The organism is Armatimonadota bacterium, assembly GCA_031081585.1.
GTDB lineage: Bacteria > Sysuimicrobiota > Sysuimicrobiia > Sysuimicrobiales > Humicultoraceae > Geohabitans > Geohabitans tengchongensis.
The window spans coordinates 1-55,864 of record JAVHLY010000010.1; the positions used below are offsets into that span (position 1 = coordinate 1).

The following is a 55,864-nucleotide window of genomic DNA, read 5'->3' on the forward strand; positions in this document are numbered from 1 at the left end:
GGTCCGCAGCCTCATCCAGGCGTGGCTGGAGCGCTGCCCGGTCTACCTGGCACTGCTCAAACCGATGGCGGTACAGACGCAGGTGGAGCTCCGGCGGGGCTAGTCGCCGCCTCCCGGCGGCACCTGCTCCGGCTCAGGCCTTCACGCCGGGCCGGGGCAGACCTTCACGCTCTACGAAGGACCCGGCGCCGCCGGCGCTCGAGTGCCGGGAAGGCGCGCTGGACGTGGTCCTTGAACGCCCGTGCCGCTTCGCTGAGCATGCCCTCCCGGCGGTAGACCAGGTCGACCGGCCGGGTCAGCGGCCGCGCATCACTGATCCGCACCTGGACCAGACGCCCCGTCCGCAGCTCCTCGCGGATGGCCAGCTGGGGCAGCATGGCGATGCCGATGCCCTTCTCGACCATCTTCTTGGCCGCCTCGATGCCCTCCAGCTCCAGCACCGTGTTGGGGAGGAGGCCGCCGCGGCGGAAGAAGCCGGTGATGAGGACCCAGTCGCTGCTCCCCCGGTCGAAGAGCACCAGGGGCTGGGCCGCCGCCTCGGCCAGGCGCACCTCCCGCCGGTGGGCCAGCGGGTGCTCGGGGGGCGCCACCAGGACGATCTCGTCGCGCCCCAGACGGACGGTGTGCACGGCAGGGTGGGCCAGCCCGCGTGCCAGACCGATCTCCGCCTCCTCGTCCAGCACCATGCGCAGGACGTCCCGGGAGTGGCCCGAGCGGATGGCCACACGCACGGCAGGGTGCTCCACGCGGAACCCCTTGACGATCTCCGGCAGGAGGTACGTGGCCACCGAGAGGGCGGCGGCGATGGTCACCAGCCCGCCTTCGCGTGACCGCGCCGCCTCCACCGCCTGCCGCCCTTCGGCCGCGGTCTTGAGGAGCCGCTCGGCCACCGGCAGGAAGATGCTCCCGGCGCGGGTCAGACGCGCGCCGCGGCCCGTCCGCTCGAAGAGGGGCTGGCCCAGGGCCCGCTCCAGCCGCTGGATCCGCGCGCTCACCGACGGCTGGGTGAGGAAGAGGGACTCGGCGGCTTTGGCAAAGCTCCCGTAGGTGGCCACGGCGACGAAGGCCTCAACCTGGGGCAGGTCGATCATGATAGACAACCTCTATAGCATGCATAGAAGAAATCGTCTTCCACTATGAAGCACCGGTCGCCTAGGATGCAAGCCACCACAGGCGCGAGGAGGAAGGGCCATGCGCACCCGTGTCGAGGCGACCGGGAGGAGCCGGGGTCGGACCTGCCCCTGCGGCGGGGTCCTGGCCTCCCGGCTGGAGGAGTGGAGCTGCCAGGTTTGCGGGGCGCCCTGCTGTCCGCGCTGTGCCTTCACCCCTGAGGCCACCACCTTCTGCAGCCGGTGCGCCGGGTCGGCCCCTGCGGCGGACGGCACGGCCTGGAGCCGCCGCACCCCGAGCCGGCCCGCCTGGAGCCCCTCGGACAGGGTGTGGGCGGGGCACCTGCAGCTCAACGGGGCGGGGAGGGACGGCTCATGACGCACGACGCGGTCTCTGACCGCCGCCGGGGTGAGGCTGCCGACCTCGCCCGGGAGTGGGCCTCCGCTCCGCGCTGGCAGGGCATCCGGCGGGACTACACCGCCGAGGACGTTGTGCGCCTGCGCGGCTCGATCCGCATCGACCACACCTGGGCGCGCCTGGCGGCCGAGCGCCTGTGGCACCTGCTGACCACCCGTCCCTACGTGCCGGCATTGGGCGCTCTGACGGCCACCCAGGCGGTGCAGATGGTGAAGGCGGGGCTCCCCGCCATCTACCTGAGCGGCTGGCAGGTGGCCGCGGATGGGAACCTGGGCGAGCAGGTGTACCCCGACCAGAGTCTCTACCCCGCCAACAGCGCCCCGGCGGCCGTACGGCGGATCACCAACGCCCTGCGCCGCGCCGACCAGGTCGACTGGGCGGAGGGGCGGGAAGAGCGGGACTGGCTGGTCCCCGTCATGGCTGACGCGGAGGCCGGCTTTGGCGGACCGCTCAACGCCTATGAGCTCACGCGGGCGCTCATCGAGGCCGGCGCAGCCGGCGTCCACTTCGAAGACCAGCTGGCCTCAGAGAAGAAGTGCGGCCACCTGGGGGGCAAGGTCCTGGTGCCGACCGCGCACTTCATCCGCACGCTCACGGCCGCGCGACTGGCCGCCGACGTGGCCGGGGTGCCCACCGTCCTGATGGCGCGGACCGATGCCCTCTCCGCCACCTTCCTCACGAGCGACGTCGACCCGCGCGACCGGGCCTTCACCACGGGCGAGCGCACTCCCGAGGGCTACCACGTGGTGCGGGCGGGGCTGGAGGCCGCCATCGCCCGGGCGCTGGCCTACGCGCCCTATGCCGACCTGCTCTGGTGCGAGACCGCCCGGCCCGACCTGACGGAGGCGCGGCGCTTCGCCGAGGCGGTGCACCGGGCGTTCCCCGGCAAGCTGCTCGCCTACAACTGCTCCCCGTCCTTCAACTGGCGGCGCCACCTCGACGAGCGGACCGTCGCCCGCTTCCAGCGCGAGCTGGCGGCGATGGGCTACCGGTTCCAGTTCGTGACGCTGGCGGGCTTCCACACGGCCGCGGCGTCGATGTTCGAGCTGGCCCACGCCTTCGCCGCGGAGGGCATGCCGGCCTACGTCCGATGGCAGGAGCGCGAGTTCGAGCTGGAACGGCTGGGGTACACGGCCACGCGGCACCAGCGCGAGGTCGGCACCGGCTACTTCGACCAGGTGGCGCTGGTGATCTCGTCCGGGCGGGCCTCGACGCTGGCGCTGCGCGGGTCCACGGAGGAGGAGCAGTTCGCCACGCTGGGATCGGCGGCACGACCGCCCGAGGCGTGAAGTCGGGCGGTCACTCCTGCGCGGCCTCGGTGCGCAACGCGCGGACGTTGTAAGCCGGCACCGGCCGGGAGAAGCCCTTGAGGACGAGCGGTCCGAGGGGCTCGGCCTCCACCGCCGTCTCGACGTCGGCCAAGACCCGCTGGCTGACCAGGATCTGGCCGGGGGCGGCCTCGTCGCACAGGCGCGAAGCCAGGTTGGTCACGGTGCCGATCGCGGTGTAGTCCATCCGCCACGAGGCCCCCACCGCGCCCAGGGTGGCGAAGCCCTCGGCGATGCCCACGCCGAACCCCAGCGCATGCCCGCGCCGCCGCCACGCCTCCAGCAGCTGCTGGACCCGCTCGCGCATGGCCACCGCCATGCGCACCGCCCGCAGCGCCGGATCGCTCACCGGCACCGGGTCGTTGAAGAAGACCAGGATCCCGTCCCCGACGAACCGCTCCAGCGTGCCGCCGAAGGCGAAGACCACCTCCCCGACGGCACCGTGGTACTCGCGCAAGAGGCCCAACACCTCTTCCGGCTCCGCCGTCTCGGCGAAGGCGGTGAAGCCCCGCAGGTCGCAGAACACGGCCGTGATCTCCCGGCGGTGGCTCTCCAGGAGGCGCTCCTCCCCGGCGGAGACCACCAGTTCGGCCAGCTGGGGCGAGAGGAAGCGACGCAGGCGGCCGACGCGCTCCAGCTGCGCGAGCTGCTCGGCGACGCGCCGCTCCAGCTGCTGGTTCCAGGCCTCGAGCTGCCGGGCCTGCGCCTCCAGCCGGGCCGCCTGCTCCTGCACGGTGTCGTGGAGAGCCTTGATCCGCAGCATCGAGCGCACCCGTGCCACCAGGGCGCTGTGGTCGACCGGCTTGGTCAGGTACTCGTCGGCACCCGCGTCCAGGCCGGCCACGACGTCCTGCGGGTCGCCCCGCGCCGTGACCAGGATGACCGGCAGGAACGGCCGGGCGGGGTCGGCCTTGAGGCGGCGGCACACCTCCAGGCCGTCGAGGCGCGGCATCATGACGTCCAGGAGCAGCAGGTCCGGGGCGTGCTGGCGGGCCGCGGCCAGCGCCTGCTCGCCGTCGGCCGCCGTGAGGATGCGGTAGCCGCTCGCCGCCAGCCGTGTCCCCAGGATCTCCAGGTTGGCGGGGTTGTCGTCGGCGATGAGGATGACCGGCGGCTGGTTCATCGTTCCGGACGGCTCACGGGCTCAGGGGCCCGCTCGATCCGACGGTCCGTGCCGGGCACGGGTGCGGTGGCCCTCACGCCTTGGGGGGCAGGTGCCGGCGGACGAGCGCCAGGAGCTCCCGGGGGTTGTACGGCTTGGCGATGTAGCCGTCGCACCCGGCCTCGAAGGCGCGGGCGTCGTCCCCGCTCAGCGCGTACGAGGTCACGGCGATGATGGGGATGTGGGCCAGCTCCGGCGCGGCCTTGATGCGCCGGGTGGCCCCGTAGCCATCTAGCACCGGGAGCTGGATGTCCATGAGGATCAGGTCGGGCCGGTAGCGCGCGGCGGCGGTCACCCCGTCTTCCCCCGTCGTCGCCTCCAGGACCTCGTAGCCCGCGCTCGTGAGCAGGTCCCGGAGGATGCGACGGTTGTCCTCCTGGTCCTCGACGACGAGAATGCGTCGGGCGGACGCGGCCACCGTTACCCCTCCACACGGATGGGGAGCAGGACCCAGAAGGTCGAGCCCTGCCCGGGTTGCGAGCGCACCCCGAGGCGCCCGCCGTGCAGCGCGACGATCCGTCGCGCAATGGCCAGCCCCAGCCCGGTCCCCCCGGCCTGCCGGGTGCTCGAGCTGTCTACCTGGTGGAACTCCTCGAAAATGCGCTCCTGCTCGCCCTCCGGAATCCCCGGACCGGTGTCGCTGACGGACACCTCCAAGGCGTCCCCGACGACGCGCACGGCCACGCGCACCTCGCCCGCCGGGGTGAACTTCACGGCGTTGCCCACGAGGTTCAGCAGGACCTGCAGGAGGCGCCGCTCGTCCCCGCGCCCCCGGGGCAGCCCCTCGGGGACGACCGCCCGCAGCCCCAGCCCTTTCTCCGCGGCCAGGGGCTCCACCGCCGTGACGGCGCTCTGCACCACGTCGGCCAAGGAGTAGTCGGCGAGGCTCAGGCGCAGCTCGCCGGCCTCGATCTTGGAGAGGTCGAGGACGTCGTTGATCAGGCGGAGGAGGTGGCGGCCGTTCTGCTGGACGCGTGCCAGCACCTCCCGCAGCCGCTCGGGCACCGGCCCGTAGATCTCGTCGAGGACGAGCTCCGTGTACCCCAGGATGGCGTTGAGCGGGGTGCGCAGCTCGTGGCTCATGTTGGCCAGGAACTGGGACTTGTGGCGGTTGGCCACCTCCAGCTCGCGGTTCTTCTCCTCGAGCTGGCGGTTGGCCTCCTGCAGCGCCCGGGTGCGCTCCGCCACCTTGCCCTCCAGCTCGCGGGCGTAGCGGCGGGTGTCCTCGAAGAGCCGGGCGTGCTCGATGGCGATGGCGGCCTGATCGGCCAGGACGGTGAGCAGCTGCCGGTCGACCTCGCCGAACTTGTGCGGCGCCCGGCTGACCACGTAGAGGACGCCCGTCACGCTCCCCTGCACGGTGAGCGGCACGGCGACGTGGGAGCGCGCGCCGATGCCGCGGACCAGCGGCAGGAAAGGACTGTCCGGCACCTCCGTCGGGTAGTCGCCGACGATTAGCGGGCGCCCCGTCCGTGCCACCCGGCCGCCCAGGCCCTCCCCGGGCCGGAAGCGCACCGCCGCCAGCGCCTCGCTCCCCTCGCCGGCCACGGCCCGCATGGCGAAGAGGTCCTGGCCGTCCTCGCGCAGCGCCAGCGCGGCCATGTCGGCGTCGAGCAGGGTGCGGGTCCGGTCGACGATGAGGCGCAGCGTCGGCTGCAGCGCCACCTGGGCGATGATCTCCTGCCCGATCTCGTAGAGGGCGCGCTGCTCGCCAACCTTGCGCTCGATGGCCGCCTGTTGCTCCCCGAGGGCCGCCGCCATCCGGTTGAACGAGTCCGCGAGCACGCCCAGCTCGTCGCGCGTGGTGACGGGGATGGTCACGGCCAGCTGACCGCCGGCCACCAGCCGGGTGCCGCGCACGAGGTCGGCCACGGGACGCACCAGGCGCGCGCTCGTCCAGGCTGAGAGCGCCATCCCCCCCAGGACGAAGAGCCCGCCGAGCGCCAGGCCGGCGAGGCGGGCCCGGGCGATCTCCCGCTGCACCGAGGTGAGGGTGAACCCGATCCGCACACCGCCCAGGCGCTCCCGTTCCGTGTCGAAGAAGGGCTGGGCGGCGTCCAGCACGTTCCCCGGGGCGGTGAACCTGGAGTCGCGGTACTGCAGCAGCGCGGTCGGGCTGCGCACGGCCGGACCGTGGAACGGGTCCGCCGGGACCTGTCGAAAGTGCGGGTTCTCGCGCGTGCCGTCGGCCAGGATCCGGCCCTCGCGGTCGAAGACGTAGGCGTAGACGACCTCGGGGGTGGCCCGCACGTTCTCCAGGTAGGTACGCATCCGGTCGAACCGGCCCGGATCGTAGAAGGAGCCGGCCACGCTCTCCGCCAGCAGCGAGGCCAGCGAGCGGGCGCGGACCTCGAGTTCCCCCTGCACCTCGTGGGCGTAGAACCGCAGCCCCAGGGAGACGAAGAGGACGGTCATGGTCACGACGACGCCGGAGAGGAGGAGGAACAGCCTCGTCCGGAGGCTGATGCGCGGGGTCAACGAAGACGCCATGGGGAGGCCCCGCCGGGGCATTCGTCCCCGATCCCCCCTGCTCCTGGTCTCGGCGGATGTTTCTTCCTCTTCAAGGTCTACTGGAGGCGACGGAGGGGGAACGCGCCGCCGGCCCGCAGAACCTGGGGACCACAGGGCCTACGTCAGCAGACGCGGCGGCGGTGCGCAGCGCTCGCCCCGTGCCCCGCGACCCGACGGGAGGTGAGGACGGTGCGCACCGCTGGACGGACAGCCACACTCCTGGTCGGCATGCTCCTCGTGCTGGCGGCCGGACGCCCCGGTCCGCGAACGGACGCCCAACCGCTGCGACGGCCCACCGTGCGGCTGCTCGCCCCGGCCGAGGGGGCGATCCTGCGGCGCGGACCGGTGCGGGTGGTCATGCGGGTCACGGGCGCCCGCCTGGTCCCGGCCGACGAGACGCACGATGCGGCCACCGGGCACTTCCACCTCTACCTGGACAAGGTGCCGGAGCACGCCGGCCGGCCGATCCCCAAAGGGGTGGACGGCATCTGGCATACGGCCGAGACGGCGTTCGTCACGCCGAACCTCTCCCCGGGCCTGCACACGCTCATCCTCGTCTGGGCGCACGGCGACCACGTCCCCTACGCTCCCTGGGTCTCGGACACAGTGATGTTCGAGGTGCGCTGACGCGGCCGCGTTCCAGGGGTCAGGTGCCCCGCACTGTCGCGGTCCCTCCGTGGCGGTGCCGGGTTTCATCCGCCCGTGCGGGTGGAACAATCCTTCCAATCCCACCCTGGAGAGGGGCGGCGTCATGTACATCGGCATCGGCTCCCTGATCCTCCTGATCCTCATCCTGTGGCTGATCTTTCGCTGAGCGCGCGCCGGAAGGAGGCGACGATGATCTACATCCCCGTAGGCCTGATCCTGCTCATCCTGCTGCTCTGGTGGTTGCTCTGAGCCGCTGCCCTGACCGGGGTGGGGCAACGAGGGCGGCGGACTGACCGTCCCCGCGCCGTTCCGGAGCCGCCCGCGCCCTGGAGCCTTCAATGTTTGAAAGTTGCCACATCGGGTAAACCTCCACCCCAGGGACATCCATGCGCTGGTCTGGAGGGCATCGATGAGGATGCGCACATCCGTGCTGTGCTGTCTTCTGGGGCTGGTGAGCGGGCTGGAGCTGGTGAGCGGCGCGGGGCTGAGCGTGGCTGCGGCGGCACCGGCGACACCGGCGCCGAGCCCCACCCCTGCCATGACACCGTCCCCGGCCCCGGCCTCCCCGCCGGGCACCGTGCCGGGCGAGACCGGGGACGTCGTGGTCGGGGGCGTCATCGTGCTGCGGATCCGCGCTGAGGCCGGCGGGATGTCGGTACAGGAGCGGCTGGTGCAGGTGCGGCGGCGCATCGTGGAGGCGCTCAGCCGCACCCGAGGCACGGCCCCGCCGGTGACGGTCCGGCGGGTCGCCGGTCAGCCCGCCATCTTCGCCGGCGAGGTGCTGATCATCACCGTGGACGCCAACCACGCCCGCCTGAACGGGATGAGCCAGCAGGCGCTGGCCGACCTCTGGGCTGCCCGGTTGCGCGAGGGGTTGGCCAAGGCAGCACCTCAGCCCGTGCCGGGCCTGCGCTCGCCTGGCCCCAGCCCGAGCCCGAGCCCCTGATCGGGGCCTGACGGGCAGGAGGCCGGACCGCTGCGGAGGCGTGCCGGGCGCGGCACGCCTCCGCGGTGTTACGTCCGCTGCCGCCGGCCGGAGGACCGGGGACGGGCATGTCGGGTCCGGGCGGACTCTCGCCGGGCCTGGCGCGCCTTGCGGCGGGCCTCAGACGGAGTCCGGGCCACCTTGCCTCCGGCCGTGGGTGCACGCGGTCGGTCGGTGGAGCGGGGGCGGGTGGTCGGCCCGTGGGCGGCCTGGGGGTCGGACGGCCCGCGCCGTGCCTTCTTCACCCAGCGGTCCCCGCGCTTCTCGCACTCGTGCTTGAGCGCCGCGTAGGCCACCCGGTGGGCGCTCGCGCCTTCCCTTCCCCCGTTCATGAGGAGGGGAAGCGATGAGGCCCGTAGGACCACCACAGGGGAGGGATGTTGCATGGACGCCTACCTGGCGGTGGTGAGCAAGCGCGAGGTGCGACGCTACGCGCCCCGCCCGCTGCCGGACGACCTGCTGCGGCGCATCCTGGAGGCCGGTCGGGCCAGCGGCAGCAGCCGCAACCGACAACCGTGGCGCTTCGTCGTCGTGCGCGACCGGGAGCGCCTGGCCCGGCTGGCCACGCTGCTCAGCCGGCCGGAGAACCTGGCCGGCGCGGCGGCCGGCGTGGCCCTGACGCTCACCCAGCCGCGGGCGCTCTTCGACGCGGGCCGCGCCGCGCAGAACCTCATGGTGGCCGCCTGGGCACTGGGTGTGGGGACCTGTCCCAACACGCCCACCGACGCGGAGGGCGTGCAGCGTCTCCTGGAGGTCCCCGAAGGCCTGACCGTCCCCACCGTCATCTCCATGGGCTTCCCGGCACCGGGCCAGCCCCGCCCGCGCGCGGGGCGCGACCCCGAGGCGATCCTGCGGCGCGTGGACCGCCTGCCGCTCCACGAGATCGCCTTCGCCGAGACCTACGGGAGGCCGCTCGCGTAGCTCCCCGGTCTTCGCCCGGGGCGCGCGCCCCAGGTGAAGCCACCGGGTCCGGAAAGAGGAACCCGCCTCGCTTCCGGCTAATTCTCATAAATGACGAGATCTGTCCACACTGCGGACAAAGCAACGCTCACCCGCCTGGTTGCGGAGACTGGCGTCCCCGCGCCGTCACCGCCCAGGCTGGATGTGGAGGCCGCACCGGCAGCGGGCGGACCCCCTACTAAGGAGGGCAGCGGTGGAGCTTGAGGGACGGGTGGCCCTGGTCACCGGCGCGGCCACGGGCATCGGACGCGCCACGGCGCTGGCGCTGGCGGCCGCCGGGGCGGCAGGGGTCGTGGTGACCTACCGGTCGGCCGCATCCGCGGCGGCGGAGGCCGTGGAGGCCGTACGCGCCCGCGGGGCGGAGGCGCTGGCGGTGCAGGCGGACGTGCGGGATGACGGCGCGGTGCGGGCGATGGTGGCCCAGGTGGAGCGGCGCTTCGGCCGCCTCGACGTCCTGGTGAACAACGCCGGCACGACGCGCTGGATCCCGCTCCCCGACCTGGAAGCGCTCACCGACGAGGTCTGGCAGGAGATCCTGGACGTCAACCTGCTGGGCGCCTTCCGCTGCACGCGGGCGGCGGCGCCGCTGCTGGCCGAGGCCGGCGGAGTGGTGGTGAACGTCGCCTCGGTCTCCGGCGTGCTCGCCCCGGCCACGATGTCCTCCATCCCCTATGGCGTGGCCAAGGCGGGGCTCGTCCACCTCACCCGACTGCTGGCGGTGGCGCTGGCCCCGCGCGTGCGCGTGAACGCTGTGGCCCCGGCCTTCACCGACACCGGGTGGATGCGCGACCACTTTGGGGAGGCGTATGCGGAGACCGTCGAGCGCGCTGCCGCCCGCTACCCGCTGCGGCGCATCGCCACCCCCGAGGACGTGGCCGCCGCCATCCTGGGCCTGGTGCGGGGCGGCGATTTCGTCACGGGGCAGACGCTGCTGGTGGACGGGGGGCTGAGCCTGGAATGAGGCCGGGCGGGCGCGGGTGGAGCCCGCGCGGCGCCCGTCGCGCGGGGTGAGGTGCACGGTCGCGGCGGCAGCTCGACGGCGGACGAGGTGAGGAGGCGATGCCGGTCCAGTCGGTCGAACGCGTGATCACCCTGCTCGAGGCCCTGGCCCGGGCGGGCGGCCCGGTGCAGGTGCGCGAGCTCAGCGCGCAGGTGGGCCTGCCCCGGCCCACCGTCTACCGCCTCCTGGAGACGCTCACCCGGCACGGGTTCGCCGTCTCCGCAGACGGCGGCTTCACGCTGGGCCCGCGAATCCTCTCGCTGGCCGCCCAGCGCCTGGAGCAGATCGAGCTGCGCGCGGTGGGCCGCCCCGTGCTGGAGGCGTTGCGGGACGCCACCGGCGAGACGGTCCACCTGGCGGTGCTGGAGCAGGGCCAGGTCGTCTACATCGACAAGCTGGAGTCGCCCGGCCCGCTGCGCATGGCCTCGGCCGTGGGGAAGATCATGCCGGCCCACTCCACGGCGCTGGGGAAGGCCATGCTCGCCCTCCAGCCCCCGGACGTGGTCGAGGCGGTGATCGCCCGCCACGGCCTGCCCCGCCGGACACCCAACACGATCACCGACCGGACCCGCCTGCTGGAGGAGCTGGCCCAGGTGCGCGCGCGCGGCTTCGCCATCGACAACGTGGAGAACGAGGAGGGGATCCGCTGCGTGGGCGCGGCGGTCCTCGACCACCGCGGCCGCGTCGCCGGCGCGGTGAGCCTGTCGGGAGCGGCCACGAGCATCACGCTGGAGCGGGCGCGGCGCGAGCTGGGGCCGCGCGTGCGCGAGGCAGCTCAGGCGATCTCCCGGGCGCTCGGGTGGACGGCGGGACGAGAGGGAGCGCGGTGACGTGCCTGACGTGGTCGCCCTGGGTGAACCGCTGGTGGAGTTCGTCGCCCTGGAGCGGGGCGCGCTGGGAGAGGTCCGCACCTTCCTGCGGGGCTTTGGCGGGGACACCGCCAACTTCGCGGTGGCCGCGGCCCGCCTGGGAGCGCGGGCAGGCTACATCACGCGTGTGGGCGACGACGAGTTCGGCCGCGCCTGCCAGGCCCTGTGGCGGCAGGAGGGCGTCGACACCCGGGGGGTGATCGTCGAGCCGGGAGGGACCACCGGCATCTACTTCATCGCGCTGGACCGCGACGGCCGTCACACCTTCACCTACTACCGGGCCGGATCGGCGGCCAGCCGCCTGCGCCCGGCGGATATCGACCCCGCATACCTGGTGGAGGCGCGGTGCTTCCACACGAGCGGCATCACGCAGGCGATCTCCGAGGGGGCCCGCGCCGCCGCAGACGAGGCGATGGCCCGTGCCCGGGCCTTGGGAGTGACCGTCACCTACGACCTGAACGTGCGGCCCCGGCTGCACCCGGTGGCGGAGCTGCGCGACATCGTCGACGCCGCCCTGAGGCGGGCCCACATCGCCTTCCTGAGCAGCGAGGATGCCGAGTACCTCTTCCCCGGGGCGCCCCCGGAGACCGTCATGGAGCAGCTGCTCACCTGCGGACCGGACCTCGTCGTGCTGAAACGCGGCCCGCTGGGCTGTCTCGTGCGCACGGCGACGGGCGAGGTGGTGGACGCACCCGGGTGGCCGGTGACGCCGGTGGACGCCACCGGTGCCGGGGACGCCTTCGACGCCGCCTTCGTGGTGGAGCGGCTGCGGGGTCGAAACCTGGAGGAGGCGGCCAGATTTGCCAACGCGGTGGGCGCACTGACCACGCAAGGACTGGGAGCCATCGCGGCCCTCCCGACCCGGGAGGCGGTGGAGGCCTTCGTGCACCGGCGCGAGGAGGAAGTGGCCCCATGAGAGGGGGAGCGGAATTGAGCCCGTTCGGCTATGTGCTGGAGCGTGGTGTGTTTGCCGTGCTGCGGCTGGACGCCCCCGACCGGGCGCTTCCCCTGGCCGAGGCGATCGCCGCCGGCGGGGTGCGGGGCATCGAGTTCACCTGTACCACCCCGCAGGCCCTCACCCTGCTGGAACCGGCGCGCGCCCGCCTGGAAGGGCGCGCGCTGGTGGGGATGGGCACCGTCACCGACGGCCAGCAGGCCCGGGAGGCGGTGGCGGCGGGCGCGGCCTTCCTGGTCACCCCCACCCTCTCCTGGGAGGTGGTGGAGGTCGCGCAGGAGCGCGGCGTGCCGGTGATGATGGGCGCCTTCTCCCCCACCGAGGTGCTGGCCGCCTGGCGCGCGGGGGCGGACCTGGTGAAGGTCTTCCCCGCCCGCATCGGCGGGCCGGCCTACCTGCGCGACCTGCTGGCCCCGCTGCCCGACCTGCGCCTCGTCCCCTCCGGGGGGGTGGACGTGGAGTCCGCTCCGGCCTACATCCGGGCGGGCGCGGTGGCGGTGGCGGTGGGCGGGGCGCTGGTGGACCGGGCGCTGGTGGCCCGCGGCGCCTGGGCGGAGATCACGGCACGGGCGCACGCGCTGGTCGAGGCGGTCGCCCGTGCGCGGACGGAGGGGGCCCAGGCGGGGGTGGGAGGGACGTGAAGCGAGGCGGCATCCTGCACCCGGAGCTGCTGGCGGTCATCGCCCGCCTGGGGCATACCGACCGCCTGGTCATCGCCGACAGCGGGCTCCCCATTCCCCCGTCGGTGACGCGCGTCGACCTGGCCCTGGTGGCCGGCGTCCCCTCCTTCCTGCAGACCCTTGAGGCGGTGCTCCACGAGCTGGCGGTGGAGGGCGCCGTGGTCGCCGAAGAGATGGGTACGCGCAGCCCGCACGTGCTGGAGGCGGTGCGCCGCCTGCTCGGTGCGGTGCCGCTGACCTTCGTCCCGCACGAGGCGTTCAAGGCCCAGCTCCCGGCGGTGCGCGCCGTCGTGCGCACCGGCGAGCAGACCCCCTACGCGAACATCATCCTCATCGCCGGCGTCACGTTCTGATGGCGGGAGTCTGCCGCTCATCCTCCGGCGAGCGCCCGGGCGGCGGCCGCGCGCAGGCGCACCAGCGAAACGGCCAGAGGCTGGTCGGGCAGGAAGAGGCCCGTCGATCCCCCCACCAGCACGCGCGCCCCCGCCGCCACCAGCGGGCCGACGGTGCGGGGATTGACGTTCCCGTCCACCTCCACCAACGCCCCCGACCCGGTGCGGCGGAGGAGGGCCGCCACCGCAGCCACGCGCCGGGCCGCGCCGGGCACCATGGGCCGGCCGGCGAACCCCGGCCGGACGGTCATGACCAGGACGCGGCTCACCAGGTCCAGGACCGGCTCGACGAGGGCGGGCGGCGTCTGCGGGTTGAGGGCCACGCCCGCTGCCATGCCGGCGGCCCGGACGGCCTCGACCGTCCGGCGCAACCTCCCGCGTGACTCCACGTGCACCAGGCAGAGCGCGCAGCCCGCCCGGGCGAGGGCGGGCAGGAGCGGCCGCGGGTCCCGGACCATCAGGTGGGCTTCGAAGGGCCGGGTGGTCAGGGGGCGCAGGGCCGCCACCACCGGCGGCCCGAGGACGATGTTGGGGACGAACAGGCCGTCCATGATGTCGACGTGGAAACCGTCCACTCCCGCCGCCTCCAGGGCACGGACCGCCGCGCCCAGCGCCGTCAGGTCGGCGCACATCAGCGAGGCCACCACCTGGACTGTCCCTCCCTGTGCCTCCACCGTGCCCTCCCGTCCCGCCGGCCCCCGGCGGGTCCGAGGGGGACCCGCCGGGCTGAAAGAAACCTTCGTTAGCGCAGGCTGGAAACTGGAAGGAATTTTCGCGAACGCCTGCGAACCTTCCCTGTCGAACAGCCCCACGCCGATCCGACGGGTGTCCCATGGCGGTCCGCGCGCGCTCGCCGGGCAACGCTTGCCTCCTGCGCATCGAGCGGAGCACCGCCGCCATGCGCCCCACCGAGCGCCGGGTCGCGGACTACATCCGCACCCACCCCGAAGAGGTCATCCGGCTCTCCGTCACCGCGCTGGCCGAGGTGGCCCAGGCCAGTGAAGCCACCGTGGTGCGCCTCTGCCAGCGGCTGGGCTACCAGGGGTACCAGGAGCTGAAGATCGCCCTGGCCCGCGAACTGGCCAACCCGCTGGCGCTCATCCACGAGGACATCCAGGAGGGCGACGGCCCCCGGGCGGTGATCGCCAAGGTCTTCGCCTCCCACCTCCAGACCCTGGAGCTGACCCGCCGCACCCTCGACCCGCGCGCCCTGGCCCGGGCGGCCCAGGCGCTGGCGGAGGCGCGGCGGGTGGAGATCTTCGCCCTGGGCACCTCGGTGCCCATCGCCCTCGACCTGCACGGCAAGGTCCTCCGCATCGGCGTGCCCAGCACCGTCACCGCCGACGCCCACCTGATGGCGGTGGCCGCCCGCCAGCTGGGCCGGCGGGACGTGGCGGTGGGGATCTCCCACTCCGGGGCCAGCCGCGACGTCGTGGACGCCGTGCGCGCCGCCCGCCTGGGCGGGGCGACGACGATCGCCCTCACGAACTTCGGCCGCTCCCCGCTCACCCGGGTGGCGGAGATCCGCCTCTTCACCGCCTCCCAGGAGACGCGCTTCCGCAGCGAGCCGCTGGTCTCGCGGCTGGCCCAGATGGCCGTGGTGGACGCACTCTTCGTGGCCGTGGCGCTGCAGAACCCGGCGGCGGCGGTGCGGCACATGCGCACGGTGGAGGAGGCGCTGGTGGACAAGAAGCGGCACTGACCCCACGGCCGCCCGGTGCCGTCGGGAGGGCCCGGCCCGAGGAGGTGGTGGCAGATGCGATCGCCGGAGATCGTCGAGCCGACACCCGCAGCGGTGGAGCGCGCCCTCGACAGCGGCGACGGCCTCCTGCGCCTGGCGCCCACCTGGGTGCCGCGCTCCTTCCTCGTCCCGGGGCGGCGCCTGAAGCTCCACCCGCGGGACGTCTACGCCCTGGGCGCCCACCGCGGCGGCATCGACGAGCGCTGGCTGGGCTCGACCATCCCGGCGGCCAACGAGGGCGCCCCGCCGGACGAGGGGCTCTCCTACGTGGTCGGCCCGGACGGCCGCTTCACCCTGCGCGACGCCATCGCCGTGGCCGGCGAACGCATCATCGGCCGGGAGGTGATGGCCCGCTACGGCGGGTGGCCGGTCTACGCCAAGTTCTTCGACAACCTCGGGCCCATCCCGCACCACCTCCACCAGCGGGCGGCCCACGCGGCCGCCGTGGGACGGGCCCCCAAGCCCGAGGCCTACTATTTCCCGCCGCAGCTGAACGCCCAGGAGCACCGGTTCCCCTACACCTTCTTCGGGCTGGAGCCCGGCACCACGCGCGAGGCGTTGCGGCGCTGCCTCGAGCGGTGGGCGGAAGGCGACAACGGCGTGCTGGAGCTCTCGCGCGCCTACCGCCTGCGGCCGGGCACCGGCTGGCTGGTGCCGGCAGGGATCCTGCACGCTCCCGGGACGCTGGTCACCTACGAACCGCAATGGGCCTCCGACGTCTTCGCCATGTTCCAGTCCATGGTGGAGGACCGCCCCGTCCCCTGGAGCCTGCTGGTGAAGGACGTCCCGCCGGAGCACCACCAGGACCTCGACTACCTGGTCGACCTGGTGGACTGGGAGGCCAACCTCGACCCCGCCTTCAAGGCCCATCACTACCTGGAGCCCATCCCCGTCGCCCCCAGCGCCTCCGAGGGTTACGTGGACCGCTGGGTGGTCTACGGCCGCATCGACGGCCAGGCCCTGCTGCTGGCACGCGAGCTGACCGTGCGCCCCGGGGCCTCCCTCGTGCTGCGCGACGGGGCCGCCTCCTGTCTCGTAGCGGTGCAGGGGCGCGGGACCCTGAACGGCCAGCCCGTGGAGACGCCGATCGTGATCCGCTACGGCGAGCTGACCTGGGACGAGTGGTTCGTCAGCGCGGCGGCTGCGCAGGCCGGTGTGACCGTGCGGAACACCGGCAGCGAGGACCTGGTCCTGTTGCGCTACTTCGGTCCGGAGACGCTCCCGGACGTCCCGGAGGTGGGGACGGCGCGGTGAGCCTGGCCGCCGCGCCCCTGCCTGCGGTCCCCGCCGTGGAGGTGCGCGGCGTGAGCAAGGCCTTCCCCGGCGTGCGTGCGCTCGACGGGGTGAGCCTGCGCATCCGCGGCGGCACCGTCCATGCCATCGTGGGGGAGAACGGGGCCGGCAAGTCCACGCTGATCAAGATCCTCACGGGCGTCTACCGGCCGGACGGGGGTGAGATCCTGGTGGACGGCCGCCCGGTCGTGATCGACAGCCCGGCGGCGGCGCGCCGCCTGGGCCTGGCGGCGATCTACCAGGAGCTCACCCTGGTCCCGGAGATGACCGTAGCCGAGAACATTGCGCTGGGCCGCTTCCCGGCCCGCCTGGGCGTGGTGGACCGGCGGCGGCTGGAGGCCCGCGCCCGCGAGGCGTTGGCCCTGCTGGGCGAGCCCATCGACCCGCGCCTCCCGGTGCGCCGCCTCTCCGTGGCGCGGCAGCAGATGGTGGCCGTGGCCAAGGCCCTGGCCGCGGAGGCCCGCATCCTGATCATGGACGAGCCCACCGCCGCCCTCCCCCAGCGTGAGATCGCCCGGCTCTTCCGCGTCATCCGGCGGCTGCGCGACCAGGGGGTCACCTTCATCTACATCAGCCACCGGCTGGAGGAGATCTTCGAGATCGCCGACCACGTGACCGTGCTGCGCGACGGCCGGGTGGTGGGGGACCTCCCCGTGGCTGAGGCGGACGGAGACCGCATCGTCGCCCTGATGATCGGCCGCCAGCTCCACGAGTTCTTCCCCCGCGAGCGCCACACCCCGGGGGAGGAGGTGCTGCGCGTGGAGGGCCTCTCCGCTCCGCCGCGCGTCGTCGACGTCAGCTTCACCCTGCGGCGCGGGGAGATCCTCGGCCTGGCCGGGATGGTCGGCTCCGGGCGCACGGAGCTGGTGCGGGCCCTCTTCGGCGCCGACCCCGTGGCGGGCGGGCGCGTCCTCCTGGAGGGCCGGCCGGTGCGCTTCCGCTCGCCGCGCCAGGCCATCGCGCAGGGGGTGGGCCTGCTGCCGGAGGAGCGCAAGGGACAGGGGCTCGTCCTCGCCCTCAGCCTGCGCGACAACATCTCCCTGGCCGTACTCGACCGCCTCGCCCGCCTGGGCGTGATCCAGGCGGCCCGGCAGACGCGCCTCGTGGCCGACCTGGTGCGCCGCCTGGACATCCGCACGCCGGGCCTGGAGCAACCGGTGATGTACCTGAGCGGGGGCAACCAGCAGAAGACGGTGCTGGCCCGCTGGCTGGCCCGCCGCTGCCGCGTGCTGATCTTCGACGAGCCCACCCGCGGGATCGACGTGGGGGCGAAGGCGGAGATCTACCGGCTGATGAGCGCCATCTGCCGGGAGGGCGGGGCCATCATCATGGTCTCCTCCGACCTCCCGGAGCTGCTCTCCATGAGCGACCGCATCCTGGTCATGCGCCAGGGGCGCGTGGTGGGGGAGCTGCATCGGGAGGAGGCCAGCGAGGAGCGCGTCCTCAACCTGGCCCTGGGCGTGGAAGCCGGCGAGGCCGGAGGAGGGGTGGATGGCGGAGCCGTCGTCGGTGGGTAAGGGGGCGGCGCTGCCGGCGGCGGAGCGGCGTCCGGCGCCCACGCCGGGGGAGGCCCTCCTGGCCGTGTGGGACCGTTACGGCATCCTCATCGCCCTGCTGGTCGTCTCCCTGACCATCGGGGCGCTGGAGCCGGTCTTCTTCTCCCCCATCAACATCCTCAACGTCGTCCGCCAGATCTCCATCATCGGCATCATCGCCGTGGGCGAGACGATGGTCATCCTGCTGGGCGGCATCGACCTGTCGGTGGGCTCGGTGGTGGCCTTCACGGGCGCGGTGGCGGCCACGCTGATGGTGCCGCTGGCCCAGCCCATCCCCCTGGCTGCAGCCGCGGCGCTGCTGGTCGGGTTGGCCATCGGCTTCCTGAACGGCTTCGTCAGCCGCAAGGGCGGCATGCACCCGTTCATCGTCACCCTGGGGACGCTCAGCGTCTGCCGCGGGCTGACGCTCATCCTGGCGGGCGGGCGTCCCATCTCCGGGCTGCCCGAGGCCTTCCTGTGGCTGGGCGGCGGGGAGGTGGGCCCCATCCCCGTCCCCGTCATCCTCTTCCTCGGCCTGGTGGTCCTGGCCGGCTTCGTCCTGCGGCGGACCACCTTCGGCCGCAGTATCTACGCCATCGGCGGCAACGAGGAGGCGGCGCGGCTCTCCGGGGTGGCGGTGGACCGCATCTACATCGCCACCTTCGCGCTGGCCGGGCTGCTGTCGGGGCTCGCCGGGCTCGTCCTCACCTCCCGGCTGAACTCGGCGGAGCTGGTAGCCGGGCAGGGCTACGAGCTGGACGTCATCGCGGCGGTCGTCATCGGCGGCACCAGCCTCTTCGGCGGCGTGGGCTCGGTGTACGGGACGCTGGTCGGGGCGCTGCTCATCGGGGTGATCTCCAACGGGCTCAACCTGCTCGGCGTCTCCTCGTACTGGCAGCTGGTCGTGAAGGGGCTGGTGATCGTCGTGGCGGCCCTCATCGACAACCTCAAGCGCCGGTTCCGCCGTTAGCCGACCGGCCGGCGCGGAAGGAGGTGGGAGTGGACCGGGTCGGGCCTCGGGAGGGTCGCCTCCCGGCCGTCGTACACGCTTCGCAGGGAGGAGGGAGACCGTGCAGCGCAGGCTCTGGCAGATCGCCATCGCCGTGATTGCGGTCCTCCTGGTGCTGCAGGCGCCGGGGCCGCTCCCGGCCGCCGCACCACGGACCATCACCATCGGGCTCTCGTTCCCCTCGCTCTCCTTCGCCTGGTTCGCCTTCCTGGAGAAGGCGGTCAAGGACAAGGCGCGGCAGCTGGGGAACGTGAACGTCCTCTCCGTCGAGTCGCAGAACCAGGTCTCCAAGCAGGTGGCGGACATCGAGGACATGATCGTCAAGAAAGTGGACGGCGTCCTCCTCGTCCCCATCGAGGTGCGGGCTGTCATCCCCGCCGTGCGCGCACTCAACCGCGCCAGGATCCCCGTCGTGACCGTGGACCGGCGCCTGGAGGCCGGCGCGGGGGTGCAGATCCTGGCCCACGTGGGCGCGGATAACGTCGAGGGCGGCCGCATCGCCGGCCGCTACGTGGCCGACCAGCTCCGGGCCAAGTACGGCGAGGTCCGGGGCACCGTGGTGGAGCTCTACGGCACGCCCGGGGCGGGCCCCGCCATCGACCGCAGCCGGGGGTTCCGCGAGGTGCTCGACCGCTACCAGGGCGTGACCGTCAGGCAGTACACGGCGAACTTCCGCCGCGAGGACGGGCTGAAGGTCATGGAGGACGCCCTGCAGGCCCTGCCGCGCATCGACGCGGTCTTCGGGGCCAACGACGAGATGATCCTGGGGGCGCTCGAGGCGATGAAGGCCAGCGGCAAGGTGAAGGTGGCCGACGTAATCACCGTGGGGTTCGACGCCCTGCCCGACGCGCTGCGGGCCATCCGGAACGGGGTGCTGGACGCCACCATCGAGCAATTCCCCGGCCGGCAGGCGTCCACCGGCTTCGAGATCCTGGTGGCATACATCCGGGAGCAGAAACGCCCGGCGTCGGCTACCGTGCTGATCAAGCCGCTGCTCATCACCAAGAGCAACCTCAACCGGGCGGAGAAGGGCTTCTAGCCCGGGGGGAACACCAGTCGGAGAGAAGGGAGGAGGAGCGATGTCCCGACGCGTGTGGCTCCTGACGCTGGCCGCCGTCGTGGCCCTGTGGCTGCTCCCGCCCGTCCAGGGGGCGGCGCGGCGCACCCAGGTGGCCTTCGTGCCGAAGCTGATTGGCATCCCCTACTTCAACGCCATGGAGAAGGGCGGCAAGCAAGCGGCCGCCGACCTGAACGTCGAGTTCGTCTACACGGGGCCGACCACGGCCGACTCGGCCGCGCAGATCCAGATCGTGGACAACCTCATCACCCGGGGCGTGCCGGCCATCGCCGTGGCCCCCAACGACCCCACGGCTATCGCCCCCACCCTGAAGAAGGGGAAGGACCGGGGGCTCAAGATGTTCACCTCCGACACCGACGCCCCCAACTCGGTGCGCGAGGTCTTCGTCAACCAGGCCCTGGCCGAGGACATCGGCAACACCATCATGGACGAGCTGGCCAGAATGATGGGCCGGCGGGGCGAGTATGCCATCGTCTCCTGCGGCCCCACGGCGCAGAACCTGAACGCCTGGATCGAGATCGAGAAGAAGCGCCAGGCCGAACGCTACCCGGAGATGAAGCTCGTCGCCCTGAAGTACGCCGGCGAGGACATCAACGAGGCGATCAAGGTGACACGCGACCTCATCACCGCCTTCCCCAACCTCAAGGGCGTCATCGGCCAGTGCTCGACCTCGGCCCCGGGGGCGGCGGAAGCGGTGACGCAGATGGGGAAGATCGGCAAGGTCTTCGTCACCGGACTGTCGGTGCCCTCACTCATGCGCAAGTACGTGAAGAACGGGGCCGTGCCCAGCTTCGTCCTCTGGGACCCGGTGAAGCTGGGCTACCTGACCGTCTGGGCGGGGAAGCAGCTCGTGGACGGCAAGCCATTCGCCGCGGTGAACACCGTCCCGACCATCGGCCAGGTGCGCTACTTCCCCCAGCAGCGCATGCTGTTGCTGGGCCCGCCGACCGTCTTCACCAAGGCGAACGTCGACCGGTTCGACTTCTGAGCGACGGAGGGGGCGAGGCTGGAGCGCCCCGTCCCCTCCCGGGCACCGACCATGAGCGGGCTGCTCGCCGCGCGGGACGTCTCCAAGGCCTTCGGCGGTGTCGTCGCCGTCCGCCATGCCTCCTTCGACGTGCGCCCGGGGGAGGTGCACGCGCTGGTGGGGCAGAACGGCGCCGGGAAATCCACCCTCATCCGCATCCTCTCCGGGGCGCTGCAGCCCGACAACGGCCAGGTCCTCTACGCAGGGCGGCCGGTGCACCTGACCTCGCCCCGGGTGGCCCAGGACCTGGGCATCGCCACCGTCTACCAGGACCCGCTGGTCTACCCCGACCTGAGCGTGGTGGAGAACATCTTCATGGGCCGGGAGTTGCGCGACCGCCTGGGCAACATCGACTGGGCAGCGCAGCGCCAGGCAGCCGCCCGCCTCTTCGCCGACCTGGGGATCCGCGGCACCTTTCTGACCCAGCCCATCGGCCGGCTGACCATCGGCATGCAGCAGCTCGTCCTGATCGTGAAGGCGCTCTCCCACGCCTCGCGGGTGATCATCCTGGACGAGCCCACCGCCATCCTCACCCAGGGCGAGACGGAGCGGCTCTTCGGGGTCATCCGGCGGCTGCGCGCCGGCGGGGTGGGGATCGTCTACATCAGCCACCGACTGGAGGAGATCTTCCAGATCGCCGACCGGGTGACGGTGATGAAGGACGGGGAGGTGCGCGGCACCTTCCCTGTCGGGGCGATCTCCCGCGACCGGCTGATCGACCTGATGGCGGGGGAGATCTTCCACGAGCGGGCCGCCCGCGACGGCCGACGCATCGGGGAGGTCGTCCTGCGCGTGGAGGAGCTGGCCGTCCCGCCGACGGTGAAGGGCGTCTCCTTCGACGTCCGGCGCGGCGAGGTGCTGGCCCTGTTCGGGCTAGTGGGCTCAGGGCGCACGCAGGTGGCCCATGCCCTCTTCGGCATCGCCCCGGCGGCCCGCGGCCGCATCCTCCTGGACGGGGAGCCGGTGGCGATCACCTCCCCGGAGCAGGCCCTGCGCCTCGGCATCGCCTACCTGCCCGAGGACCGCAAGGCCCAGGGGCTCTTCCTGCCGCTGCCGGTGCGCTACGACCTGACCGTGGCCATCCTGCCCGCCCTGCGCCGCCTGCTGGGCGCGGTGGACCGCCGCCGGGAAGAGGCGGCGGGCGCGGCGATGGTACGGGCGCTGGGGATCCGCACCCCCGGGCTGCACACCCCCACCCAGGCGCTCTCCGGAGGCAACCAGCAGAAGGTACTGCTGGGGCGCTGGCTGGCGCGCCGTCCCCGGCTGCTCATCCTCGACGAGCCCACCCGGGGCGTGGACGTCGCGGCCAAAGAGGAGATCCACGAACGCATCTTCGCCCTGGCGGCGGAGGGCGTCGCCGTCGTGGTCATCAGCAGCGAGCTCCCCGAGGTGCTGAAGCTGGCCGACCGCATCCTGGTCCTGCACGAGGGGCGCGTGACGGCGCTGGTGGCCCGGGGGGAGGTGGAAGGCGAGGCGGCCCTGCTGCGGGCCGCCACGGGAGCGCGGGAGGTCTATGCAAACCCTCCCGCTTGAACGGGTGCCCCCCGCCCCGGTGCTCGTGCGCGGCCTGGCGGTGCTGCGCACGCGCGAGGCCGGCGTCGTCCTCTTCATCCTCGGGCTGGGGCTCGCCCTGCACGCCTGGACGGGCCGCTTCCTCACCCCGACCAACCTGGCCAACGTCCTGCTGAACAGCGCCCCCACTGCCGTCGTGGCCCTGGGGATGACCCTGGTCATCCTCACCGGCGGCATCGACGTCTCGGTGGGCTCGACGCTGGGTGTCACCGCCGTGCTCCTGGGCTACGCCGCCACGGCGGGATGGCACCTGGGCCTCCTGATCGCGATCGGCGTGCTGAGCGGTCTCGTCCTGGGGATGGTCAACGGTGGGCTGGTCGCCCGGGCCGGCGTGATGCCCATCATCGCCACCCTCGCCACCCTCTCGCTCTACCGGGCGCTCACCTTCCAGCTCCTGCGCGGCAAGTGGATCGCCGACATTCCCCCGGTCCTGCGCCCGCTGGGGCTCGGCACGGTGGGCGGGGTGCCGGTGGCCGCCCTCCTGGCCCTCGCCCTCACCCTCCTCTTCGCCTACGTCACCGCCCGGCGGCCGCTGGGGCGGCACATCTACGCGGTGGGCGGCAACGCCGAAGCGGCACGCCTGGCCGGGATCGACGTGGCCAGGGTGGCCTTCGTCGTCTACGGCGTGACGGGCATGCTGGTGGGCGTGGCCGCGCTCCTCTACGTCGGCCAGACCGGCTTCGTGCAGTCCAACACGGGCGTGGGGTTCGAGCTGCAGGTGATCGCTGCCGTGGTGTTGGGCGGGACCTCCATCCTGGGCGGGCGCGGCAGCGTCGTGGGCAGCGTCCTGGGCGCCGTGCTGGTGGGCCAGATCAAGAACGGGCTGATCCTGATGAACGTGAGCGGGCTGGCCGAGGGGATGGTGGCCGGCGTCCTGATCCTGCTGGCCGTGGCCGTCGACCTGCTGCGCACCCGGCGGGGAACCCCCTGATGGGGTGCGGCCGGCGCTGGGCACTGGGAGGTCCCTGATGGCTGCGCGGCTGCTGCGTGCCGTCGCCGCCGACCGCCCCCGCTTCCTCCTCGCCCTGCTGGTGGCCAGCTACGCCCTCTTCGCTCTGAGCGTCGACGGCTTCGCCACGCTCTACAACACCCTGAACATGACGCGCTACGGGGTCGAGATCGGCCTGCTGGCCCTGGGCGAGACTCTGGTGATCATCTCCGGCGGGGGCTCCATCGACCTCTCCGTCGGCTCGATGCTGAGCCTGGCCGGCATCGTCATGGGCCTGCTGGTCAAGCACCTGGCAGTGGACGTGTGGCTGGCTGCAGGCGCCGCCGTCCTCAGCGGGGCGGTGATGGGCGCCCTCAACGCCCTCTGCATCACCGCGCTGCGCATTCCCGCCCTCATCGTCACCCTGGGCACGCTCTACATCTACGGGTCGGCGGCGCTGGTGCTGACGGACACCGTGCCCATCTCGGGGTTGCCGGAACGCTTCTACGTCCTGGGCCAGGGGGAAGTGCTGGGAATCCCCCTCCAGGTGGTGCTGGTCTTCCTCCCCGTGGCGCTGCTGCTGCACACTCTGCTGCGGCACACGGTCTTCGGCCGTCACCTCTACGGCGTCGGCACGAACGAGGTGGCGGCGCGCTTCGCGGCCATCCCCGTGGAGCGGGTGCGATTCTGGGTCTTCACCCTCTCCGGCCTGCTCGCCGGAGTGGCCGCGGTCGTGATCACGTCCCGGGTGGCCAGCGCCCGCCCGGACGCGGGCTTTGGCTACGAGCTGCAGGCCATCACCATCGCCGTGCTGGGCGGCACCCACATCGCCGGCGGCGAGGGCACCGTGCTGGGGACGGTGCTGGGCGTGGCCGTCATCACCGTGCTCTCCAACGGCCTGCAGCTGGCAGGCATCCACCCGATCTGGCAACTGGGGGCGGTGGGCGCGGTCCTGGCGGGCACCGTGGTCCTCAACCAGTGGCTGGCCCGCCGGGGGATGGCGGTGGGCGTGCAGGGAGGGTGAAGCGGTGATGCGGCCGGCGTGGTCGGAGGCGGAGGTCCACGGACGCACTCCCCTGGAGCAGCTCGTCTACCGCTCCCGGCTCCTGGGACAGGACCCCACCATCGTCAACTGGAAGGGCGGCAACACCTCGGCCAAGGCGGAGGAGGTGGACCACACCGGGCGCCGGGTGCGCACGCTGTGGATCAAGGGCAGCGGCTCGGACATGCGCACCGCCACCGTGCGCGACTTCGCCGGCCTGCGCCTGGACGAGGTCCTGCTGCTCGAAGCACGGGACCACCTCTCCGACGAGGAGATGGTGGACTACCTCCAGCGCTGCCTCCTGCGGCCCGACTACCCCCGACCGTCCATCGAGACGCTCCTGCACGCCTTCCTGCCCTTCGCCCACGTCGACCACACCCACCCCGACGCGGTGATCGCCTTCTGCACCGCCGACCGCGGCGAGGCGGTGACGCGCGAGGTCTTCGGCGATGCCGTCCTCTGGATCCCCTACCAGCGCCCCGGCTTTGCCCTCAGCAAGGCGGTGGCCGCGGCGGTGCGCCGCCACCCCCAGGCCCGGGCGGTCTTCCTGGCCAAGCACGGCCTGGTGACGTGGGGGGAGGACGCGCGCAGCTGCTACGAGGCCACCCTGGCGATCGTCGCCCAGGCGGAGGAGGCCATCGCCCGCCGCCGGCCCCGCGTGCCCTTCGGCGGCCTCCGGGTCACGCCCGCAGCCGAACGGGAACGGCGGCGCCTCCTCACCCACCTGCTGCCCCGGGTGCGCGGGGTGGTGAGCCAGCGCCGGCCGGCCATCCTCCACGTCGACACCACCCCCGACGTGATGGCCTTCGTGTGCAGCGAGCAGCTCACCACCCTGGCCACCGTCGGTGCGGCCTGCCCCGACCACCTGGTGCACACCAAGCACCGGCCGTGCATCGTGCCGGCCGGGGCCGAGGCCGGGCCGGAGGGCCTGGCAGGCGCGGCGGTGGCCGCCGTCAAGGAGTACGCGGCGGCGTACGAGCGCTACCAGGCCACCCACCGCCGGCCGGGCGACCCCGAGGGGGACCCCTTCCCGCGCGTCCTCCTCCTCCCCGGGCTCGGCATGGTCACCACCGGCCCCACCAAGGAGGCGGCGGCGCGCACGGCCGACCTCTACCACCGCGCCATCGCCGTCATGGCCGGCGCCGAGGCACTGGGCACCTTCACCTCCCTCACGGACCGCGAGGCCTACGACGTGGAGTTCTGGCCCCTCGAGCTCTACAAACTCACCCTGGCGCCGCCTCCGCGCGAGCTGCACGGCCGCGTCGCCCTGGTGACCGGAGGCGCCGGGGCCATCGGGCGGGCGGTGGCCGAGCGCCTGGCGCAGGAAGGCGCGCACGTGGCACTGCTCGACATCGACGCGGACGGGGCCGCGGCGGTGGCGGCGGAGCTGCGGGAGCGCTTCGGCGAGGGACGCGCGCTCGGCCTCCCCGGTGACGTCACCGACGAGGCGGCAGTCCAGGCGGCCTACGAGCGCCTCGTGCTGGAGTACGGCGGCGTGGACATCGTGGTGAACAACGCCGGCGTGGCGCTGGCCCGGCCGGTGGAGGAGACCTCCGCCGACGAGTGGGATCGCCTCTTCGCCGTGCTGGCGCGCGGCTACTTCCTCGTCGCCCGGGAGGCGTTCCGGGTGCTGCGGGCCCAGGGCCGGGGCGGGGCGCTCGTCTTCGTCACCAGCAAGAACGCTCTCCTGGCCGGGCGCAACAGCGCCGCCTACAACGCCGCCAAGGCGGCGGAGCAGCACCTGATGCGCTCGCTGGCCGAGGAGGGGGGCGAGGCCGGCATCCGCGTGAACGCCGTGGCCCCCGATGCGGTGCTGCGCGGCTCGCGCATCTGGTCGGGGACCTGGCGCCAGCAGCGGGCGCGGGACTACGGGGTGGAGGAGACGGAGCTGGAGGCCTTCTACCGGGCCCGCACCACGCTCAAGGTGAACGTCTTCCCGGAGGACGTGGCGGAGGCGGTCTACTTCCTCGTCTCACCGCGGTCGGCGAAGACGACGGGGTGCACCATCACCGTGGACGGCGGCGTCCCGGGCGCGTACACGCGCTGAGGAGGGCGGCGGCATGCGCGACGCAGCCTACACCGTGCTGGAACGGCAGCTGACCGACCGGGGGGTGGACGTGGCCCGGGTGCGGGCGGCGCTGCGGAGCCTGCAGATCGAGACCCCGTCGTGGGGGTACGGGGACTCGGGCACGCGCTTCGCCGTCTTCCCCTGGCCGGGCGCGGCGCGCACGATCTGGGAGAAGCTGGAGGACGCCGCCCTGGTCCACCGCCTGACCGGGGTTTGCCCCTCCGTGGCCATCCACATCCCTTGGGACGCCGTGGACGACTACGGACGGTTGCGCGAGGCGGCGCGGCAGCTCGGCCTGCGCATCGGCGCGGTCAACCCCAACCTCTTCCAGGAGGCGGCCTACCGGCTGGGCAGCGTCTGCCACCCCGATCCGGCGGTGCGGCGGCGCGCGGCGGCGCACATGCTCGAGTGCATCGAGGTGGCGCGCGCCGTCGGGTCGGACCTGCTGAGCCTGTGGTTCGCCGACGGGACCAACTACCCGGGACAGGACGACTTCCGCGCCCGCCGGCAGCGGCTGGCCGAGGCGCTGGCCGAGGTCTACGCGGCCATGCCGGACGGGATGCGCATGCTCCTGGAGTACAAGTTCTTCGAGCCGGCCTTCTACCACACCGACCTGGCGGACTGGGGGATGGCCTACCTGCTGGCGGTGCGCCTGGGGCCGCGCGCGCAGGTCCTGGTGGACACCGGCCACCACCCCCAGGGGACCAACATCGAGCACCTGGTGGCGGTGCTGCTGGACGAGGGGCGCCTGGGCGGCTTCCACTTCAACAGCCGCAAGTATGGCGACGACGACTTGATCGTGGGAGCGATCAACCCCTTCGAGCTCTTCCTCATCTTCACCGAGCTCGTGGCCGCCGCCGAGGACCCGGACCCGACCGTCGCGGACGGGGCGCGGCGCGTCGCCTACATGCTCGACCAGTCACACAACGTCGAGGGGAAGATCGAGGCCGTCCTGCTCTCGGTGGAGCAGGTGCAGCGCGCTTACGCCCGCGCCCTGCTCGTGGACCGGGCGGCGCTGCGCCGCGCGCAGGCCGAGGGGGATGTCCTCGGCGCGCACCGCCTCCTGCTGGAGGCGTACGAGACGGACGTGCGTCCGTTGCTGCACGTCGTGCGGGAGGAGCTGGGAGCGCCAGCCGATCCGGTCGCCGCCTTCCGCCAGGGCGGCTATGCCGCGCGGCTGGCCGCGGCCCGCGGGGCGGGACGGCAGGGCGCGGGGCCGGGCGGCAACCCCTTCGCGACCGGGAGCGCCTCCGCGGCTGACAGTGCTCCCGCGGCCGATGGTGCCGCCGGCCCGGGCGGCACGTTGGGAGCCTGAAGCGCGGGCGACCGACCGTGGCCACGCTGCGCCTGCTGGCCATCGACCTGGGCGCCGAGAGCGGACGATGCATGGCCGGCGACTTCGACGGCGAGCGCGTGACCCTCTCGGAGGTCCACCGCTTCCCCAACGGCCCGGTGGCGCTGCCGGACGGCCTGCACTGGGACGTCCTGCGCCTCTTCGAGGAGCTGAAGGCGGGGATCCGCCGGGCCCGGCGCCTGGGGGCGCCACCGGCGGCGGTCGGGTTGGACACCTGGGGGGTCGACTTCGCCCTCCTCGACCGCCGCGGCGGACTGGTCCACAACCCCTACCACTACCGCGACCGCCGCACCGAGGGCATGGTCGAGGAGGCGTGCCGTCGCGTGCCCCGCGAGGAGATCTTCGCCCACACCGGCATCCAGTTCATGCCGATCAACGCGCTCTACCAGCTGCTGGCCATGGTGGTGCACCGGGACCCCGGGCTCGAGATCGCCGCCACCTTCCTGATGATCCCCGACCTCTTCGCCTACTGGCTGGCCGGCGAGGTGACCTGCGAGTTCACCGACGCCACCACCAGCCAGTGCTACGACCCTCGGGCCGGCGGCTGGGCCGCCACCCTCCTGGAGCGTCTGGGCATTCCCACGCACATCTTCCCGCGGGTGATCCCGCCGGCGACGGTGCTCGGCCCCCTGCGCCCCGTGGTGGCCGACGAGGTGGGTGGGACCCTGCAGGTGATCGCCCCGGCCACCCACGACACCGCCTCGGCGGTGGCCGCCGTCCCGGCGGACGAACCGGACTTCGCCTACATCAGCTCCGGCACGTGGTCCCTCGTCGGTGCGGAACTCCCGCACCCCCTGATCACCCCGGAGAGCCTGGCCGACAACTTCACCAACGAAGGAGGGCTCGGCGGCACCTTCCGCTTCCTGCGCAACGTCATGGGCCTGTGGCTCCTCCAGGAGTGCCGGCGCCGCTGGGCCCAGGAGGAGGCGCTGACCTACGAGCGCCTGGCCGAGGAAGCCGCCGCCGCCCCGCCCTTCGGCGCCCTCATCGACCCCGACGAGGAGCGCTTCCTGCGCCCGACCGACATGCCGGCACGCATCCGCGAGTACTGCCGGGAAACCGGGCAGCGGGTCCCCCAGAGCCGTGGCGAGGTGGTGCGCTGCGTCCTGGAGTCGCTGGCGCTCAAGTACCGCTGGGTCATCGAGCGCCTGGACCGTCTCCTGGGGCGGCGCACGCGCGTGGTGCACGTGGTGGGCGGGGGCTCGCAGAACGCCATGCTCTGCCAGTTCACGGCCGACGCCACAGGGCGCCTGGTGCGCGCCGGTCCGGCCGAGGCCACCTCCCTCGGCAACATCCTGGCCCAGGCCTGGGCGCTCGGACACCTGAGCTCGCTGCGGGACCTGCGGGCGGTGGTGCGCCGCTCCGTCAGGGAGGCGGTCTACGAGCCCAGGCCCTCCGAGGGGTGGGAGGAGGCGTACGCGCGCCTGCGGCGGCTGCTGGGGGAGGGGTGATGGCGCGAGTCTCCTCAGCAGGTCAGGCCGGCCGCGCGGGACGTGGCGCCCGCGCCGCGAGCCGTCAGGTCAGCTGGACAGGACGCGGTGCCCGGGCGGCGAGCGCCTCGACCTCGGCGCGCGCGGGCAGCGACGGCTGCGCCCCCGGGCGCGAGGCCGCCAGCGCTCCCGCGGCCGACGCCAGCACCCCCGCCTCGACCAGCGACCGCCCCTCCGCCAGCCCCACGGTCAGCGCGGCCACCCAGGCGTCTCCCGCACCCGTGGCGTCCACCGCGTCCACGGGGACGGCCGGCACGTGCCAGGCCTCGCGCTCCCCGAGCAGCACCGCACCCTGCCGACCCAGCGTGACGGCCACGGTGCGCGGCCCGCGCTCGCGGAGGACCCGGGCGGCCTCGAGGGCCTCTGCGGCGTCGCCCACCGGGCGCCCCGCCAGCGTGCCCGCCTCACCCTCGTTCACCACCAGCACGTCGGTGAGCCGCCACAATTCCCCGGCAAACGGACGCGAGGGGGCGGCGTTGAGCAGGGTGCGCCCTCCGACCGCGCGGGCGCGGCGGAAGGCGGCGACGGTGGCCCCGTCGGGCACCTCCAGCACCGCCCCCACCCACACCCCGTCCGGCAGGTCGAGCGCCTCGACGTCCTCCGGGCGCACGTCCCCGTTTGCTCCGGGGGCCACGGCGATGAGGTTCTGGCCGCCCTCCTCCACGACGATGAGCGCCACCCCCGTGGGACGGTCGGAGTGGCGCACCGCGGCGGCGTCGATCCCTTCGGCCGCCAGCGCCTGCTGGAGCTCCGCCCCGAAGGCGTCGCGGCCGACGCGGCCGACCAGGCGCACGCGCGCGCCGAGCCGCGCCGCCGCCACCGCCTGGTTGGCGCCCTTGCCGCCGTGGGCGGTGAAGAAGTCGGAGCCCACAACGGTCTCGCCCCGCCCCGGCAGGCGCGGGACGCGGACCGTGAGGTCCATGTTCAGGCTGCCGATGACGACGAGTTGCGGTGCGGGCGGGTGTGGGGAGGCCATGGCCGTCACGCCCCATCATAGCCGAGCCGCGCCGGCGCGACGGGGAGGAACCCTCTCCGGCCGCGCGTAAGCAGAAGACGTCCCGGACCCGGAGGATCCCATGCCGAGCGGCAGAGCGCTACGGTTGCACCGCATCCTCGACCCCCGGACCGAGCGGGGGATCGTCGTGGCCTTCGACCACGGCCTCTTCCTCGGCCCCGTCCCCGGGGTGGAAGACGTCGTGGCGGCGATGCGCCGCGTCGCCGAGGGCGGGCCCGACGCCCTCCAGGTCTCGCCCGGCGCGGCCGCCGCCGCCGGCGCCATCTTCCACGGCCGCGGGGCGCCGGCGCTGGTGCTGCGCCTGGACGCCAGCAACACCTGGCGCTCCACCGCCCCACCCCGCGCGCCGTACCGCGTCCCGGTGGCCACCCCGGCCGACGCCGTCCGCCTGGGCGCCGACGCGGTGGTGGCCTTCCTCTTCACCGGCTACGCGGAAGACCGGGAGGAAGGCGCCAACCTGCAGGACGTCGGCCGACTCGCCTCCGCGTGCCGGGCGCTGGGGCTGCCGCTGGTGGTGGAGCCGCTGGCCGTGGCCCCGGGGAAGCACCTGGTCAACCCCCCCGAGGTGGTCGAGCTCATGGCGCGCATCGCCTGGGAGGCCGGCGCCGACCTGCTGAAGGTGGACTACACCGGCTCGCGCGAGACCTTCAGCCGCGTCGTGCGCGCGGCGGCGGTCCCGGTGCTGGTCCGCGGCGGGCCCCGCACGGAGACAGCGGCGGACGCGCTGGCCATGGTCGCCGAGGCGCTGGAGGCGGGCGCGCGCGGCGTCGTCTTCGGCCGGAACGTCTGGCAGCACGACGACCCGGCGGGGATGGTGCGGGCGCTGCGGCGGATCGTGCACGAGGGCGCCGGGGTCGGGGCAGCGCTGCGCGAGCTGGCCCCCGCCGGCCGGTCCTGAACGATGCCCGCCGTCCCCCGGCGGCCGCTGGGCATCGCGGTCATCGGCTACGGGCTGATGGGCCGCGTCCACGCCCACGCCTACCGGGCCATCCCCATCTACTACGCCGGGCAGCCCTGCCCGCTGCGGCTGGTGGCCGTCTGCGACGTGGACGAGGCGCGCGCCCGGGAGGGCGTCGACCAGGCCGGTTTCGCCCTCGCCACCACCTCGCTGCGCGAGGCGGTGGAGCGCGACGACGTCGACGTGGTGGACGTCTGCACCCCGAACCGCTACCACGCCGAGGCGGTGGAGGCGGCGCTGCGCGCCGGCAAGCACGTCTACTGCGAGAAGCCGCTGGCCTACGACCTGGCCGAGGCGCGCCGCCTGGCCGCCCTGGCCCGCGAGGCCGGCGTCAAGCACCAGGTCACCGCCGAGTACCGCTTCCTGCCGGCGATGCTGCGGGCCCGCGCGCTGGTGGCGGAGGGGTTCCTCGGCCGCCCCTTCCACGTGCGCGGCGTCTACCTCCACTCGGGCTACGTCGACCCGGACCGGCCCCTGGAGTGGCGCCTGCGCCGGGAGATCATCGGCGGCGGCGTGGTGGTGGACCTGGGGCCGCACCTGCTCGACCTGATGCGCCACCTGGCGGGCGAGGTGGAGGCGGTCTGCGCCGACCTGGAGACCTTCACGCGCACCCGGCCCCTCCCGGAGCGGCCGGAGGTGCGCGCGCCGGTGGAGGTGGAGGACGCCGCCGTCTGCCTGCTGCGCTTCCGGAGCGGCGCGCTGGGGACGGCCGAGCTCACCCGCGTGGCCACCGGCGCCGAGGACGAGCTGCGGCTGGAGCTGCACGGCGACCGGGGCGCGCTGGCCTTCAACCTGATGGACCCCAACTGGCTGTGGGCCTACGACCGCACCGCCCCGCCGGAGCGGCGCGGGTTCACCCGCCTGCCCACCGTGCAGTACTACCCGCCCCCGGCGGCGGTGCCCTCGCCCAAGTTCACGCTGGGGTGGATCCGGTCGCACGTCCACGCCCAGTTCAGCTTCCTGCAGGCCATCGTCGAGGACCGGCCGGCGGCGCCGTCCTTCGACGACGCCGTGCGGGTGCACGAGCTGGTCGACGCGATCTACCGCTCGGCGGCGGCGCGCCGCTGGGTGACGGTGGATGCCTGACGCGACCTGCGTCGGCGTCCTGGTGGCGGACGTGGTGGTCCGGCCGGTGGACGAGTGGCCGCAGCGCGGGCAGCTCGCGCTGGTGCAGGACGTGGCCGTGCGCTCCGGCGGGCTGGCGCACACCACGGGCGTCACGCTGGCGAAGCTGGGGGTGGCCACCGCCGTGGTGGGGCGCGTAGGCGCCGACCTGTTCGGCCGCTTCCTCGTCGACGAACTTCACCGCCACGGCGTGGCCGCGTACGTGCGGACCGACGAGGAGGCGCCGACCTCCACGACCGTGGTGGCCGTGACCTCGGGCGGGGAGCGCTCCTTCCTTCACCTGGTCGGCGCCAACGGGCGATTGGTGGAGGAGGACGTGGAGGACGCGCTGCTGCGCCAGACCCGGGTACTGCACCTCGGGGGCACTTTCATCCTGCCGGCCCTCGACGGCGAGCCCACCGTCCGGCTCCTCCGGCGGGCCCGCGGCGCGGGGTGCCTGACCTCGCTGGACGTGGCCTGGGACGCCCGCGGCCGCTGGATGGCGCTGCTCGCGCCGGCCCTCTCCCACCTCGACATCCTCTTCGGCAACCGGGAGGAACTCGGCCGCCTCACCGGCGAGGAGGACCCGCCGCGCATCGCGGCCGCCCTGCGCGCGCGGGGGGTGGGCACGGTGGCAGTGAAGATGGGCGAGCAGGGCGCCTACGTGGACGGCACCGGCCCGGACGGCCGGGCGTGGCGGGGGCACCTGCCCGCCTACGTGGTGCCGGTGGTCGACACCACCGGCGCCGGAGATGCCTTCTGCGGCGGCTTCCTGGCCGGCACCCTCATGGGGTGGGACCTGGAACGCACCACCCGCCTGGCCAACGCCGCCGGCGCCCTGTGCGTGACGGCGCTGGGCGGCGCCGCCGGGGTGCGTCCACTCGGGGAGACGCTGCGCTTCATGGAGACGGCCGCGGTGCGGGCCTGAGGGCACGCAGGGGAAGCCTCCGCCCGGACCGAAGTGGACGACTGCGACGGCAGACAACTCATGTCCTCGATCCTGCTGTACGGGCGCACCTGGACGCCGGAGGCGCTGCGGGCGCGCGTCGGCCGCATGGCACAGCTGGCCGGCGCCACGCGCTGCATCCTGGCCGACGGCCCGGAGGCCGGCGTGGAGGCCGTGGACGTGCGCACCGGCGGGGGGCTGCGCTTCCTCGTCCTCCCCTCGCGCGGGCTCGACATCGCCGACGCCGAGTTCCAGGGGATCCCGCTGGCCTGGCGGTCGGCCACCGGGCGCATCCACCCGGCCTTCTACGAACCGGAAGGCCGCGGGTGGCTGCGCGGCTTCTACGGCGGGCTCATGGTCACGTGCGGCTACACCACGATAGGCGCCCCTTCGGAGGACGCCGGGGAGGCGCTGGGGCAGCACGGCCGGGCCTCCTACCTGCCGGCGGAGGCGGTGGCGGTCGAGGAGGCGTGGGAGGGCGAGACCTACCGGATCGCCGTGCGCGGGATCGTGCGCCAGGCGGTGGTCTTCGGCGAGCACCTGGTGGTCCGGCGCACCATCGCCACGGCGCTGGGCGCCACCTGGCTGCGTCTCGACGACGAGGTCGAGAATGCCGCCGATGCCCCCACGCCCTTCATGGTGCTCTACCACGTGAACCTGGGCTTTCCGCTGCTGGACGAGGGCGCCGAGGTGGTCACCCCGGCGCGCACGGTGCGGCCCCGGGACGCCCAGGCCGCCCCGGGGCTCGGCGAGCACACCCGCGTGCACGGGCCGGTGGCGGGCTACCGCGAGCAGGTCTTCTACCACGACATCCCGCCGGGACCGGACGGCGTGGCCGAGGCGGCGCTGGTGAACCGGGCGCTGCGCGGGGGGCTCGGGCTGGCCCTGCGCTGGGACGGCCGCGCCCTGCCGCGCTTCATCCAGTGGAAGATGCTCGGCCAGGGGACCTACGTGATGGGGCTGGAGCCGGCCAACTGCCTGGTGGAGGGACGGGCGGCGGAGCGGGCCCGCGGGACGCTGCAGGTGCTGGAGCCCGGGGAACGCCGGCGCCTGTGGCTGGAGCTGCACGTGCTGGCGGGGTCGGAAGCCCTGGACGCTTTCGTGGCCCGGGTCAAGAGATGATGGCATCGGCGACGGGAGTCACGAGGGCGCCCCCCTGCGACTATGGACTGTCGAGCCCTTGCGGGCCCGGCGATCCACACGGAGAGACCTTCGTGGCCAGCCGACCAGGGAAGCATGAGTCGGATGTCGACAGGGTTGAGGAGCGTCACCCGGGACCAGCCCCGTCCATCCCGGGCACGGCGGCTCAGGCGGCGCCGAGCGGCTCGACTGCCACCAGCGGCAACAGGCGATCCACCTCTGCTCGCTCCACCGTGCCCGGGAGGAGCGTGGCCACGTCGGCGGCGGCCACGGCCACCCCCAGGCGCAGCGCGTCGACGAGCGGCTGCCCCGCCAGCAGCGCCGCCGCCAGGCCGGCCGCCAGACTGTCTCCGGCCCCGACCGCGCTCTCGCGCCGCACCTCGGGCGGCCGGGCCATCCAGGCTCGACCTGCCCGGACCAGCACCGCCCCCGCCTGGCCCAGCGTCACCACCACCCCGTCCCGCACCGGTACCTCCCGCGCCGCCGCCACCACGTCACCCAGGGCGGTCAGGTCGCGCCCTACCAGCGTGGCCAGCTCCTCCCGGTTCACCTTGAGGACCGTGGGTACAGCCGCCACAGCCTGGCGCAGCGCCTCTCCGCTGGTGTCCAGCACGGTGGGGCGACCCGGCGCCTCCGCGATGACGTCGCGGTAGAAGGTCGCCGGTACCCCCGGTGGCAGGCTCCCGGTCAGGACCAGCACGGACGCCTGGCCGAGCAGGCGGCGCACCCGCCGCCGCAGCAGGTCGGCCGTCCGTGCGTCCGCCTGCGGCCCGGGCTCGTTGACGACGGTCTCGCCCAGCCCCGGCGCGACGATCACGGTGCACGTCCGGGTGGCCCCGCGGCCCCGGACCGCGCGCAGCGCGATGCCCTGCCGTCGCGCGTCCGTGACGAACCAGCGCCCGGCCGCGTCGTCCCCGACCGCGCCGACCACCGTGGCCTCGACCCCGAGCGCACGCGCCGCGCGGGCCACGTTCATCCCCTTGCCGCTGGCCAGGACGTGGACCGCCCGGGCACGGTGCACCCGTCCGGGCGCGAAGTCGGGGACCACGACCACCCGGTCGACACAGAGGTTGGGGGAGAGGACCAGCAGCACGCCGAAAGAGCGTACTGCCGGCGCGGAGATCCCGGCAAGGACGGGAGGGGTGGGCGATGCCACTGCGTGACCTGCGTCCCCAGCGTACCCGGCGCAGCCCCGAGGAGCTGCTGCGTCACCTCCGTACCTTCGAGCTGGTCCCCCGCTTCTCGGTGGGGGTCTGGTACTTCTCCCCCATGGCCAGCCGCTTCCACGAGCCCTACGGGCCCGCGGTGGACCTGCCCGCCCGATTGGAGCGCGTCGCGGCGCTGCGGGACTACGGCGTGGAGGCGGTCGAGGCCCACTACCCCAACGAGATCAGCGAGGCCACGCTCGACCTCTGGCGGCAGTTCACCCGCGACACCGGCATCCGGCTGCTCACCATCGTCCCGGGGCTATTCGCCGACCGGGAGTTCGAGTTCGGCTCGCTCTCCTCCCCGCTGCCGGAGGCCCGGGAGCGCGCGCTGCAGCGGACCATCGCCGCCCTGCGCCTGAACCGCGAGCTGGACACCGACTTCGCCATCGTCTGGCCCGGGATCGACGGCTACGAGAACCCCTTCGGGGTGGACCTGGCGGCCATGCGGGAGCGCTTCGCTGAGGGCCTGGCCGAAGCCATGGACGCCGTCCCCGGCGTGCGCATCGCCTTCGAACCCAAGCCCTACGAGCCGCGCGGGCGCATCCTCTACGGCTCGACGGCGGAGGGGCTCCTGCTGGCGGCCCGGGTGGAGGAGCGGCTGCGGGCGCCGGAGAACCGGCGGCTGCTCGCCGAGGGTCACGCGCTGCTGGCCCTCAACCCGGAGACGGGCCACATGCTGATGGGCTATGAGGACCTGCCCTACGCCTTCAGCCTGGTGTGCGAGTACGGGCGCCTGGCCCACTCCCACTGGAACAGCCAGCCGCTGGGGAACTACGACCAGGACCTGGACGTGGGCGTCGTGGCCCCGGAGCAGCTGGAGGCGGCGCTCTATGTGCTGAAGCTGCACGGGTACCGGGAGCACTTCGGCATCGACGTCAACCCGGAGCGCCTCCCGCCGGAGACGGCGGTGCGCAACTCCATCGACGCCATCCGGGCGGCGGCCGACCGGGTGAACGGGCTGGACCACGAACAGGTCCTCTGGGCGGTGACGCACCCGGACCGGGCGCGCGGCTGGCTGGAGGCCTACCTCATCCGGGTCCGCGCCTCCCGCCCGGAGCGCCTGCCGCCGCTCCCGCCGCTGCCGCGTTAAGCCCGGCCATCGGCCCGGGGCCGCCACGCCCGCCGGACGATCCCGGGGGACCTCCGCCTCAGCCCCCTCGGGCGCCGGTGGGTGCCACGTCGCCGACTTCCCCGAAGATCTGGCGGTAGAGGTCCTCGCCGTAGCTGGTCGGCAGCGGTTCCCCCGGGACCAGCCTGAAGGTCCGGTGGCCGTCGGGCTCGCGGTGGGCCCGCAGGAAGAGGACGCCGCCGGGGCACCTCTCAGTGAACCCGTGGGCCAGCTCGTAGGAGTGGGTCACATAGAACACCCTAACGCCCGCTTCCACCAGGGCACGGACGATCCCGCCGGCGATCTCCGCCCCCTCCCGTTCGTTGGTGGCGGCGAAGGACTCGTTGAAGAGCACGAGGGAGTGCGGGGTCAACCGGCCGACGATGGTCCGCATTCGGTCCAGCTCCTCCTCCCACTTCCCCCGCTGCATGGCGGGATCTTCCTCCCGACGGTAGTGGGTGAAGAGCCTCTCGCAGAGGCTGGCCCGGAAAGCCTCGGCACCGACGAACATCCCGCACTGCATCATGAGGTGCGCCAGACCGACGCTGCGCAGGAACGTGGACTTGCCGCCCTGGTTGGCTCCGGTGATCACGACCAGGGGCACGTCGTCCGCGTCCACGTCGTTGCCGACCACGCGGCGCTCCAGGCGCAGGCTCAGAGCCACGTCGTAGAGGCCATGGCAGGAGAACCGGTGTCGGCCGGGCGGGAGCGGCTCGGGAAAGCACACCGGCTCTCCCTTCGCGACGAGCCGCTCCCACAGGGTCAGGCACCCGAGGTAGAAGGCCAGGGCCTCCCGCAGGGTCGTGAAGAACCCCAGGATGTGGTCGGCCGCCTGGGCCAGGACGTTGGCGGCCAGGTTGAGACCCCGGTCCCGTAGGTCCGCGAGGGCGCGCAGTCCGCTCTCGTCCCGGTCGGGGACGACGACGGTGTACGCGGCAGCGCGGTCGAAGCCCGGGACCCACTGCCGCCACCCGCCCCGGTGGGTAGGGGGCCGGCGCAGCGTATAGTCCCGCCCCTTGTTGCCCGGCCCGAGCCGCGCGCTGACGAACACGCCATGGCGGAACTGGAGCTGTCGCAGGTGGCCGGCGACCCGCTGCAGGTAGTCCTCGCTCAGGTCGCGCTTGAAGGTGGCGAAGAGGTCCCGAAAACCCTCCGAAGCGAACTCGTCGGCATGGGCCTCGGCGATGGCGCGCAGCTGCCTGAGCTGGCGCAGGAACAGCTGCATCACCTCGAGGGCCCCGTGCAGGATACCGGCGGGGTAGCGGAAGAAGGCGCTCCGGTAGACCTTCCGTTCACCGGTGATCGCTTCCAGCGCCACCGCGTAGAGCTGCCTGACCACCGCCGGATGGGCCAGGCAGTCCTGGAGGACCCGCTGCCGGTAGGTGATCGCCTCGGGGTCGGTCAGGCTCGCCAGCATCACCGAGCGCGCCACCTCGGCGAGGAAGGCGTTGCCGCCGGCCATCGTCTCCCAAAGCGTCTCCAGCCCGAGGTCCTGCGCCAGGTCTGCCGCGTGCGGTGGCACCTCGCGGGTCCAGCCGACGTCCCCGTCCGGGTGCAGCAGGCGGACGTTCACCGGGCCAGGCGCTCCTTCAGGCGTTCGTAGCTCAAACCGTACTGCTCGGCGATGGCCGCCGCGTAGGCGCGCCCGTCCGCCGGGCGGCGCACGATCTTGAACGTCCGCCGGGTGGGGTTGGCGGGATCGACCGTGCTCACCATGCTCACCGTCTGGTCTCCGAGGGCGGCCAGCTCGTCGACGAAGGTCACCCAGACCCCCAGCAGGTCGAGCGCCAGGAACCGCTCGAGCACCCGCCGGCCCAGGAACCGGGCATCCCGCAGGCTGGTCGAGGTGAAGGCCTCGTTCACGATGACCAGGCTGCGGGGCGTGGCGCGCGACAGGATCTCGCGCAACCGGAGCAGGTCGTCCTGGAGCTTGCCCCGCAGGTTCTCGACCCGCTCTTCCCGCTCGAAGTGGGTGAAGAGGCGGTCGCACAGGAAGAGGCGGGCCGCCGTCCCGGGCACCGGGCACCCCAGGCTGGCCAGGTAGTGCAGCTGGCCGACGGTCCGGGCGAAGGTAGTCTTGCCGCCCTGGTTGGGGCCGGTGACGACCATGATGCGCTCGGGTCCCCGGAGGGCGAAGTCGTTGCACACCACCGGCCGTCCCTCGCGGACGAGCCGGTCAGCCAAGGCCAGGTCGTAGGTGTCGCGCGCCGCGATCGCCTTGGAGCGGTCGGACACGTCGGGATAGCAGAAGCGCAACCCTGCCGCCGAGAAGCGGCGGCAATGCTCCAGGTAAGCCAGGTAGAATTGGACCTCCCGGTCGAAGTCGGCGACCACGCGGTCCAGGAAGTCCCGGTAGCCCTCGCAGTAGCGGTGGAGGGCGCCGAAGACCTCGGGGTGGAGCAGGGCCACGCGCTCCAGAACTGCGGCCTCGACGTGGTTCATCTCCGGCCAGTCGCGGATGTCGACCCGGTTGTCCTTCGTTGGGCCCCGCCGGAACCGCTGAAAGGTAGCCTCCACATCCGCCGCATAGTCCCCCTCTCCCGCGTACCGGGCGACGCGGATGCGGTTGCCGTGGATGTGCAGGGAGTAGGTGACGCCTGCCAGGTCCTGGCGGAGCCGGGCGGTCTCGGCGGCGAGCGCGGTAAACCCGGGCGACCCGGCGTACCCGGCGAGATACGCCCGCAGGTCCTGGAAACCGCGCGACCGCAGGTCGAGGCCGCCGAGCGCCCGGCAGAGATCTCCGACCGCATCGAGGTACGTGGCGACCGCCTCCAGGAACCAGCGCTCCTGCTGCAGGGGATAGCGGAGCTTGGCGGCCCGCGCCAGCTGCCCCCGCACCGCGCGCATCCGGTCGGCAAAGGTGCGCACCACCGCCTCCAGGGCCGTGCTTTCCAGGTCCCGGAAGACCTCGTGCCGGTACGCGATGCTCTCCAGGTCGGGCAGCGGGGTGTGGAAGAAACCCTGGAGCCGGTACTCGCTCCGGCCAGCGGTGACGGCCTCGACCACCTGATCGAGGTGCAGGTCGCGGAAGCAGTCCGGGGCCTCCGCGTCCTCCGCGGCGGCCCGCTGCTCCGGCCGGAGGAAGAGGATGCTGTGGACGCCCATGACCGCTCCGCCCCCGCCTGCGCCCTCTACTCGTCCCCTTCCGCCGCGGCCGGGACCAGGACCCCCGCTGCCGACTCCCCCGCGGCAGCGCCGCCGGCCGACGGCGAGAACCAGCGCTGGGCGACCAGCGTGGGGACGACCGCGGTGGCGATCACCGTCGTCACCAGGAGGGAGAACTGGGTCCGGTCGAGGATGCCGGCCTGCAGGCCGTACAGTGAGGAGATCGTCCCGAAGGTCAGGCCGGTGCTCATCAACAGGGTGAGGTAGACGGCGCCGACGGGAGCGGAGCGCCGCGCCGCCGGCAGCACGCCGGCGAACTTCAGCGCCACCTTGACCGCGAAGAGGAGTCCCAGGGTCCTCAGGCTGGCGGCAACGGCGGTGAGCTGCACGTTCAGTCCGGCCTTGATAAAGAAGAAGGGCGTGAGCATGGCGAAGGCCACCACCCGGAAGCGGCGCTGCGTGTCCGGGTGCGTGGCGAAGATGCGGGAGAAGGCCAGACCCAGGACGAAGGCCGGCAGGACGGCATGGCTGTCGGACCGCTGCCCCAGGTACATGAGCGCCAGCAGGGCGGCAAAGGCGCCCTTGATCTCCGCCTCGATGATGCGGCCGCCGTAGCGCCTGAAGATCCAGGGCTGCAGGCGCGGCATGATCAGCACGATGGCCACCGCCACACCCACGAACCCTGCCATCCAGACCGTCGGCGTGACGAAGAGGACACTGAGGGCGGCGGCGGTGCCGAAGTCGGTGACGAAGGTGCTGGCCATGAGGAGCTTGCCCAGCGCCGTGTGGGTGAGACCGGTCTCGACCAGCACGGCGTAGACCACCGCCAGAGAGGTGGTGGAGAGGGCTACGCCGGCAATCCGGCTGGCCTCGGGCGTCCAGTGCAGCCCCCACTGCGCCACGGCCCAGGCGCCGGCGAATGGCAGGAGGAAGGAGAGGCCGCCGATGAGGAGGCTCGGCCCGAGCTGCTCGCGCAGGACGTCCGTGTCGACTTCGGCTCCGGCGAGGAAGGTGAGGACGATCCCGCCAAAGCCGGCCAGGTAGTCGACCCACGGGGTAGTGTGCAGGCCGAGGAGGTTGCCGCCCAGGACCCCCAGCAGGATCTCGACCAGCGCGACGGAGATGCCGAGCTCCACCGAGGCGATGGTGGCCAGGAAGATCAGCAGCCCCAGGACCGTGGCAGTCCAGGCGTCCGTCATGCCCCTCTCCCGAAAACGGCAACTGGCGCGACCCCTGCGCCGGGCAGGGTCCGCGCCAGCGAAAAAGCCCCTACCCGCGAGGGTAGAGGCTATCAGCCGTGAAGGCGGTTATCGGCGAGCCTCATCGCCGCGTGCCGATTTACCATGAAGTGTAGAAGGGCAGGCGGGGGCTGTCAATGCACGGCCGGCTTTGCGGGGGCGCCGGCCACACCGACTTCGACATTGACCGCCGGCCGGAGTGGAGGGCACCGCGGAGAGACGTCGAAGACTACCCCGCGCCCGCACATGCACCATGGCTGAGACGCCGGCGACGCAGTCCACCGAACCGCTGGCCGCGACGCAGGAGGCCCGCCGGCTGGAGCTTTCCTACGAGCTGGCCATCCTGGCCGCACTGGTCCTGCTCATGGCGCTCATCACCCTGCGGGCGCCCCGTTTCCTGCAGACCGACAACCTCTTCCAGATCGCCCGCAACTTCTCGTTCATCGCCGCCGTCGGGGTGGGCGAGGCCCTGGTGATCCTCACCGGGCGCGGGGGGATCGACCTCTCTGTGGGCTCGGTGGTCAGCCTGGGCGGGGTGGTGGCCACCAAGCTCCTCAGCCTGGGCCAGCCCCTGCTGCTGGCCATGGTCGCCGGCACCGCCGCCGGCGTGGGGGTGGGGCTGGCGAACGGCCTGCTGGTGACGAAGGCCAGGATGACGCCGCTCATCCCCACGCTGGGCATGCTCTCCGTGGCCGGCGGGCTCGCCCTGGTGATCACGCGGGGCTTCCCCATCACCGAACTGGGACCGCAGGCCGACCTCTTCGTGGCGCTGGGCGCCGGCTTCGTCGGCCCCGTGCCCGCGCCCGTGATCTACATGGCGGTGGTGGTGCTGGTGGGCTGGATCGTCACCACCCGCACGCCCTTCGGCTACGACCTCTATGCCGTGGGCGGCAACGAGGACGCGGCCCGCGTCGCCGGTATCGACGTCGACCGGGTGAAGCTCACCGCCTACGTCGCCAGCGGCGGCCTGGCCGCCCTCACCGGGATCCTGCTGGCGGCCCGCCTCTCCGTGGGCGACGCCACCCTGGGCCAGGGGATGGAGCTGGGGGTCATCGCCGCCGTGGTCATCGGCGGAGTGAGCCTGCTGGGGGGACGGGGGTCGATCCTGGGGCTGGTCATCGGCGCGGCGTTGATCGGGGTGCTGCAGAACGGCATGGTGCTGATGGGGGTCCCGGCCTTCTGGCAGCAGGTGGTCATCGGTGCCACCATCATCGTGGCGGTGCTGCTCGACCGGGTGCGCCTGCGCCTGGTGGCGGCGGCGGCGCAGGCGGCCGCGGCTCCCGCCGGCGCGGCGCCCGGAGCGGTCGAGGGCCGCTGAGCCCAGACGCCGGAGGGGAGGTGAGACGACAGCACGACACGGTGTGGCAGGCATGAGTCGCAAAAGGGGGTGGACGTATGCGAACCATCTGGCTGCGCGTCCTGCTCGTCGGGGTCCTCCTGGGGAGCCTGGCGGGACTCCATCCGGTCGAGGGGGCGGCTCGGCCCGTCTTCGCCGTCGTCCCCAAGGCGATCAACAACCCGTTCTTCAACCAGGTGCGCGACGGCTGCATGGAGGCAGCCAAGCGCCTGAACGTCACCTGCGAGTTCACGGGGCCGGAGCAGACGGAGATCGCCCCGCAGATCCGCGTGCTGGAGGCGCTGGTGGCCCGGAAGGTCTCCGGGCTGGCCATCTCGCCGGTGGACGGCAAGAGCGTCGTACCCGTGATCAAGAAGGCGATGGCCGGCGGGATCCCGGTCATCACCTTCGACTCGGACGCGGCGCCGGAGTCCGGCCGGCTGGCCTTCGTGGGGACGGACAACGAGGCCGCCGGCAAGGAGCTCGGCCGGCTCTTCCTGCGCTTCGCCCCCAACGGCGCCACCTACGGCATCATCACCGGGGGCCTGGGAGCGGTGAACCTGAACCAGCGCATCAAGGGGTTCAAGAGCGTCGTCACCGACACCAGCAAGTACCGGGAGGTCAGCGGCTCGCCCTTCCCCAGCAACGACGACATCAACCGGGCCGTGCAGCTGGTGGAGCAGATGATCACGGCCAACCCCAACCTCACCGCCATCGTCATGGTGGGCGGGTGGCCGCTCTTCGCCCCTGAGGCGTACAAGAACGCCGTGAAGAAGAAGGAAGCGGACATCAAGGCGGGACGCTTCACCGTCGTCTCCTTCGACACCCTGGAGCCGGAGCTGCGGCTGGTGAAGGAGGGGTTCGTCTCCGGGCTCGTGGGGCAGCGTCCCTACCAGATGGGCGTGCGGTCCATCGAGCTGCTCAACGACATCGTGGTCAAGAAGATGAAGCCGGCCCAGACCTTCTACAACACCGGCGTGGACATCGTCACCCGGGAGAACGTCGACCGGTTCCTCCAGAAGTGAGGGATGGCGGCGGGGCCCGCCCGTGCCGCGTGCACGCCCGGTGCGGGACGGGCCCCCGCCGGTCGAGGCCGACGACCCGATCGTGACCGCTGCGTTCGCCCCTGCGCCCGCGACGGCGGCGACCGCCCCCGCGCCGCTGGTGGAGATGCGCCGCATCAGCAAGCGCTTCGGCGCGGTGCAGGCGCTGCGCGACGTGGACCTGACGCTCTTCCCCGGGGAGGTCCTGGGGCTGGTGGGCGACAACGCCGCCGGCAAGTCCACCCTGATGAAGATCCTCACCGGCGTCTACCAGGCGGACAGCGGCGAGATCCTCTTCGACGGGCGGCCGGTGCGCTTCGACGGTCCCGCCGCGGCGCGGGCGCGGGGCATCGAGATGGTCTACCAGGACTTCGCGCTCTGCGACAACATGGACGTCGCCCAGAACATCTGGCTGGGCCGCTGGCCGCGGCGCGGACCCTTCGTGGACCGCGCCACCATGGACCGGCGGGCCGAGGCGGTGCTGCGCCGCCTGCGGGTGGAGGTCTCCTCGGTGCGCGCCGAGGTGGCCACCCTCTCCGGCGGACGACGCCAGAGCGTGGCCATCGCCCGCGCCCTCTCCTTCGAGCCGCGGGTGCTCATCCTCGACGAGCCCACGGCCAACCTCTCCCCGGCGGCCACGCGCGAGGTGCTGGAGGTGGTGCGCGGCCTGCGCGACCAGGGGGTGGGGATCATCTTCATCAGCCACCGCCTGCAGGAGATCTTCCAGATCGGCGACCGCATCACGGTGCTCAAGCAGGGTCGCCACGTCGGCACCCGCCCGGTGGCGGCAACCACCGAGGATGAGGTCCTGGAGATGATCGTCGCGGGAGTCCGCGCGTGACCCCCGCCGGGCCCTGCCTGCTGGGCCTCGACGTCGGGACGACCGGGGCCAAGGCGGTGCTGGTGGACGCCTCGGGAGCGGTGCGGGCCACGGCGACGCGGGAGTACCCGCTCCTCGTCCCCCGCCCGGGGTGGACGGAGCAGGACCCCGACGCCTGGTGGGAGGCCTCGGCCGAGGCGATCCGCGAGGCGCTCGCCCGGTCCGCGGTGCCGCCGGCGCAGGTCGCGGCGGTGGGGCTCACCGGCCAGATGCACGGCCTCGTGGCCCTCGACGCCAGCGGCCGCGTCCTGCGCCCGGCGATCCTCTGGAACGACCAGCGCACCCACGAGGAGTGCGCCTGGATCACCGAGCGTGTCGGTGCCGAGCGCGTCATCGCCCTCACCGGCAACCCCGCGCTCACGGGCTTCACCGCCCCCAAGCTCCTCTGGCTGCGCCGCCACGAGCCCGACGTCTACGGCCGCATCGCCCACGTCCTGCTGCCGAAGGACTACCTGCGCTTCCGGCTGTCGGGCGTGCTGGCCACCGACGTGGCCGACGCGTCCGGCACCACCTGGCTGGACGTGCAGCGGCGCACCTGGTCGGAAGAGATGCTCGCCGCCCTGGACGTCCCGCGGGCGTGGCTGCCGACCGTACACGAGTCACCCGAGGTGACCGGTCGCCTCACCCGGGCGGCCGCCGAGGCCACCGGGCTCGCCGAGGGGACGCCGGTGGTGGCCGGAGCGGGCGATCAGGCCGCCCAGGCCGTCGGCACCGGCATCGTACGCGAGGGCCTGGTCGCCGTGACCATCGGGACGTCCGGCGTCGTCTTCGCCCACCTCGACGCGCCGCGCATCGATCCGCAGGGGCGCGTGCACGCCTTCTGCCACGCCGTCCCCGGCCGCTGGCACGTCATGGGGGTGATGCTCTCGGCGGGCGGCTCGCTGCGCTGGCTGCGCGACGCGCTGGGCGTGTGGTCGACCCGGGACGCCCCGGACCCCTACGAGCAGATGACGGCGGAGGCGGCCGCGGTGCCGCCCGGTGCCGAGGGGCTCCTCTTCCTCCCCTACCTGACCGGCGAGCGCACGCCGCACGCCGACCCCTTCGCCCGCGGGGCATTCGTGGGCCTGACGCTGCGCCACACCCGCGCCCACCTGGTGCGGGCGGTGCTGGAGGGGGTGGCCTTCGGGCTGCGCGACGCCCTGGAGATCATCCGCGGGATGGGCGTGGCCGTCGCCGAAGTGCGCGCCTCCGGCGGCGGGGCACGCAGCCCGCTGTGGCGGCAGATCCTGGCGGACGTCCTGGGCGTCGAGGTGGTCACCGTGACCACCACGGAAGGCGCGGCCTACGGGGCGGCGTTGCTGGCCGGTGTGGGGGCGGGCCTCTTCTCCTCGGTGGAGGCCGCGTGCGAGACGGCCGTCGCCCCCACCGGCCGGACGGTCCCGGACGGCGGCCGGGTCGGACGGTACGACGCGCTCTACCGCACCTACGGGGCGCTCTACCCGGCGCTGCGGGCGAGCGCGCGGGCGCTGCACGCGGTCTCCTGACCTCAGAGGGAGGAGAGGGCGCGCGCCAGCAATTCCCCGACCAGGTAGCCCACGACGGCCACGCCCAGCCCCACTGCAAACATGTCCAGCCCGCTGCGCAGCGCTCCCCGGCCGGTGAAGACGCTGCGCGCCGCACCCACGGCGAAGTGCGCGAGCATGCTCACCGCGAAGGAGGTCCACACCGCCGCGCGGCCGCCCGCGACGACGAACGGGAGCACCGGGATGAGCGCGCCCACCGCGGTGGCCACGCCTGTGATCCACCCCTCCCGCAGCGGCGAGGCACGCTGCTCGGCGATGCCCAGCTCCAGCACCGTCTTCTCCTCAAGGGCCTGCTCAGGCCGGCCCATCACCCGCCGGGCGGCTTCGGCGGCCGTCTCGCGCGGCAGCCCGCGGGCCTGGTAGAGAAGTGAAAGCTCCTCCTCCTCGACGTCGGGCATCAGGCGCAGCTCCTCCCGCTCGAGGGCGATCTCGTACTCGTAGACCTCACGTTCGCTCTGCGCCGCCAGGTAGCTGCTGCTCCCCATGGAGAGGGCGTCGGCGATGAGCCCCGCCACCCCCGAGACGAGGACCAGGGCATGGGGGACGTCCGCGCCCAGCACCCCCATGACCAGCCCGAAGTTCGCGGTCAGCCCGTCATTGAACCCGTAGACGACGTTGCGCAGCACCCCGCCCGAGGCGGTGCGGTGCCAGGGCTCGCCCCGGGCGCCGAGCAGGGCGCCCAGGCGCTCGGCGTGGGCGGCTGACTCGCGGGCCAGTTCCCGCGCCGCCGCCACCGCCTGCGGGTGCCCGTACCGGCGCGCCCCGGTGAGGTAGGCCTTGGTCTCCCGGGCCTCCTCGCCCAGCAGCAGCGCCAGCAGCGCCTCGCGGCCGGCCAGCCGGGCCAGGAGGAGGAGCAAGCGGGCCCGCAGGCTGGGGCGGTAAGGGCCGACCGCCTCGCCGGCGTCGCGGAGCACGTCCGCCCAGCGGCCGACGTGCCGCGCCTCCACACCGGCCAGTTCCCGGTAGAGCCGCGCGCGCTCGGCGTCGGGCTCCATGGCGGCCAGGCGCTCGTAGAGGTAGGCTGCATCCCCTTCGTCCTGCCAGTGGCGGCGCCAGAGGGGCACCTGGCGGTCGGCGACGGAACGGCCGGTCACGCCGGCATCGTAGCACCGGCGCCCTGCCGGAGGCGCGGGCGCCGGCCGACGGCCAGCAGGCCCGGCCCCGCCCCCTCCCGAACGCTCTCCACACCGAGAACTCACCGTGAGAGGGGGGACACGTTCATGCCCACCTACGTGCAGCTCGTCACCTGGACGGAGCGCGGGGCGGCCGCGGCCCGGGAGACGATCCAGCGGGCCCAGCGGGTGCGGACGGAGGGCCAGCGGATGGGGATCCGTTTCCGCGAACTGGTCTGGACGATGGGGCGGTTCGACGCGGTGGCGGTTTTCGAGGCGCCCGACGACGAGACGGCGAGCCGCTTCGCCCTGTGGGTCGGCTCCCAGGGCGCGGCGCGCACCGAAACCGTCCGCGCCTACACCGAGCCGGAGATGACGAAGATCGTGGAGGGGCTCTGAGGGCCGGCCGGAGCGGCGATGGCGCGGGACTGCTATACTGAAACCGTTGACTCCAGCGCATCGCGGAGGGGTGTCCGGAACCCGGTAACGGAGCGGTCTCGAAAACCGCCGGGCCCCGCGGCCCTTGTGGGTTCAAATCCCACCCCCTCCGCCAGGGTCCCGGGTGGCGCGCGAGGCTGATGCCGGTCGAGACGGGAAGGGCGCCCTTCAGGTGAGGATGAGTACCGTTCGCAACTGGGTCCGGACCCAGTTGCGGTCGGTACGCCCGCCCGGACACCCCTGGGTCCCGCTGCCCCGGCCGCTCGTCCCCGTGGTGGTGGTCCGTCGGCTGAACCGTTTCGCGGTGGCGGTCCGGCCCGAGGGCGGGAAGACCGTCCTGCGACTCCACCTGCCCAACTCAGGGCGCATGACCGAACTGCTTCGCCCCGGGACCCGCGGTCTGGCGCTCCTGCAGCGCGGCCGCCCGCGCCGGCGCACGGCCGGCACTCTGCTCCTGGTGCGCTACCGGCGGCGCTGGGTCGGCGTGGACGCGCGCCTGCCCAACCGTCTCTTCGAGGCCGCCATGCGCGCAGGTACCCTGCCTGCGTTCCGGCACTACGTCCGCTGGAGGCCGGAAGCTCCGCTCGGCCGCGGGCGGGTGGACTTCCTCCTCATGGGGCGCGACGGCGTCTGTCTGGTGGAGACCAAGTCCTGCAACCGCGTGGACGGCGCCGTGGCCCTCTTCCCCGATGCCCCCACGGCCCGGGGGGCCCGCCACCTGGAGGACCTGGCCCGGGTGGCGCAACGCGGCGGGAGGGCCGCCGTGGTCTGGATCGTCCAGCGGAGCGACGCGCGAGCCCTGCGTCCCTTCGCCGCGGCGGACCCCGACTTCGCCCGGGCCGCGCAACGGGCCGCTGCCCGGGGCGTCCGGTTCTACGCGTACGCCTGCCGGGTCACGCCCCGGCGAGTGACCCTGCTGCGGCGGATCCCCGTGCGGTTGGGAGCGGCGCGCTGGACCGACGGGGCGGCCTCGGCCGGTGGCTGAAGCCTCGGCAGCCCGACTGGCCCTGATCACCTTCGGGGGAGCGCTGGCCACGGCGCTGGCCACCGGGCTCGGCGGCGTCCCCTTCCTGTTCGTCACCCGTCTGCCGCAGGCGCTGCTGGGCCTGGCCTGGGGGTTCAGCGGCGGGATGATGCTCTCCGCCTCCGTCTTCAACCTGGTCTTCGCCGGCGTCCAGATGGCCGGCTACAACGTGGTGGCCCTGGGCATCGCCCTCGGGGCCTTCGCCTTCTGGCTGGCCGACCGCCGGATGGGGCACCACGGCCTGAACTTCTTCCACCTGCGGGGCGCTCCGGCCCGCCGCGTGGTCCTCCTCATCGGGAGCATGACCGTGCACAGCATCTCCGAAGGGATCGCCGTCGGGGTCGGGTTCGGATCGGGTGTGCTGACGCTGGCCGTCCTGCTGACCATCGCCATCGCCATCCACAACATCCCCGAGGGCCTGGCGGTGTCGCTGCCGTTGCGGGCCGAGGGGTTCTCGGGATGGGCCTGCGTCGGGTGGTCGATCTTCACCAGCCTCCCCCAGCCGCTGCTGGCGGTTCCCGCCGCCCTGGCCGTGGCCATCTTCCGGCCGCTCGTCCCTCTGGGGTTCGGCCTCGCCGCCGGCGCCATGGGGTTCCTGGTCGCCAACGAGATGATCCCCGAGGCCGCCGAGCACAGCGGCCGGGGGAATGCGGCGGCGGCGGTCATCGGCGGCTTCCTGGTGATGATGCTGCTGCAGAACGTCCTGCAGTAGTCGCGGTGCCCGCGTCGTTGACGCGGATCCGGCGGAGTGGCAATGTACTTTACCGGGTAGTGTATAAAGCCATGGAAGGAGGGGTCATGGCGGCGCCCCTGCGGCTTGGCGAAGAGGTCACTGCGCCTGTGGCGGCGCGCCTGCGCCGCATCGAAGGCCAGATCCGCGGCTTGCAGCGGATGCTCCAGGAAGGGCGGGACTGCACGGAGATCGCCCAGCAGGTGGCAGCCACCCGGGCCGCTCTGGACCGGGTGGCCATCGACCTGATCGCGGCCGGACTGGAGCAGTGCCTCCGCATGGAGGTGGAGGGCAAGCCCCAGGCTCAGAGCGCCCTGCGCAAGCTGCAGCGCACCTTCCTCATGCTTCGGTAGCACCGTCACGTGGGGCGGTGTCCGGCCCTCCGCGGGGCGCCCGCTCGGCCGCCCGGGCTCCCGTCCGCGGGCATTCGGGTCAGCGCACGATGAGGACCGGGCAGGGAGCCTCCGCCGCCACCCGCTGGCTCACGGACCCTAGGAGGGCGGCCCGCAGCGGGCCGAGTCCCCGCGAGCCCATGACGATGAGGTCGCACCCGCGGGCATGGGCGACTCGGAGGATGGCGTCGACCGGGGGCCCCTCCAGGACCTCCACCTCGTGGGCCACCCCGGCCTCCTCCAGGATTCCCGCCGCCTCGCGGGCCACCGCCTCGGCCGCCGCCGTGCGCTTCGCCATGAGGTCCTCGAGGTAGGGAGACCCCAGGTCGTGCGGCACAGGCTCGAAGGCCGTCAGCACGACGACGCGGGCATCGTACCGTCGGGCCACATCGGCGGCCAACCGGGTCGCCCGCCGGGCGTGGACCGATCCGTCGGTGGCGAGCAGGACCGTGGAGATCATGCCATCTCGACGCCATCCACCCGGACGGCCACGTCCACCGGAATCCCCTGGCGGACGCTCGCCGTCACGATGCAGAACTCTTCGAATAGATGGCGGCAGCGCTCCACCGCTGCCCGCTGCGCGGGGGATACCCCGCTGATGTCCAGCCCCGCCAGGATGCGGCCAATCCGCCACCGCCCCCGCGCGTTCCGGCGGATGTCGACATCGACCGTAACGGCCAGCCGGGCTCCCTCGACCCGGGCCCGCTCCAGGCAGTGCTGGAGGCTACTGGCCAGGCAGTGACCTACGGCCGTCGCCACAGGGCGAGCCGGGTTGGGGCCGGCCCCGGTACCGAGGGGTGGGGCTTCGTCCACGGTGAGCCGCCAGGCCGGGTGGTCCATGGCCACGCTGAACCGGTACCGGTCTTCCTGAGCCAGGCGCACCTGCGCCTGCAGGCGGTCCTCAGTCTCCACGCGCACCTGAGCCATCGCCGTCCTCCCAGCGGGTGTCCGGGGGACGGCGGGCACCGCCGGCCGCCCCCCCGCCCTGCGGATTACGACTTCCGCGGTGACGCCGAGCAGGTCTGGAGGCCCAGGAGGGCGTACAGCGGGCACCGCCCCGCGACCCCGGTGACCAGCCCGACGAGCGCCAGCGCGTAGAAGAGGGCGCTCCAGGGCCCGGCTACCCGCAGCCCGACCCCCAGCGCCACCAGTCCGAGGAGCACACGGATGATGCGATCTGTCCTCCCGACGCACCCACGCATGGGCCTCGCCTCCTACCGCTCCACTGTGACGGCCACCCGCCTGGGGGCCGCCGTCGTGCTCTTGGGCAGCACTACCTGCAGGACGCCGTTGGCCAGCGTGGCCTTCACCTGCTCGACGTCCACGTCCACGGGCAGCTCGATGGTCCGGACGAACCGCCCGGCGGGCCGCTCGCACCACAGGTAGGCGTCCTCCTTGACCTCCTCGACCGGGCGGGCCGCCCGGACGGTGAGCAGCCGGCCCTGCTCCACCGTCACCTCCACATCCCCGGGCGCCACGCCGGGCAGGTCTACCTTGGCCACGAGCTGGTCCCCTGCGTCGTAGAGGTCCACGGCGGGCAGGAGCCCGGTCTCGTCGCCGCGCCCCGGTGTCCGGTCGAACCACCGGTCCATCCCCCAGAGCCGGTCCAGCTCCCGGCGCAGCTGGTCGATCTCCCGCCAGGGATCCCACCATCGACCTGCCTTTCGGCTCTTCACCAGCGCCATGACCCCTCACCTCCCCACGGAGTCCCTTTCGCTTTCGGCGCCATTATACCATACCCCCTAGGGTATAATTCAATGAGCCCCACCTCACCGTAGCCGCAAGCCGACAGCGCTGTTCATCGGACCCGGACCTGATTTCGCCGGACTGCCTGCCCGAGCGCCCTGATCCGGCGGGAGACCGACGGGAGCCGGCCGGGTGGCCGATGGGGCGGGTGCGCCGCCCCCTCTCACTGGCCGGCAAGCTCCTGGGCCTGCGGAATACTCTGTCGGCCCGATAGCCAGGCCCGGTCACCTGTGCCACGGTATCCGGTGAGAGGGTCCGACGGTGAACAGGCAGGCTCCGGTGGTGCCGACGCCGCCGCGGAAGGGAACCCCGGCGGATTTCGCGGGGGTTTGCGGCCTCTACTGGGAAGGAAGCGCCTGGTACGAGACCCTGGAGGTGACCTGCGGCACGCAGGGCCAGGTCGACCTGGGGAAGGTGTGCCCGGTGTACGCCTGCGCCCGCGAGCGGCAGGTGGCCCACTGCGGCACCTGCCCCGACTTCCCCTGCCTCCTCCTGGTCCAGCTAGCCGCGCAGACCGGGGGAGGCGACCTGCGCATCGAGTCGGCCGCCCGCCGGGCCCACCTCGGCGAGACCGCCTGGGCGAACTGGGCCCGGGAGCAGAAGATGTGGCTCACCCACTTCTGCCCGCTGCGGACGCTCCCCCTCCACCACCCACAGGACCGCACGCCTCCCACAGTCGGCTGACATCCCCTGGGCAGGGCGTCACTCCAGCACGATGCTGGCGAAGGAGACCAGCCCTCCGGCCGGGTCGGGAGCCTGGCCGTACCTGAGCAGCCGTCCGCGCGTCGGCGCCAGGACCCGCAGGAGCACGTAGACCGGCAGAGCCGCGTCGATCCGCTGCCGGTTGCCGTCCTCCATCACCGCCTGCCAGAACCCCTCCGCGTCCCCGGCCAGGACCCGCTCCAGCACCTCCCGGTCCCGTACCGACGTTCGCGCGGCCAGCGCCGCGTCCACCGGCTCGCCGTCCCCGAAGCGGGGTCCCACGTGGCTGAAGTCCACGCTGGCCAGCAGCGCCACCTTCCGGCCGCCGCCCCGGTAGGCGCGCAGGGCCTCCACCAGCCCGTCCGTCTCGTCGGGAGGACGTGCCGCCGCGCCGGGGAGCGCACAGAGGAGCGGGACGATCCCTACGGCCTCGCCGTACAGGTGCCGCAGGAAGAGCGCCTGAAACTCGATGGAGTGCTCGGCCCGGTGGGCCTCCTCATAGTGGAGGAGGCCGTCGAGGCGATCGCTGAGGAAGGCCACGGCGGCCTCGTCCACCCGCACGGGGCCCAGCGGCGTGGCGTAGGGCTTGGCCGTCAGGACGAAGGGCACCGGTGCGCCGCCATGGGCCACTCCCAGGACGACGACCGTCTCCGGGGGATCCTGGGCCAGCGCCCGGTGCGCCCAGGCATAGCACCACCCGCCGCGGGGCAGGTCGATGTGCGGCGCGACGACCCCGCGCGGTCGCACCCCGGCCAGTTCCGCGGGGACCACCGCGCCCAGGTGGCAGTCCAGCTCCTCCACCAGCGCACGCGGGTCCGCGGGGTAGGACTTGCCGGCGTGGAAGGGCGGCCGCTCGGGAGCGGCGTTGTACGCCTCGATCACGGCCCGGCGTCGCTCCGCGAAGCGCTCCGTGAGCAGGAGCCCGTGCCGGTCCAGCTCGTCGATGACCCGCTGCAGGTCCCAGGAGAAGAGCAGCTCCCCGCCCGTGCGGCGGGCGTATTCCGCCTGCACGTCCACCGCGTCGGAGGCCCCGTCGAGCAACGAGGCGATGAGAAAGGTGCGCGGGGGCAGCAGGACGGGATCGGGGACGATCCCCTCCAGGTCGCGCAGGCAGACGAGGTCACGCCCGTCGACGCGCACGGGGTAGGCGTCGAGCGGCCGGAGCTTCGGCAGGGGCATAGGCCGTCACCCCTTCCATGATGCCATGCGGGGAAAGCGGCTCACGGGCTAGGATGGGGGCGGAGCATGCGCGCAGGGCTGGCGATGTTCTGGCTGCTCATGGCGGCGCTCGAGCTTTCCCGCCGCTGGACCCCCACCGCCGTCGGTTGGCTGGGCGCGGCGGGCCCTTGGCTGGTGGTGGGCGCGACGCTGGCGCCGGCGGTCCGGGCGGTGCGCGAATGGCGCGACCGGCGCCCGGTGGAGGCCGTGAAGGCGGTGCTGTGGACCATCCCCGGCCTCGTCACCCTCCTGGCCGGTCCGGGCTGGCTGCGCTTCTGATCGGGCCGTCGCGGCGGTGGCGGGGGGGGTGCACACCTGCCGGGCCTGCCCGGCGCGGTCCCCGTCTGGTCGGGCCTGCGCCTGCTCTGCCCGCTACTTCAACCTCGCCGTCAGCCGGTCCCAGTTGGCGTCCACCCAGGCCTGGAAGCGCTCGACCGCTTCGGGGTCGTCCAGGAGGTGCCGGAAGCGGCCCTGGCGCTCCAGCCAGGCCCGGACCGGCAGCGGCGGTCGGGGCGTGAAGGTGAGGCGGTAGCGGCCGTCCGCCACTTCGTAGAGCGGCCAGTAGCGCGTCTCGACGGCCAGCCGGGCGATCTCCACGAGGTCCTCGGGCGGGTAGTCCCAGCCCGGCTGGCACGGCGTCAGCACGTTCAGGAACGTGGGGCCCGGCGTGGCCAGGGCCTTCTGCAGCTTCTTCGCCAGGTCGCCCCAGTGGCTGATGCTGGCCTGCGCGGCGTAGCGGACGCCGTGGGCCACCACGATCTCCGTCAGGTCCTTGCGGGGCTCCAGCTTCCCCCGACCGTGCGCGCCCACCGGGGTGGTGGTGGTGCGGGCACCCGGCGGTGTTGCGCTGGACCGCTGGATGCCCGTGTTCATGTACCCCTCGTTGTTGTAGCAGATGTAGAGGAAGTCGTGGCCGCGCTCGATGGCCCCGCTCAGGCTCTGCAACCCGATGTCGTAGGTGCCGCCGTCGCCGCCGATGGCCACGACCTTCGGGACCCGGCGGATCCGCCCGCGCGCGAACAGCGCCCTGGCCGCCGCCTCCACGCCCGAGGCGGTGGCCGCGGCGTTCTCGAACGCGTTGTGCAGCCAGGGGACAGGCCAGGCCGAGTACGGGTAGATGGTCGAGACGACCTCGAGACACCCCGTGGCGTTCACCACGACGGGCGGATCCGGTGCCACGGCCAGCAACAACCGGACGAGCACGGGGATGCCGCACCCGGCACAGGCGCGGTGGCCCGGGGCGAGGCCCTGCGACCGTTTGGAGAGCTCCCGCAGGTTGAGCGACATCAGCCGTCCTCCACGCCCAGGTAGACGGGGCCCGGAACCGGCTCCTCCTGGAAGAGCGCCCGGAGGCGCTCCAGGTCCCGGGCGCGCAGCTCCCGGCCGCCCAGACCGTAGATCACGTCGGTGACCGCGGGGGGAAAGGCCTGACCGTACAGGGCCGCCCGCACCTCGATGCCCAGGGGTCCGCCCAGGGTACTGAGCGAGTCCGCCCGGTCCATCACGACGACGCGCGCGACGTGGGAGAGCGCCTGCCGCACGGCCTCGGCGGGGAACGGCCGGAAGGTCAGCAGCCGCACGACCCCGATCCTGCCGGAGGCACTGGAGCGGCCCGCCAGGGCCTCGCGCACCACGTCGGCGGTACTCCCCAACAGGAGCAGGGCGCCGTCGGCCTCCTCCAGCCCGCTGGCCTCCAGGTGGACCGGCAGGTCACGGCCGAAGTGGGCATTGAAGGCGGCCGTCTCGCCCGCGATGACCTCCAGGGCCCGGCCCATGGCGTTGGCCAGGGCGCGGCGGAAGTCCATGTAGGCGTCCGGCAGGGCCAGGGGGCCCACCGTGAGGGGCCCGGCGCCCTCCCCGTCCAGCAGGCGGTAGCCGCTGGTGCGCGCCTCCCCCACGAAGGCCCGGACCGCGTCATCGGCGTAGACCAGGACCGGTTCGAGGCTGTGACTGAGGGTGAACCCGTCGAGACAAACCATCACCGGCACCCGGGCGCGCTCCGCCACCCGCACGGCCAGGATGGAGAGGTCGTAGGCCTCCTGGACGGTGCCGGCGTAGAGCTGGACCCACCCGGCGTCCCGGGAGCCCATCACGTCGGAGTGGTCGCCGTGGATGTTGAGCGGGGCTGAGAGGGCCCGGGTGGCCACGGCCATCACGATGGGCAGCCGCAGGCCGCTGGCGATGTAGAGGACCTCGTGCATCAGCGCCAGCCCCTGGGAGGAGGTGGCGGTCATGACGCGAGCACCGGCGGCGCTGGCGCCCACGCAGGCGGAGATGGCCGAGTGCTCCGACTCGGTCGGCACGAATTCGGTCGTGGCCTCGCCGTCGGCGAGGTAGCGGGCGAAGCGCTCCACCACCTGGGTCGACGGCGTGATGGGGTAGGCCGCCACCACGTCGGGGTTGATCTGGCGCCAGGCCAGCGCCACGGCGTCGTTGCCGGTGAGGCCTTGCCGCCTAGCCACCACCGTGCTCATCGCTCCTCCTCGACCATGGTGATGGCCGCCGCCGAGGGGGGGCACACCGCCGCGCAGACCCCGCACCCCTTGCAGTAGTCGAGGTCGATGCCCACGACCCGCCCGCCCGCGACCAGGACCGAGGTGTCGGGGCAGTAGAGCCAGCACAGGAGGCAGTGCACGCAGCGGTCCAGGTCCAAGCGGGGACGGCGCTCGCGCCAGTCCCCCGTGAGGAAGCGCCGGCTGGTCTCCCCGGGCAGGACGGGGCCGGCGTCCAGGTCCCGCCAGGGC

At 73.3% G+C, this 55,864-nt stretch carries 55 protein-coding genes, 1 tRNA gene, 1 pseudogene and 1 riboswitch (1 of these 58 cut by a window edge); of the genes and pseudogenes, 37 read left to right on the forward strand and 20 right to left on the reverse strand.

Annotated features, from left to right (window positions below):
* Positions 1-164: 164 nt before the first annotated feature.
* Positions 165-1,091 carry a LysR family transcriptional regulator gene (locus RB146_05365; protein MDQ7828409.1) on the reverse strand — a complete coding sequence of 309 codons (927 nt, stop codon included), beginning with the start codon at positions 1,089-1,091 and terminating at the stop codon, positions 165-167.
* A gap of 393 nt (positions 1,092-1,484) precedes the next feature.
* On the opposite strand from RB146_05365, the gene aceA reads away from it, so the two are divergent.
* The gene (gene aceA, locus RB146_05370) at positions 1,485-2,816 is read left to right on the forward strand and encodes an isocitrate lyase (protein ID MDQ7828410.1); all 1,332 of its coding nucleotides are present in this window, start codon (positions 1,485-1,487) and stop codon (positions 2,814-2,816) included.
* Positions 2,817-2,826: 10 nt separating this feature from the next.
* Here aceA and RB146_05375 read toward each other — a convergent pair whose 3' ends face one another.
* From RB146_05375 to RB146_05385, 3 genes are all read right to left on the reverse strand, one after another.
* Positions 2,827-3,978, reverse strand: coding sequence for a response regulator (locus RB146_05375; protein ID MDQ7828411.1), 1,152 nt, complete (start codon positions 3,976-3,978; stop codon positions 2,827-2,829).
* A 73-nt stretch (positions 3,979-4,051) separates the two neighbouring features.
* Positions 4,052-4,435 carry a response regulator gene (locus tag RB146_05380; GenBank protein ID MDQ7828412.1) on the reverse strand — a complete coding sequence of 128 codons (384 nt, stop codon included), beginning with the start codon at positions 4,433-4,435 and terminating at the stop codon, positions 4,052-4,054.
* Between the two features lie 2 nt (positions 4,436-4,437).
* Positions 4,438-6,507, reverse strand: coding sequence for an ATP-binding protein (locus RB146_05385; GenBank protein MDQ7828413.1), 2,070 nt, complete (start codon positions 6,505-6,507; stop codon positions 4,438-4,440).
* A 210-nt stretch (positions 6,508-6,717) separates the two neighbouring features.
* On the opposite strand from RB146_05385, the gene RB146_05390 reads away from it, so the two are divergent.
* Complete coding sequence (locus RB146_05390) at positions 6,718-7,155, forward strand: DUF4399 domain-containing protein (protein ID MDQ7828414.1); 438 nt, start codon at positions 6,718-6,720, stop codon at positions 7,153-7,155.
* A 436-nt stretch (positions 7,156-7,591) separates the two neighbouring features.
* The gene (locus RB146_05395) at positions 7,592-8,122 is read left to right on the forward strand and encodes a hypothetical protein (protein MDQ7828415.1); all 531 of its coding nucleotides are present in this window, start codon (positions 7,592-7,594) and stop codon (positions 8,120-8,122) included.
* Between the two features lie 239 nt (positions 8,123-8,361).
* Here the strand turns inward: RB146_05395 and RB146_05400 are convergent.
* Positions 8,362-8,478 (reverse strand): annotated as a pseudogene (locus tag RB146_05400) (cation transport regulator ChaB).
* 67 nt (positions 8,479-8,545) lie between these two features.
* On the opposite strand from RB146_05400, the gene RB146_05405 reads away from it, so the two are divergent.
* The 6 genes from RB146_05405 (at position 8,546) to rbsD (ending at position 12,978) form a co-directional block, all read left to right on the forward strand.
* Positions 8,546-9,082, forward strand: coding sequence for a nitroreductase family protein (locus RB146_05405; protein MDQ7828416.1), 537 nt, complete (start codon positions 8,546-8,548; stop codon positions 9,080-9,082).
* A gap of 232 nt (positions 9,083-9,314) precedes the next feature.
* A complete protein-coding gene (locus RB146_05410) occupies positions 9,315-10,082 on the forward strand; it encodes an SDR family oxidoreductase (protein ID MDQ7828417.1) in 768 nt (255 codons plus the stop codon).
* Positions 10,083-10,180: 98 nt separating this feature from the next.
* Complete coding sequence (locus RB146_05415; GenBank protein MDQ7828418.1) at positions 10,181-10,951, forward strand: IclR family transcriptional regulator; 771 nt, start codon at positions 10,181-10,183, stop codon at positions 10,949-10,951.
* Position 10,952: 1 nt separating this feature from the next.
* Positions 10,953-11,906, forward strand: a complete 954-nt coding sequence (locus RB146_05420) for a sugar kinase (GenBank protein ID MDQ7828419.1) — start codon at positions 10,953-10,955, stop codon at positions 11,904-11,906.
* Positions 11,903-12,586, forward strand: a complete 684-nt coding sequence (gene eda / locus RB146_05425; GenBank protein MDQ7828420.1) for a bifunctional 4-hydroxy-2-oxoglutarate aldolase/2-dehydro-3-deoxy-phosphogluconate aldolase — start codon at positions 11,903-11,905, stop codon at positions 12,584-12,586. Before RB146_05420 ends, eda begins: the two co-directional genes overlap by 4 nt.
* Positions 12,583-12,978, forward strand: coding sequence for a D-ribose pyranase (gene rbsD / locus RB146_05430; protein ID MDQ7828421.1), 396 nt, complete (start codon positions 12,583-12,585; stop codon positions 12,976-12,978). The genes eda and rbsD overlap by 4 nt, the downstream gene beginning before the upstream one ends.
* Before the next feature lie 17 nt (positions 12,979-12,995).
* Here rbsD and RB146_05435 read toward each other — a convergent pair whose 3' ends face one another.
* The gene (locus RB146_05435) at positions 12,996-13,691 is read right to left on the reverse strand and encodes a ribulose-phosphate 3-epimerase (GenBank protein MDQ7828422.1); all 696 of its coding nucleotides are present in this window, start codon (positions 13,689-13,691) and stop codon (positions 12,996-12,998) included.
* Positions 13,692-13,849: 158 nt separating this feature from the next.
* Here RB146_05435 and RB146_05440 point away from each other — a divergent pair, with 158 nt between their 5' ends.
* From RB146_05440 to RB146_05495, 12 genes are all read left to right on the forward strand, one after another.
* Positions 13,850-14,719: a MurR/RpiR family transcriptional regulator gene (locus tag RB146_05440; GenBank protein MDQ7828423.1), complete on the forward strand. Its 870-nt coding sequence runs from the start codon at positions 13,850-13,852 to the stop codon at positions 14,717-14,719.
* 54 nt (positions 14,720-14,773) lie between these two features.
* Positions 14,774-16,012: a hypothetical protein gene (locus RB146_05445; GenBank protein ID MDQ7828424.1), complete on the forward strand. Its 1,239-nt coding sequence runs from the start codon at positions 14,774-14,776 to the stop codon at positions 16,010-16,012.
* On the forward strand, positions 16,009-17,568 hold the full coding sequence (locus RB146_05450) for a sugar ABC transporter ATP-binding protein (protein ID MDQ7828425.1): 1,560 nt from the start codon (positions 16,009-16,011) through the stop codon (positions 17,566-17,568). The genes RB146_05445 and RB146_05450 overlap by 4 nt, the downstream gene beginning before the upstream one ends.
* Complete coding sequence (locus tag RB146_05455) at positions 17,543-18,556, forward strand: ABC transporter permease (GenBank protein ID MDQ7828426.1); 1,014 nt, start codon at positions 17,543-17,545, stop codon at positions 18,554-18,556. The genes RB146_05450 and RB146_05455 overlap by 26 nt, the downstream gene beginning before the upstream one ends.
* Before the next feature lie 100 nt (positions 18,557-18,656).
* Positions 18,657-19,634, forward strand: coding sequence for a substrate-binding domain-containing protein (locus tag RB146_05460; protein ID MDQ7828427.1), 978 nt, complete (start codon positions 18,657-18,659; stop codon positions 19,632-19,634).
* A gap of 40 nt (positions 19,635-19,674) precedes the next feature.
* Entirely contained in the window at positions 19,675-20,661 is a 987-nt protein-coding gene (locus RB146_05465; GenBank protein ID MDQ7828428.1) for an autoinducer 2 ABC transporter substrate-binding protein, read from the forward strand.
* 51 nt (positions 20,662-20,712) lie between these two features.
* The gene (locus RB146_05470) at positions 20,713-22,233 is read left to right on the forward strand and encodes a sugar ABC transporter ATP-binding protein (protein MDQ7828429.1); all 1,521 of its coding nucleotides are present in this window, start codon (positions 20,713-20,715) and stop codon (positions 22,231-22,233) included.
* Complete coding sequence (locus RB146_05475) at positions 22,214-23,203, forward strand: ABC transporter permease (GenBank protein ID MDQ7828430.1); 990 nt, start codon at positions 22,214-22,216, stop codon at positions 23,201-23,203. Before RB146_05470 ends, RB146_05475 begins: the two co-directional genes overlap by 20 nt.
* Before the next feature lie 37 nt (positions 23,204-23,240).
* A complete protein-coding gene (locus RB146_05480; protein ID MDQ7828431.1) occupies positions 23,241-24,224 on the forward strand; it encodes an ABC transporter permease in 984 nt (327 codons plus the stop codon).
* Positions 24,225-24,231: 7 nt separating this feature from the next.
* Positions 24,232-26,289, forward strand: coding sequence for a bifunctional rhamnulose-1-phosphate aldolase/short-chain dehydrogenase (rhaD, locus tag RB146_05485; GenBank protein ID MDQ7828432.1), 2,058 nt, complete (start codon positions 24,232-24,234; stop codon positions 26,287-26,289).
* A gap of 13 nt (positions 26,290-26,302) precedes the next feature.
* On the forward strand, positions 26,303-27,625 hold the full coding sequence (rhaI, locus tag RB146_05490) for an L-rhamnose isomerase (protein ID MDQ7828433.1): 1,323 nt from the start codon (positions 26,303-26,305) through the stop codon (positions 27,623-27,625).
* A 17-nt stretch (positions 27,626-27,642) separates the two neighbouring features.
* On the forward strand, positions 27,643-29,115 hold the full coding sequence (locus RB146_05495; GenBank protein MDQ7828434.1) for a rhamnulokinase family protein: 1,473 nt from the start codon (positions 27,643-27,645) through the stop codon (positions 29,113-29,115).
* Between the two features lie 64 nt (positions 29,116-29,179).
* On the opposite strand, the gene RB146_05500 is transcribed toward RB146_05495, so the two are convergent.
* A complete protein-coding gene (locus RB146_05500) occupies positions 29,180-30,130 on the reverse strand; it encodes a ribokinase (protein ID MDQ7828435.1) in 951 nt (316 codons plus the stop codon).
* Between the two features lie 100 nt (positions 30,131-30,230).
* On the opposite strand from RB146_05500, the gene RB146_05505 reads away from it, so the two are divergent.
* Genes RB146_05505 through RB146_05520 form a run of 4 tightly spaced genes read left to right on the forward strand, consistent with a single transcriptional unit; the run spans position 30,231 to position 34,299 of the window.
* The gene (locus tag RB146_05505) at positions 30,231-31,067 is read left to right on the forward strand and encodes an aldolase (GenBank protein MDQ7828436.1); all 837 of its coding nucleotides are present in this window, start codon (positions 30,231-30,233) and stop codon (positions 31,065-31,067) included.
* 3 nt (positions 31,068-31,070) lie between these two features.
* A complete protein-coding gene (locus tag RB146_05510; protein MDQ7828437.1) occupies positions 31,071-32,213 on the forward strand; it encodes a Gfo/Idh/MocA family oxidoreductase in 1,143 nt (380 codons plus the stop codon).
* Positions 32,206-33,159: a sugar kinase gene (locus RB146_05515; GenBank protein ID MDQ7828438.1), complete on the forward strand. Its 954-nt coding sequence runs from the start codon at positions 32,206-32,208 to the stop codon at positions 33,157-33,159. The genes RB146_05510 and RB146_05515 overlap by 8 nt, the downstream gene beginning before the upstream one ends.
* A 60-nt stretch (positions 33,160-33,219) precedes the next feature.
* A complete protein-coding gene (locus RB146_05520) occupies positions 33,220-34,299 on the forward strand; it encodes an aldose 1-epimerase family protein (GenBank protein ID MDQ7828439.1) in 1,080 nt (359 codons plus the stop codon).
* Positions 34,300-34,483: 184 nt separating this feature from the next.
* Here the strand turns inward: RB146_05520 and RB146_05525 are convergent, their stop codons facing one another.
* Positions 34,484-35,410, reverse strand: coding sequence for a hexose kinase (locus tag RB146_05525; GenBank protein ID MDQ7828440.1), 927 nt, complete (start codon positions 35,408-35,410; stop codon positions 34,484-34,486).
* Between the two features lie 56 nt (positions 35,411-35,466).
* Between RB146_05525 and RB146_05530 the strand changes: the two genes are divergently transcribed.
* Positions 35,467-36,615, forward strand: coding sequence for a TIM barrel protein (locus tag RB146_05530; GenBank protein MDQ7828441.1), 1,149 nt, complete (start codon positions 35,467-35,469; stop codon positions 36,613-36,615).
* A 58-nt stretch (positions 36,616-36,673) separates the two neighbouring features.
* Here the strand turns inward: RB146_05530 and RB146_05535 are convergent, their stop codons facing one another.
* From RB146_05535 to RB146_05545, 3 genes are read right to left on the reverse strand one after another with little or no spacing between them, the layout of a single operon-like run.
* Positions 36,674-38,206 carry a DNA mismatch repair protein MutS gene (locus RB146_05535; GenBank protein MDQ7828442.1) on the reverse strand — a complete coding sequence of 511 codons (1,533 nt, stop codon included), beginning with the start codon at positions 38,204-38,206 and terminating at the stop codon, positions 36,674-36,676.
* Positions 38,203-39,738 (reverse strand): DNA mismatch repair protein MutS, encoded by a 1,536-nt coding sequence (locus RB146_05540; protein ID MDQ7828443.1) that lies wholly within the window; start codon positions 39,736-39,738, stop codon positions 38,203-38,205. Before RB146_05540 ends, RB146_05535 begins: the two co-directional genes overlap by 4 nt.
* A gap of 26 nt (positions 39,739-39,764) precedes the next feature.
* Positions 39,765-40,937: a cation:proton antiporter gene (locus tag RB146_05545; protein MDQ7828444.1), complete on the reverse strand. Its 1,173-nt coding sequence runs from the start codon at positions 40,935-40,937 to the stop codon at positions 39,765-39,767.
* 76 nt (positions 40,938-41,013) lie between these two features.
* Positions 41,014-41,075: riboswitch (Fluoride riboswitch) on the reverse strand.
* 154 nt (positions 41,076-41,229) lie between these two features.
* Between RB146_05545 and RB146_05550 the strand changes: the two genes are divergently transcribed.
* From RB146_05550 to xylB, 4 genes are all read left to right on the forward strand, one after another.
* Positions 41,230-42,294, forward strand: a complete 1,065-nt coding sequence (locus RB146_05550; GenBank protein MDQ7828445.1) for an ABC transporter permease — start codon at positions 41,230-41,232, stop codon at positions 42,292-42,294.
* Between the two features lie 77 nt (positions 42,295-42,371).
* Positions 42,372-43,337 (forward strand): sugar-binding protein, encoded by a 966-nt coding sequence (locus RB146_05555; protein ID MDQ7828446.1) that lies wholly within the window; start codon positions 42,372-42,374, stop codon positions 43,335-43,337.
* A 145-nt stretch (positions 43,338-43,482) separates the two neighbouring features.
* Positions 43,483-44,196: an ATP-binding cassette domain-containing protein gene (locus RB146_05560; protein MDQ7828447.1), complete on the forward strand. Its 714-nt coding sequence runs from the start codon at positions 43,483-43,485 to the stop codon at positions 44,194-44,196.
* The gene (xylB, locus tag RB146_05565; protein ID MDQ7828448.1) at positions 44,193-45,719 is read left to right on the forward strand and encodes a xylulokinase; all 1,527 of its coding nucleotides are present in this window, start codon (positions 44,193-44,195) and stop codon (positions 45,717-45,719) included. Before RB146_05560 ends, xylB begins: the two co-directional genes overlap by 4 nt.
* Before the next feature lie 2 nt (positions 45,720-45,721).
* Here the strand turns inward: xylB and RB146_05570 are convergent, their stop codons facing one another.
* Positions 45,722-46,852 carry a VIT1/CCC1 transporter family protein gene (locus RB146_05570; GenBank protein ID MDQ7828449.1) on the reverse strand — a complete coding sequence of 377 codons (1,131 nt, stop codon included), beginning with the start codon at positions 46,850-46,852 and terminating at the stop codon, positions 45,722-45,724.
* Positions 46,853-46,978: 126 nt separating this feature from the next.
* Here RB146_05570 and RB146_05575 point away from each other — a divergent pair, with 126 nt between their 5' ends.
* The 5 genes from RB146_05575 to RB146_05595 all read left to right on the forward strand — a co-directional run bounded on the left by RB146_05575 (position 46,979) and on the right by RB146_05595 (position 49,415).
* The gene (locus RB146_05575; GenBank protein ID MDQ7828450.1) at positions 46,979-47,269 is read left to right on the forward strand and encodes a GYD domain-containing protein; all 291 of its coding nucleotides are present in this window, start codon (positions 46,979-46,981) and stop codon (positions 47,267-47,269) included.
* Between the two features lie 64 nt (positions 47,270-47,333).
* Positions 47,334-47,423, forward strand: a tRNA-Ser gene (locus RB146_05580).
* Positions 47,424-47,486: 63 nt separating this feature from the next.
* Positions 47,487-48,293 carry a DNA/RNA nuclease SfsA gene (gene sfsA / locus RB146_05585; GenBank protein MDQ7828451.1) on the forward strand — a complete coding sequence of 269 codons (807 nt, stop codon included), beginning with the start codon at positions 47,487-47,489 and terminating at the stop codon, positions 48,291-48,293.
* A complete protein-coding gene (locus tag RB146_05590) occupies positions 48,286-49,044 on the forward strand; it encodes a ZIP family metal transporter (GenBank protein MDQ7828452.1) in 759 nt (252 codons plus the stop codon). The genes sfsA and RB146_05590 overlap by 8 nt, the downstream gene beginning before the upstream one ends.
* 86 nt (positions 49,045-49,130) lie before the next feature.
* On the forward strand, positions 49,131-49,415 hold the full coding sequence (locus tag RB146_05595) for a metal-sensitive transcriptional regulator (protein ID MDQ7828453.1): 285 nt from the start codon (positions 49,131-49,133) through the stop codon (positions 49,413-49,415).
* Between the two features lie 79 nt (positions 49,416-49,494).
* On the opposite strand, the gene RB146_05600 is transcribed toward RB146_05595, so the two are convergent.
* The 4 genes from RB146_05600 to RB146_05615 all read right to left on the reverse strand — a co-directional run bounded on the left by RB146_05600 (position 49,495) and on the right by RB146_05615 (position 51,139).
* Positions 49,495-49,914, reverse strand: coding sequence for a universal stress protein (locus RB146_05600; protein ID MDQ7828454.1), 420 nt, complete (start codon positions 49,912-49,914; stop codon positions 49,495-49,497).
* The gene (locus RB146_05605; protein MDQ7828455.1) at positions 49,911-50,381 is read right to left on the reverse strand and encodes an OsmC family protein; all 471 of its coding nucleotides are present in this window, start codon (positions 50,379-50,381) and stop codon (positions 49,911-49,913) included. Before RB146_05605 ends, RB146_05600 begins: the two co-directional genes overlap by 4 nt.
* A 65-nt stretch (positions 50,382-50,446) precedes the next feature.
* Positions 50,447-50,656, reverse strand: coding sequence for a DUF2892 domain-containing protein (locus RB146_05610; protein ID MDQ7828456.1), 210 nt, complete (start codon positions 50,654-50,656; stop codon positions 50,447-50,449).
* 12 nt (positions 50,657-50,668) lie between these two features.
* Complete coding sequence (locus RB146_05615; GenBank protein ID MDQ7828457.1) at positions 50,669-51,139, reverse strand: Hsp20/alpha crystallin family protein; 471 nt, start codon at positions 51,137-51,139, stop codon at positions 50,669-50,671.
* Between the two features lie 343 nt (positions 51,140-51,482).
* Between RB146_05615 and RB146_05620 the strand changes: the two genes are divergently transcribed.
* The gene (locus RB146_05620) at positions 51,483-51,884 is read left to right on the forward strand and encodes a DUF3795 domain-containing protein (GenBank protein MDQ7828458.1); all 402 of its coding nucleotides are present in this window, start codon (positions 51,483-51,485) and stop codon (positions 51,882-51,884) included.
* Positions 51,885-51,902: 18 nt separating this feature from the next.
* On the opposite strand, the gene amrB is transcribed toward RB146_05620, so the two are convergent.
* A complete protein-coding gene (gene amrB / locus RB146_05625; protein ID MDQ7828459.1) occupies positions 51,903-53,081 on the reverse strand; it encodes an AmmeMemoRadiSam system protein B in 1,179 nt (392 codons plus the stop codon).
* 66 nt (positions 53,082-53,147) lie between these two features.
* On the opposite strand from amrB, the gene RB146_05630 reads away from it, so the two are divergent.
* A complete protein-coding gene (locus RB146_05630) occupies positions 53,148-53,399 on the forward strand; it encodes a hypothetical protein (GenBank protein ID MDQ7828460.1) in 252 nt (83 codons plus the stop codon).
* Between the two features lie 93 nt (positions 53,400-53,492).
* On the opposite strand, the gene RB146_05635 is transcribed toward RB146_05630, so the two are convergent.
* The 3 genes in view from RB146_05635 to RB146_05645 are tightly spaced (each overlapping or abutting the next) and all read right to left on the reverse strand, a layout consistent with a single transcriptional unit that may run on beyond the window.
* Positions 53,493-54,407, reverse strand: coding sequence for a thiamine pyrophosphate-dependent enzyme (locus tag RB146_05635; protein ID MDQ7828461.1), 915 nt, complete (start codon positions 54,405-54,407; stop codon positions 53,493-53,495).
* Entirely contained in the window at positions 54,407-55,594 is a 1,188-nt protein-coding gene (porA, locus tag RB146_05640) for a pyruvate ferredoxin oxidoreductase (GenBank protein ID MDQ7828462.1), read from the reverse strand. The genes RB146_05635 and porA overlap by 1 nt, the downstream gene beginning before the upstream one ends.
* Positions 55,591-55,864, reverse strand: partial view of a 4Fe-4S dicluster-binding protein gene (locus tag RB146_05645; protein MDQ7828463.1) — the 3' portion only. Its footprint extends 23 nt past the window's final position; 274 of the gene's 297 nt are visible here — the last part of the coding sequence; its start codon lies beyond the right edge, outside the window; its stop codon occupies positions 55,591-55,593. The genes porA and RB146_05645 overlap by 4 nt, the downstream gene beginning before the upstream one ends.

Coding starts and splice junctions, on each gene's coding strand:
- rhaD (MDQ7828432.1), top strand. CDS start 24,232: ATGCGGCCGGCGTGGTCGGAGGCGGAGGTCCACGGACGCACTCCCCTG.
- sfsA (MDQ7828451.1), top strand. CDS start 47,487: ATGAGTACCGTTCGCAACTGGGTCCGGACCCAGTTGCGGTCGGTACGC.
- RB146_05385 (MDQ7828413.1), bottom strand. CDS start 6,507: ATGGCGTCTTCGTTGACCCCGCGCATCAGCCTCCGGACGAGGCTGTTC.
- RB146_05515 (MDQ7828438.1), top strand. CDS start 32,206: ATGCCTGACGCGACCTGCGTCGGCGTCCTGGTGGCGGACGTGGTGGTC.
- RB146_05595 (MDQ7828453.1), top strand. CDS start 49,131: ATGGCGGCGCCCCTGCGGCTTGGCGAAGAGGTCACTGCGCCTGTGGCG.
- RB146_05630 (MDQ7828460.1), top strand. CDS start 53,148: ATGCGCGCAGGGCTGGCGATGTTCTGGCTGCTCATGGCGGCGCTCGAG.
- RB146_05635 (MDQ7828461.1), bottom strand. CDS start 54,407: ATGTCGCTCAACCTGCGGGAGCTCTCCAAACGGTCGCAGGGCCTCGCC.
- RB146_05455 (MDQ7828426.1), top strand. CDS start 17,543: ATGGCGGAGCCGTCGTCGGTGGGTAAGGGGGCGGCGCTGCCGGCGGCG.
- RB146_05375 (MDQ7828411.1), bottom strand. CDS start 3,978: ATGAACCAGCCGCCGGTCATCCTCATCGCCGACGACAACCCCGCCAAC.
- RB146_05440 (MDQ7828423.1), top strand. CDS start 13,850: ATGGCGGTCCGCGCGCGCTCGCCGGGCAACGCTTGCCTCCTGCGCATC.
- RB146_05555 (MDQ7828446.1), top strand. CDS start 42,372: ATGCGAACCATCTGGCTGCGCGTCCTGCTCGTCGGGGTCCTCCTGGGG.
- RB146_05600 (MDQ7828454.1), bottom strand. CDS start 49,914: ATGATCTCCACGGTCCTGCTCGCCACCGACGGATCGGTCCACGCCCGG.
- porA (MDQ7828462.1), bottom strand. CDS start 55,594: ATGAGCACGGTGGTGGCTAGGCGGCAAGGCCTCACCGGCAACGACGCC.
- RB146_05470 (MDQ7828429.1), top strand. CDS start 20,713: ATGAGCGGGCTGCTCGCCGCGCGGGACGTCTCCAAGGCCTTCGGCGGT.
- RB146_05475 (MDQ7828430.1), top strand. CDS start 22,214: ATGCAAACCCTCCCGCTTGAACGGGTGCCCCCCGCCCCGGTGCTCGTG.
- RB146_05545 (MDQ7828444.1), bottom strand. CDS start 40,937: ATGACGGACGCCTGGACTGCCACGGTCCTGGGGCTGCTGATCTTCCTG.
- RB146_05615 (MDQ7828457.1), bottom strand. CDS start 51,139: ATGGCGCTGGTGAAGAGCCGAAAGGCAGGTCGATGGTGGGATCCCTGG.
- RB146_05560 (MDQ7828447.1), top strand. CDS start 43,483: ATGCGCCGCATCAGCAAGCGCTTCGGCGCGGTGCAGGCGCTGCGCGAC.
- RB146_05405 (MDQ7828416.1), top strand. CDS start 8,546: ATGGACGCCTACCTGGCGGTGGTGAGCAAGCGCGAGGTGCGACGCTAC.
- RB146_05510 (MDQ7828437.1), top strand. CDS start 31,071: ATGCCCGCCGTCCCCCGGCGGCCGCTGGGCATCGCGGTCATCGGCTAC.
- RB146_05465 (MDQ7828428.1), top strand. CDS start 19,675: ATGTCCCGACGCGTGTGGCTCCTGACGCTGGCCGCCGTCGTGGCCCTG.
- RB146_05550 (MDQ7828445.1), top strand. CDS start 41,230: ATGGCTGAGACGCCGGCGACGCAGTCCACCGAACCGCTGGCCGCGACG.
- RB146_05540 (MDQ7828443.1), bottom strand. CDS start 39,738: ATGGGCGTCCACAGCATCCTCTTCCTCCGGCCGGAGCAGCGGGCCGCC.
- RB146_05500 (MDQ7828435.1), bottom strand. CDS start 30,130: ATGGCCTCCCCACACCCGCCCGCACCGCAACTCGTCGTCATCGGCAGC.
- RB146_05505 (MDQ7828436.1), top strand. CDS start 30,231: ATGCCGAGCGGCAGAGCGCTACGGTTGCACCGCATCCTCGACCCCCGG.
- RB146_05365 (MDQ7828409.1), bottom strand. CDS start 1,091: ATGATCGACCTGCCCCAGGTTGAGGCCTTCGTCGCCGTGGCCACCTAC.
- RB146_05520 (MDQ7828439.1), top strand. CDS start 33,220: ATGTCCTCGATCCTGCTGTACGGGCGCACCTGGACGCCGGAGGCGCTG.
- RB146_05445 (MDQ7828424.1), top strand. CDS start 14,774: ATGCGATCGCCGGAGATCGTCGAGCCGACACCCGCAGCGGTGGAGCGC.
- RB146_05605 (MDQ7828455.1), bottom strand. CDS start 50,381: ATGGCTCAGGTGCGCGTGGAGACTGAGGACCGCCTGCAGGCGCAGGTG.
- amrB (MDQ7828459.1), bottom strand. CDS start 53,081: ATGCCCCTGCCGAAGCTCCGGCCGCTCGACGCCTACCCCGTGCGCGTC.
- RB146_05575 (MDQ7828450.1), top strand. CDS start 46,979: ATGCCCACCTACGTGCAGCTCGTCACCTGGACGGAGCGCGGGGCGGCC.
- RB146_05610 (MDQ7828456.1), bottom strand. CDS start 50,656: ATGCGTGGGTGCGTCGGGAGGACAGATCGCATCATCCGTGTGCTCCTC.
- rhaI (MDQ7828433.1), top strand. CDS start 26,303: ATGCGCGACGCAGCCTACACCGTGCTGGAACGGCAGCTGACCGACCGG.
- eda (MDQ7828420.1), top strand. CDS start 11,903: ATGAGAGGGGGAGCGGAATTGAGCCCGTTCGGCTATGTGCTGGAGCGT.
- RB146_05395 (MDQ7828415.1), top strand. CDS start 7,592: ATGCGCACATCCGTGCTGTGCTGTCTTCTGGGGCTGGTGAGCGGGCTG.
- aceA (MDQ7828410.1), top strand. CDS start 1,485: ATGACGCACGACGCGGTCTCTGACCGCCGCCGGGGTGAGGCTGCCGAC.
- RB146_05480 (MDQ7828431.1), top strand. CDS start 23,241: ATGGCTGCGCGGCTGCTGCGTGCCGTCGCCGCCGACCGCCCCCGCTTC.
- RB146_05415 (MDQ7828418.1), top strand. CDS start 10,181: ATGCCGGTCCAGTCGGTCGAACGCGTGATCACCCTGCTCGAGGCCCTG.
- RB146_05530 (MDQ7828441.1), top strand. CDS start 35,467: ATGCCACTGCGTGACCTGCGTCCCCAGCGTACCCGGCGCAGCCCCGAG.